Origin of the sequence: Vibrio sp. 10N.286.52.C3, from assembly GCF_041468865.1 — a bacterium.
In the GTDB taxonomy this organism is placed as follows: Bacteria; Pseudomonadota; Gammaproteobacteria; order Enterobacterales; family Vibrionaceae; genus Vibrio; species Vibrio crassostreae_C.
Genome location: NZ_JBFRJM010000016.1, coordinates 38157 through 78684 on the forward strand (window position 1 = coordinate 38157; position 40528 = coordinate 78684).

The 40528-nt window shown below is 44.9% G+C and carries 28 protein-coding genes and 1 pseudogene; 16 read left to right on the plus strand and 13 right to left on the minus strand.

Going from position 1 to position 40528, the window contains the following annotated elements; all coding sequences use genetic code 11:
• Together AB4138_RS06655 and AB4138_RS06660 are read left to right on the plus strand one after the other, a co-directional pair.
• Window positions 1-464 (plus strand): annotated as a pseudogene (locus AB4138_RS06655) (hypothetical protein); the annotation flags it as partial.
• 2 nt (window positions 465-466) lie between these two features.
• A complete protein-coding gene (locus AB4138_RS06660) occupies window positions 467-2146 on the plus strand; it encodes a BatD family protein (protein ID WP_372305395.1) in 1680 nt (559 codons plus the stop codon).
• A gap of 69 nt (window positions 2147-2215) precedes the next feature.
• Here the strand turns inward: AB4138_RS06660 and AB4138_RS06665 are convergent, their stop codons facing one another.
• The 5 genes from AB4138_RS06665 to AB4138_RS06685 all read right to left on the minus strand — a co-directional run bounded on the left by AB4138_RS06665 (window position 2216) and on the right by AB4138_RS06685 (window position 8278).
• Complete coding sequence (locus AB4138_RS06665; RefSeq protein WP_372305398.1) at window positions 2216-4360, minus strand: GGDEF domain-containing protein; 2145 nt, start codon at window positions 4358-4360, stop codon at window positions 2216-2218.
• Between the two features lie 336 nt (window positions 4361-4696).
• Window positions 4697-5446 carry a phosphate ABC transporter ATP-binding protein PstB gene (pstB, locus tag AB4138_RS06670; RefSeq protein WP_004737715.1) on the minus strand — a complete coding sequence of 250 codons (750 nt, stop codon included), beginning with the start codon at window positions 5444-5446 and terminating at the stop codon, window positions 4697-4699.
• A 90-nt stretch (window positions 5447-5536) separates the two neighbouring features.
• Window positions 5537-6400 carry a phosphate ABC transporter permease PstA gene (gene pstA, locus AB4138_RS06675; protein WP_017064256.1) on the minus strand — a complete coding sequence of 288 codons (864 nt, stop codon included), beginning with the start codon at window positions 6398-6400 and terminating at the stop codon, window positions 5537-5539.
• Window positions 6401-6415: 15 nt separating this feature from the next.
• Window positions 6416-7345 carry a phosphate ABC transporter permease subunit PstC gene (gene pstC / locus AB4138_RS06680; RefSeq protein WP_372305401.1) on the minus strand — a complete coding sequence of 310 codons (930 nt, stop codon included), beginning with the start codon at window positions 7343-7345 and terminating at the stop codon, window positions 6416-6418.
• 111 nt (window positions 7346-7456) lie between these two features.
• Window positions 7457-8278 (minus strand): phosphate ABC transporter substrate-binding protein, encoded by an 822-nt coding sequence (locus AB4138_RS06685; RefSeq protein ID WP_372305404.1) that lies wholly within the window; start codon window positions 8276-8278, stop codon window positions 7457-7459.
• A 480-nt stretch (window positions 8279-8758) separates the two neighbouring features.
• On the opposite strand from AB4138_RS06685, the gene AB4138_RS06690 reads away from it, so the two are divergent.
• Window positions 8759-10402 carry a methyl-accepting chemotaxis protein gene (locus AB4138_RS06690; RefSeq protein ID WP_372305407.1) on the plus strand — a complete coding sequence of 548 codons (1644 nt, stop codon included), beginning with the start codon at window positions 8759-8761 and terminating at the stop codon, window positions 10400-10402.
• Between the two features lie 107 nt (window positions 10403-10509).
• Here the strand turns inward: AB4138_RS06690 and AB4138_RS06695 are convergent, their stop codons facing one another.
• Window positions 10510-11397 carry a lipase secretion chaperone gene (locus AB4138_RS06695; protein ID WP_017060037.1) on the minus strand — a complete coding sequence of 296 codons (888 nt, stop codon included), beginning with the start codon at window positions 11395-11397 and terminating at the stop codon, window positions 10510-10512.
• Window positions 11398-11435: 38 nt separating this feature from the next.
• A complete protein-coding gene (locus AB4138_RS06700; RefSeq protein ID WP_050547032.1) occupies window positions 11436-12377 on the minus strand; it encodes a triacylglycerol lipase in 942 nt (313 codons plus the stop codon).
• A 474-nt stretch (window positions 12378-12851) separates the two neighbouring features.
• Here AB4138_RS06700 and AB4138_RS06705 point away from each other — a divergent pair, with 474 nt between their 5' ends.
• Complete coding sequence (locus AB4138_RS06705) at window positions 12852-14099, plus strand: SGNH/GDSL hydrolase family protein (protein WP_372305464.1); 1248 nt, start codon at window positions 12852-12854, stop codon at window positions 14097-14099.
• A gap of 115 nt (window positions 14100-14214) precedes the next feature.
• On the opposite strand, the gene AB4138_RS06710 is transcribed toward AB4138_RS06705, so the two are convergent.
• Entirely contained in the window at window positions 14215-15546 is a 1332-nt protein-coding gene (locus AB4138_RS06710; RefSeq protein ID WP_017061883.1) for a DEAD/DEAH box helicase, read from the minus strand.
• A gap of 361 nt (window positions 15547-15907) precedes the next feature.
• On the opposite strand from AB4138_RS06710, the gene AB4138_RS06715 reads away from it, so the two are divergent.
• The gene (locus AB4138_RS06715) at window positions 15908-16174 is read left to right on the plus strand and encodes an Lpp/OprI family alanine-zipper lipoprotein (protein WP_017064250.1); all 267 of its coding nucleotides are present in this window, start codon (window positions 15908-15910) and stop codon (window positions 16172-16174) included.
• Between the two features lie 176 nt (window positions 16175-16350).
• Here AB4138_RS06715 and AB4138_RS06720 read toward each other — a convergent pair whose 3' ends face one another.
• Window positions 16351-17325: a L,D-transpeptidase family protein gene (locus AB4138_RS06720; RefSeq protein WP_048609811.1), complete on the minus strand. Its 975-nt coding sequence runs from the start codon at window positions 17323-17325 to the stop codon at window positions 16351-16353.
• 346 nt (window positions 17326-17671) lie between these two features.
• Here AB4138_RS06720 and deoD point away from each other — a divergent pair, with 346 nt between their 5' ends.
• The 4 genes from deoD to AB4138_RS06740 all read left to right on the plus strand — a co-directional run bounded on the left by deoD (window position 17672) and on the right by AB4138_RS06740 (window position 23170).
• On the plus strand, window positions 17672-18382 hold the full coding sequence (deoD, locus tag AB4138_RS06725; protein WP_017061880.1) for a purine-nucleoside phosphorylase: 711 nt from the start codon (window positions 17672-17674) through the stop codon (window positions 18380-18382).
• Between the two features lie 82 nt (window positions 18383-18464).
• Window positions 18465-19934, plus strand: coding sequence for a lactate dehydrogenase (locus tag AB4138_RS06730; protein ID WP_048610586.1), 1470 nt, complete (start codon window positions 18465-18467; stop codon window positions 19932-19934).
• Between the two features lie 186 nt (window positions 19935-20120).
• Complete coding sequence (locus AB4138_RS06735) at window positions 20121-21590, plus strand: hypothetical protein (RefSeq protein ID WP_017061878.1); 1470 nt, start codon at window positions 20121-20123, stop codon at window positions 21588-21590.
• Window positions 21590-23170, plus strand: a complete 1581-nt coding sequence (locus AB4138_RS06740; protein ID WP_372305410.1) for a diguanylate cyclase domain-containing protein — start codon at window positions 21590-21592, stop codon at window positions 23168-23170. The genes AB4138_RS06735 and AB4138_RS06740 overlap by 1 nt, the downstream gene beginning before the upstream one ends.
• A gap of 32 nt (window positions 23171-23202) precedes the next feature.
• On the opposite strand, the gene AB4138_RS06745 is transcribed toward AB4138_RS06740, so the two are convergent.
• Window positions 23203-24105, minus strand: a complete 903-nt coding sequence (locus AB4138_RS06745) for a DMT family transporter (protein WP_017061876.1) — start codon at window positions 24103-24105, stop codon at window positions 23203-23205.
• A 250-nt stretch (window positions 24106-24355) separates the two neighbouring features.
• On the opposite strand from AB4138_RS06745, the gene AB4138_RS06750 reads away from it, so the two are divergent.
• From AB4138_RS06750 to AB4138_RS06775, 6 genes are all read left to right on the plus strand, one after another.
• Window positions 24356-24751, plus strand: a complete 396-nt coding sequence (locus AB4138_RS06750; RefSeq protein ID WP_017061875.1) for a DUF3302 domain-containing protein — start codon at window positions 24356-24358, stop codon at window positions 24749-24751.
• Window positions 24751-25881 (plus strand): HlyD family secretion protein, encoded by a 1131-nt coding sequence (locus AB4138_RS06755; RefSeq protein ID WP_017061874.1) that lies wholly within the window; start codon window positions 24751-24753, stop codon window positions 25879-25881. The genes AB4138_RS06750 and AB4138_RS06755 overlap by 1 nt, the downstream gene beginning before the upstream one ends.
• Before the next feature lie 301 nt (window positions 25882-26182).
• Window positions 26183-26731, plus strand: a complete 549-nt coding sequence (locus tag AB4138_RS06760) for an ECF-type riboflavin transporter substrate-binding protein (protein WP_017066579.1) — start codon at window positions 26183-26185, stop codon at window positions 26729-26731.
• A 6-nt stretch (window positions 26732-26737) separates the two neighbouring features.
• Window positions 26738-28432 carry an ABC transporter ATP-binding protein gene (locus tag AB4138_RS06765; RefSeq protein ID WP_017064242.1) on the plus strand — a complete coding sequence of 565 codons (1695 nt, stop codon included), beginning with the start codon at window positions 26738-26740 and terminating at the stop codon, window positions 28430-28432.
• Window positions 28429-29268: an energy-coupling factor transporter transmembrane protein EcfT gene (locus AB4138_RS06770; protein WP_017064241.1), complete on the plus strand. Its 840-nt coding sequence runs from the start codon at window positions 28429-28431 to the stop codon at window positions 29266-29268. The genes AB4138_RS06765 and AB4138_RS06770 overlap by 4 nt, the downstream gene beginning before the upstream one ends.
• Window positions 29269-29491: 223 nt before the next feature.
• The gene (locus tag AB4138_RS06775) at window positions 29492-29956 is read left to right on the plus strand and encodes a TetR/AcrR family transcriptional regulator (protein ID WP_372305412.1); all 465 of its coding nucleotides are present in this window, start codon (window positions 29492-29494) and stop codon (window positions 29954-29956) included.
• Window positions 29957-30054: 98 nt separating this feature from the next.
• Here the strand turns inward: AB4138_RS06775 and glgB are convergent, their stop codons facing one another.
• From glgB to AB4138_RS06790, 3 genes are all read right to left on the minus strand, one after another.
• Window positions 30055-32235: a 1,4-alpha-glucan branching protein GlgB gene (gene glgB / locus AB4138_RS06780; RefSeq protein WP_017064240.1), complete on the minus strand. Its 2181-nt coding sequence runs from the start codon at window positions 32233-32235 to the stop codon at window positions 30055-30057.
• Window positions 32236-32409: 174 nt separating this feature from the next.
• Window positions 32410-34590, minus strand: coding sequence for a 4-alpha-glucanotransferase (malQ, locus tag AB4138_RS06785; RefSeq protein ID WP_017067441.1), 2181 nt, complete (start codon window positions 34588-34590; stop codon window positions 32410-32412).
• A gap of 185 nt (window positions 34591-34775) precedes the next feature.
• Window positions 34776-37229 (minus strand): glycogen/starch/alpha-glucan phosphorylase, encoded by a 2454-nt coding sequence (locus AB4138_RS06790; RefSeq protein ID WP_069597239.1) that lies wholly within the window; start codon window positions 37227-37229, stop codon window positions 34776-34778.
• Between the two features lie 567 nt (window positions 37230-37796).
• On the opposite strand from AB4138_RS06790, the gene malT reads away from it, so the two are divergent.
• Window positions 37797-40505 carry an HTH-type transcriptional regulator MalT gene (gene malT / locus AB4138_RS06795; RefSeq protein WP_017061867.1) on the plus strand — a complete coding sequence of 903 codons (2709 nt, stop codon included), beginning with the start codon at window positions 37797-37799 and terminating at the stop codon, window positions 40503-40505.
• The last annotated feature ends 23 nt before the right edge of the window (window positions 40506-40528 follow it).

The following is a 40528-nucleotide window of genomic DNA, read 5'->3' on the forward strand; positions in this document are numbered from 1 at the left end:
AAGGTCAGCAAGGTCAGCAAAATGATTCTTCGCAAAGCTCTCAGGATCAACAACAAAGCTCCAGTGGCAAGTCGCAAGATCAAAGCAGTAACCAAGATCAACGCGGTAGCCAAGACCAAAACTCATCTCAAGGCCAACCTGAAAATCACTCTGACTCTGAAAAGTCTAAACAAGACGACAAGCAAGCCACGCAACAAAGTAACAGTGATCAGCCGAAACAGAGTGACCAAGAAGGCGCTACACCTCAAAGTGCTAGCGCACAACAAGCTTCAAAAGAAGATGGTGAGCAAAGTAGTCAGCAAGCTGTAGCACAAACCTCAGATCAACCTCTGTCGAGCGACCCTGACATGCGAAAACTTGAGCAAGTAGAAAGCGCCCGTGACCCGAGCCAACTGCTTAAAGCGCAAATGATTTTACAAGCACGACAAAAAAGTGCTCCTAACAACCAGAACAAAAAGTGGTAACCATGCGATTTTTAAACAAGCCATTTTTATCCGTACTCCTAACATTGTTGTTGGGAGCTTTCTCGTCCTTCTCAGTATTGGCTGCAAACGCCGTGGCGAGCGTTTCACATAACAGTGTCACCAAAGATGAAGTGTTCCTTCTTAGAGTTGCAACCGATGAAAAGGTCTCCTCTGATGCTCTAGATCTAACAGCGCTCCAGCAGGACTTCTATGTCGGTACACCAAGCTTTGGCTCGTCGATGCGAATCGTCAATGGCAGCCGTTCGGTGTCAAGCGAGTGGAACATCACCCTTGCTCCACTGCGCTTAGGCCGGATACAGATCCCTAGCTTTGACATTGAAGGGGCTAAAACCAAGCCTATCACCATCAATGTCGCCGTTAATAAAGCGGCGCCAACTCAACATGACATGGCTGAGTTTCAACTTAATCTCAGCAAGAACTCACTATACCCACAAGAGACCGCAGAGCTTGATGTAAAGCTGATCATTAAAGCGGATCCAAGAAGGCTTCAAGATCCGAAAATCGCGCCACCGAGCTCTTCAGGCTTAGATGTTGAACCTATTGGGGAATCGAAGCAATTTCAAGACGTTCTCAATGGAAAGGAGGTGACGGTAGTTCAACAGTCATTCCGTATCTCGTCACAAAAAGCAGGTCAATTTAAGCTGAACGGGCCGAAGCTAACAGGAGCTGTTGTCTACTCAACCAATAACTCTAGTACAACACGTTTGTTCCAACTCGACACACCCGTTGAAACCTTAGATGTCACCGTAAAGGATGTACCAAAAGGCTACCAAGGTGAGTGGTTACCAACATCAAACTTCAAACTGATTCAACAATGGTCAGATAGCCAAGGCAATCAACTGGGAAATAGTAATGGTTTAGAAGGCGACAACCAAACCATTGAAATGGAAGCGGGTGATTCGTTAACTCGTACCATCACGATGACGGCTAGCAACTTAACGCAACACCAGCTGCCAAAACTGAATATCACCTACCCTAATTCGGTACGTGTTTATGAAGAGAAGCCGCAATTTGGCACAACTCAGTCAGGTGATTCTGTCGTTGTTTACAAGCAAGTCTTGATTCCGAAAGAGGCAGGAAACATCTCGCTTCCTGATGTGTCTCAAGCTTGGTTTAACACCGATTTGCAATCAGAACAAACCAGCAAAGCGCAGGGGCTAGAGTTAGCGGTAAAAGCAAGTGATCGCGCAGCGTCAAGCACTCCACCAGTTACTGCTACGCCCGCCCAACAAGTAAGCCCGACGGTTGTTACTGTGGATAGCCCAGGGATCTGGCCTTATCTCACCGCCCTATTTGCAGCTTTGTGGCTAATCAGCTCAGCATTGGCATTCTACTTCTGGTCACGCCGCGGTGTAACGACAAAACCAACACACACTGTTGAACGTCAATCAGATACCGCAGAAGCGCTTATTGAAGCTCTAAGAACGAAAGATGGCGTGATGACCAGAACCTTATTTGAGCAATGGAAATCTGAAAATACAGATCTAAGTGATGAGACGTTACAAACCGTTGAAGCCGAACTCACCAAGCTAAACCAAAGCCTTTATGGTGAAGCCGGTTCACCAGCCCAAACATGGAGCCCTGAGCTGGCAATCAAAACGGTGAAGAAGCCCAAGAGAGTTGCGAGTAAAAAGCATAATAGTTCGCTAGAAAATCTTTAGTCGACGCTGTTCATCAAGAACAGTAAAACACAAAGGCCGTTGATCATCTTGAGATCAACGGCCTTTATTTTAAGAAAGAGAGGCTGTGACTTTTTTACGTTTTAAGGCAGAAACAATTCGATTTCGCCCCGAGTCTTTGGCTTGATACAAGGCTTTATCTGCCTTGCCATACAACAAATCAAAATCGAACTGATGCTGATCAGAAGTTATCGATGCATACCCGACAGACGCAGTTAAATACTGACTAGTACTGCTTTCACAATGGAGGATCTTCGCCTCTTCAATGCATTTTCTGATCGACTCTGCTCGCCGCTTGGTCTCAGAGTGATGGGTGCCGATCATCAACAACATAAACTCCTCTCCGCCAATCCGGCAGAAGGTTTCTTTATCATTGTGAACATGGGCATTCAGTATCTCACCTACCGTCCTCAGAGCCGCATCCCCTTCAGTATGACCATAGACACTGTTGTACAAACCAAAGTGGTCGAGGTCGACAAGAATCAAGCCAAATGTAATTTCGTTCTGTAAGGCAAAGGCACCTTGATCGTCACCGTTCAAGTCTTCTAGAACCTGCGACAACATACGGCGGTTTCCAAGGTGCGTCAGTGGGTCTAATTTAGAAATGATATCCAATTGCTCATTCGCCAACTCTAGCTCTTGGGTACGCTTACTGACTTCTTGCTCCAATGTTTCATTGAGCTTTTTCAGTTCCTCTTGCGCCATGGTTCTTTGCAACACCTCTGCGAGGCTAGAGGCAAAGATACGAATTACTTCGCGAAGCTGTGAGGTTAAAGGACTGCGAGTTAATAGGTTATCAGCAGCGATAAACGCAATCGGCTCACCCGTATTGGTGGTGAGCATGGTCATTGCCGTCCAACCGACTCCCACAATATTGAAATCGTGATAGATAGGAACTGATTCTTCAAAGGCAACTTGATTAGGGCAAGCACGAGCTGCGGCTACAATGTCACGTTCCACCAGCTCAGAGCGATAATAGGACTCATCGACAATATCGCCTTTGATGTCAGTGCCCCAAGTACCTTGCATGTAACTGCACTTTTTGTCTGTTAGGAAAACAGCCAGTCGATCGATACCTAGATGTTGAATCGCAAAACTAACCGCGGACTTACAGACTTCACTGACGCTATCGCATCGAGACAGCTCAACCATACTCGAGTGCAACATACGTATGTTCTGCTCTTGGCGCTTGCGAATATAGATTTGAGAAAGCAAAGAGCCAAAAGACTCAAGCATCTGCTTTTGATAGTTAGTAATCGGTGAGCGATGAATGTAGTTATCCATGGCGATCCAGCCGACAGGTTTGTCGCCTTCACGCAAGATAAGCATGCCATTCCACCCCTGCCCGACCACCTTACCTTCTGTATACAGGGGCGCATTATCGATGATGACTAGATTAGTATGGTTATCAGACAGCGCTTCAATGTATTCCGCTTCAAGTTGGTGCAAATCGTATTGAGTGTGGTGTTCACTGTTGGTTTTACCCGCTTCGTCAGTGCCATAAGTGCCGCTGAAACAACGCTTTTTCATATCAAGCAACATGAAGATCGCACGATCAAACCCTAACCTGTCTCGCACAGCCTCAACCGATGCTTTATACAAAGCATCGAGTGACTCAGGGTTAGAAAGCTCAAGCGCGACCTGATGAACCAGCTTCATGTTCTCTACAAACAGCTCACGTAACTTTATCTCATCTAAGTATTGAGCTTCACGTGTGTCTCTGTGTTTGATTTCTAGCGCCGCGTTCTTTTCGGCACGAATACATTGCCAACGGGCAGCCGCGAGCTGTAACACATCAAGATCTTGGTCAAAGGTTTGATTAACCTTCTCAGCATTGCAATTTTGAACAATTAAATAAGTTCTGGAGGCAGGTGCGTTGTCGAGCATCATGATAAACGACTCCCCACCAAGCACTTTCATGTGTTCCCACTTGCAGGTGTTGATAGCCATTGGCAAAACCCCGTCTGCGGTATCAAACTGTGAAACCCAAGGCCAAAATGTAGAGGGGTAATACTCAAGAGAGGTTAATTCGCCATGACAAAACAGCGGCAACGAATCGCTTTCCGGTATCGGCTCAGCAAATATCCCTATCCCTTTTGGAGCAAGCATTTTAGCCAAGTACTCAAAAAGAGACTCTGCCAATAAACGGTGATCGCGCGTAGCAGATATTTGTTTTGCAAAGGCTTTTACAGGCACAGCTTCCGTCCATTGGCTATTGAGAATACAGCAAAAATACAGAAGCCTTGATATGCAATCAATGTAACTAAAAATGAGATGTTAAGCGGGTCGCAATTTCACTTTTTACATTATCACAAGCATGAGAAGGACTACAAAAATGGGATTTCCTGCCCAAATTTTCATCGACATTGAGGCTTTTTTAAAGGCATAAAAAAGCCCCACATAAAGTGGGGCAAAACTTCCATCGCTTATAGTTATAGTGATAATTCTGTCGATCTATTCGATTATCTAACCTGCGTATCAGTTAGCGTGCTGGTTTTGCTAATAGGCCAAACACAGCACTTAAATAATCAATTAACCAAAGTCACCGTTTACGTAACCTTTAGTACGATCATCTTTTGGTTCGCTGAAGATAACACTCGTTTCGTTGTGCTCTACAAGCTCTCCCATTAGGAAGAAAGCAGTACGGTCTGAGATACGACGCGCTTGCTGCATTGAGTGCGTTACGATAACGATAGTGAAGTCTTTCTTCAGGTCTTCCATCAATTCTTCAATCTTGTGCGTCGCGATTGGGTCAAGAGCCGATGTAGGTTCATCCATCAGGATTACATCTGGTTCCATTGCAATGGTACGTGCGATACATAGACGCTGTTGTTGACCACCAGACAGACCAAATGCATGCGCTTTAAGACGGTCTTTTACTTCATCCCACAGTGCAGCACTGCGTAGCGAGCGCTCAACCACTTCATCGATGTGTTTTTTGTCTTTGATACCTTGAGCACGTAGGCCGTATGCCACGTTCTCGTAGATGCTCATTGGGAACGGGTTTGGCTTTTGGAATACCATGCCTACGCGGATACGTAGGTCAGCGACATCGATATTACCGTAGATGTCAGTGCCATCCATATCCAGCTTACCCTTAATCGTAACGCCTTCAATTAGGTCATTCATGCGGTTCAAACAACGCAATAGTGTTGATTTACCACAGCCAGACGGGCCAATCAGAGCAGTAACCTGGCGAGTTGGAATTGGCAGGTTGATAGATTTAAGCGCTTGGTTGTCGCCGTAAAACAGATCTAGGTTCTCAATATCAAATTTATTCATGTTCGTAATCTCTAAATTCTTAAATTCGTGTCTAACTTGATGCTTTCTTTATCACGGGGGCTCGCTTTATTTATGAGCCAGCTAATGAGCTTAGTAAGTTGCCGTGTTGAAGCGTCTCGCAATCAGTTTTGTAACCATGTTGATCAAGAGAACCAGTACGATTAGGACTGTCGCCGTGCCGTAGGCTTGGTTCCACTCATCGATAGTAAATAGCTCTGTTGTCAGCTTATATAGGTGAACCGTTAGTGTACGGCCAGAATCGAATACCGACTCAGGAACACGTGCCACCATACCTGCTGTTAAAAATACAGGTGCTGATTCGCCAATTACACGACCAATACTAAGAATGACCGAAGTTAAGATACCTGGCATTGCGCTTGGTAAGATCAAACGCCAGATAGTGTAGATTTTTGAAGCGCCAAGGCCGTATGAGCCTTCGCGGTAAGTTTGTGGCACTGCCATCAATGCTTCTTCTGTAGTACGAATGATTACAGGAAGAATCAGGATACTTAGCGTTAGTGCACCCGACAGAATCGAGAAGCCAAGACCAAGAATCGAAACAAAGAAGGTCATACCGAACAGACCAAAGATGATCGATGGGATACCAGCTAACGACTCAGTACAGAATCGAATCACTTTCACCAATCGGCTACCTACTTTCGCATATTCAGTTAAGTATATCGCCGTCATGATGCCCAGTGGCGCGGCTACCGCAATCGATGCGATTACCATGTAGATCGTGGCAATGATCATTGGGAAAATACCACGTTCTTCACCAGTACGAGTGTAATCGTCAGTGATGAAGTTCCAATCTACGTATTGCAGACCGTTCGATAGGATGTACCAAATAATCCAGAATAAGAAACCAACGGTTACAGCTGCAGCTGCCCAGATAAAACCTTTTAGGATGTTATCTTTGGTTTGACGTGCTTGTTTTAGTTTTACGCGATCCATATTACTTATCCTCGCCTACTTCGCTTTTTCACGGTTAAGATAAAGTAGAGCACCATTTAACATCATGATGAACACTAGAAGTACAACACCTGTTGCGTACAGTGCGTTAGCGTGAACGCCACTTGCGTAAGACATTTCAATTGCAATGTTTGCTGTTAGCGTACGAGCAGAGTCCAAAATGCCTTCTGGCATTGCTGGCGCGTTACCCATAACCATGATGATTGCCATCGTTTCGCCAAGTGCGCGGCCGATACCCAAAATCACACCAGTCATAATGCCTGAACGTGCAGCAGGAACGAGTAGCTTAAAAATCGTGTAGATTTTCGAAGCACCCAGTGCAAGTGAACCTTCTTTGTATGTACGAGGTACCGCACGAATCGAAGTTTCAGAAACCGTGATAACGGTAGGAAGAATCATGATACCCAGAACAATGATACCCGCCAGGATAGTGTTACCCGCTGGTACTTGGAAAACGTTTTGAATCATTGGAACGATAATTACTAGACCGAAGAAGCCGTAAACTACCGACGGGATACCCGCTAGAAGCTCAACTGCTGGTCGAATAATATCTGCAAGACGCTTTGGAGCAATCTCAGCAATAAAAATAGCGGTTAATACACCAACTGGCACACCAACAACTACAGCTCCAAGTGTCGAAACAATCGATGCAACAATCATGGTTGCAACACCGAATAGAGCTGGAGGTAACCAGTCAACACCCAGAACGACGCCAGAAACACCGGCCTCTTGGAATGCAGGGATACTCTCTGCAACGATAAAGTAAGCGATAACGGCTAGTGATACGATGCCGATTACAGCACTCGATAAGAACAAGCCGTGGAAGATTCTTTCTCTCCAGTCGATGCGCTTCTTAGCACGTAGACTTGGCTTGTTGATTTGAGTCGCTTCAGTATTCATAAGCTTTTCATTATTTGCGATGGTCATATATAAAATCTCAAACTTTGTGGCTCAATAAGAGCTCGAAATAAACAAAGTTGAAAGAAAAGGCTCAGCCTAAAGCAGGCTGAGCAATAATTAAGATTGAGTCAGTTAAGATTAGTTAACTGTGATGTAGCCTTTCTTACCAGCGATAGCTTGAGCTTCATCTGCAACCATCCAATCTAGGAATTGTTGAGTTTCAGCTGTTGGAGCGCCTGCTTTGTAAAGAACTAGGAATGGACGAGCAACTTTGTAAGAACCGTTCTTAACGTTGTCTACAGTCGCAGCAGCGCCGTCGATAGTTAGAGCTTGAACAGATTCGTCAACTGTACCTAGAGAGATAAAGCCGATAGCGTATGGGTTGCTTGCTACAGAAACTTTAAGTGCGCCGTTACCGTTTGCAACTTGTGCACGTTGAGAGATAGCCGATACTTTCTTATCGCCAATCTTCTTCTTAAGCTTCATGATGTCTTCGAATGCACCACGTGTACCTGATGCAGTATCACGAGTGATTGCTACGATTGGTTTATCAGCGCCGCCGACATCTTTCCAGTTAGTGATGTCGCCTTTGTAGATTGAAGTGATTTGCTCAGCTGTAAGAGCAGATACTTCGTTATTTGGGTTTACAACAACTGCGATCCCGTCACGAGCGATAACTAGCTCTTTCAGGTCAGCTGATTTTTCTTCTTCTTTTAGGTCACGAGAAGAGATACCAAGGTCAGCACTTCCATTTTTTGCTGCTTTGATGCCTGCAGAAGAACCTGGTGCTTGAATTTCGATGAACACTGGCTCGCCTTTATTCATGTAGGTTTCTGCAAAAACTTCAACCAGTGGAGAAGCACTGTTAGAGCCAACTACAGAGATAGTTTCTTTAGCTGAAGCTGTATTCACTGTTAGAGCGCCTAGTAGTGCGATTGCACCGATAACTGTCTTTTTCATCACAAATTTCCTTTAGTGGCGTTATTGCCGTAATGTTTTGCTTGAACGAGGCCTACTTTAGAATCCGAATGTGACAGTTGTGTTTCACTTAATTGAAGCCTATATGACAACTACAAATTAATGGCTAATTTCTCTCCTACTCGATGAATTGATAGTCGCGCACCCATCAGATGCAGTTAGTGAATGCAGGTCTCACCATCGTTTGAGCACCAAAAAGCTAGATTTCCTTCCCTATTTATATCGAACACTAACCAATATATTTCTCTATTTATCAATCAAGTAGCCCTAACACGATGGATAAAAAGATCCACCTTTATCGCCATTTAGAACAATAAACAACCATCTATATCAAATACCTATCGCATATAACGAAATCAAAGCCTTTACTGATTGAATTGTCAGTCTCATTAGTTAGAATCGCCAACTAATTCTAATAATAATAATTCTCATCTTTTTATTTTATTCAAAGAAGGACATTACATGCGCCAACTTCTCAGTGGCTTATCAATCAAAATACAAATTCTTATACCCGTACTATTTTCCGTTGTCTTACTTTTAGCCGGTGTCATTATCGGTGGTGAAAAACTAGAAAGTGCATTCAAAGATGTGTCAGTAGCAACCGACCAGTTAATCTTACATAAAGAAGAACTTAGCGAAATCGTCGACAACAGCTATGGCATGCGCATCAAAGCGATTTACAGTCTATTCAATGCTGATGACGTAAAAACATTGGTTGAAACACTAAACCAAAAACGCGATCAGAATACTCGCCTACTGAATTCATTAGACACAGTGCCAGGCATGCAAGATGAAGTGGCCGCGATGAACAAAGCGATGAATCACTATGTCGATTTTTCTCGCACCACCATGCTTCCTCTATTAAGAGCGAAACACGGCGATACATCACTCTCTTCAGATTTTGAAAACCGCTACCAGATCGCAATCGACCAATACCGACACGCGGGTAATGACATGGTGCAAGCGATCAATACTCTGTCTAAAAAGCTGAACTTGCTTGCCACTCAAGAGGTCGACATCAACGGCCAGCAACACGCTAGCACGCTGACTACTGCGACCATTGCACTGTTGGTGATCCTGTCTGTAGCTCTAATTATCAGTTGGACGCTGGCTGGTATCATTGTTAAGCCGATCAGCAACATTCAAGAAACGATGCGGGAAGTAGCAAAAGGTAACTTGTTAGTTAAAGCAGAAGAGTATGGCGACAACGAAATCTCACGCCTAGCGCAAGACGTAAACCAGTCTGTTGAACAGCTGCGTGACACGGTAAGCTCGCTGTCTCGAATCAGTATCGAAGTGGCTTCAGCGTCGACAGAGCTAGCGGCTGTAATGACACAGTCCAGCGTTAACTCAGACCAAGAGAAGCAAGAGGTGGAGCAAGTTGCTTCTGCTGTGAACCAATTGGAAAGCACAGCAGCACACGTTAATGAGAACGCAGTACAAGCCGACTCAGCGTCTAAGCAAGCTGACGAAATGGCGACACACAGCATGAGCTTGTTTAATGAAAGCAACAAAGCTAACGAACAGATGGCGATTCAGCTAAGCGAAGCTGCAAATGTTGTGGGCACGCTAAAAGAGCACTCTGAACAGATTGGTAAAGTGATTGAGGTAATTCAAAGTATCTCTGAACAAACTAACCTGCTGGCGCTTAACGCAGCAATCGAAGCCGCTCGTGCAGGTGAAAGCGGTCGTGGTTTCGCAGTGGTTGCTGATGAAGTTCGAATGCTAGCGGCACGTACACAAGATTCAACCAAAGAGATCCAAACCATCATAGAAGGTTTGCAGGTTCAATCCGGTAACGCGAATGAAAGCATGAGCAGCTCATTATCTATGCTGGAACACAACCAAACTCTTGCAGGTGAAGTAAGCGCGGCGCTTTCAGGCATTGCTAACTCGGTAACGGACATGACTGAGATTAACACTCAGGTTGCCTCTGCCGCCGAAGAGCAAAGCCAAGTAACCTCAGACATCAACCGTAACATCTCAAACATCTACAGCCTAGTAAGCCAAAACGTTACCGGCATTACTCAAGCCGCTGCAGCAAGCCACGAGCTTTCTAACCTAGCAGAACAACAGAAGCAGCAGTTGGATTACTTTAAGGTATAGGCTTCAAGGTACGAAGTTCAAGGCAAACAGATTCAGGCTGTATGCTCTTTAGAACTCGCCGATAAACAAAAAGCCAGCCATCATGGCTGGTTTTTCGCTTTTAGACACTACTGGCGAGATTCAGCCGCTCGAATTCTTTCAATCGCTTCTACCCTTCTAAGCTGTTCTGGTAGGAAATGTTCAGTCCTAAGTTGCGCAATCTTCTCTTGTTGTTCGGTTTTTGATAGGAATGAATCTTTCAAGACATCATTTCGTTCTGCGAAGTAGACCTCTAACGAGTCTTCAAAGGCCGCTCTTTGTTTATCAAGTGCTTCAAGTCTCTGGGTTGCTTCTTCACCGACAAGTTCGCTTCTCTTTAAGTATTTACCCTGTTCATCGAGACCTTCAGAGCTAGAGAGCTGTTGGAGTAACACCTGATTCTGGTGACTCGACTGAACATAATCAGGTTGCTCAGATAGATAGGATTCGAGTCTTTGTTGGTATTCTTCATCCTCTAATCCCTCCTGTTTCAGAAGTAACTTTTCTAAGGCGATTTCTCTCATTCTGTTGTCGTGCGTAAACAGAATACTTATCTCGCTCTCACTGAAAAACTGAGCTTGGAGGTCAAGGAGCGCTTGATTGAGTGCACGTAGATCATCAGCGGAAATGGATGTGGTACCGAACTGCACGTCCAACGATGTCAGTGCCGACTTATACTCAAGATATTTGGCAAACAGTGCTTCATCAACCACGGTTGTTGATGCTTGTTCGTGGTGTTTCGCCACGTTGTCTCGAATATCTTCAAGGGTTAATTCTGCATTACCTGACACGAAATATTCCATCATGTCTTTTGCTGATGCGTTATCGATGTCGGTATCTTGCTGAGAGGTGACTTTCAATGAGGAGACGCGTTGTTCGTCGTCAGTATGTGTATCTTGATTATTTAGATATAAAAAGACCGCCGCTGTGCTCATCAGGGCTATCGTGGTTATCGACAAAATGGCGGTCTTTTTCATCATACTTCCCTTGTTTTCTTGTTAAACGGCTTTGCAGACTACAAGCCAGCCAACTTCAATCGATTGGCATGCTGACGATATAGAGTTACAGGATCTGTCTCAAACAAGTGGTGAATTCCCAATAACCCATTAATCTCATCTAGGTGGTTCATTTTGTAATCATCACCAATCACTTTGCCCAAATGCGCGCTGCATGCTCCTACTAAGCCATCATTAGGTTCGTTGAAGGCTAAGCCTAGGATTGTCATCGCTCCGTCGGTAGGATCAAGAAGGTTGGTAAAAGTGGAAGACCCTGTCCATGAATAGTAATAAACGCCGTTACTTGCTTGCCACTCACCATCGCCACACTCAGACGTCGGAACGCCCTCAGGGTAAAACTGGTTGAAGGCTAGCGAGCCTTCTGTGGTCAATGCTTCAAGAGAAGCGAGGCCGTCTTGGTCGAGATCCGTTCCACCAGATAAAAGGTTAATCAGTGTCGTTAATCCACCTGCTAATTTAACCGCGATACCTTCTGTGACAGAGCCTTCAGATACGTTCCCTCGAACGAGATCAGCGACCTTAGAACCTTTATGCACACCGCCAATACTGGTCACTGAAGCAACAAGATCAGGTCGAACTGACGCAACATAACGAGCCGTAGGCCCACCGTGGCTATGACCAACCAGATTCACCTTACTTGCTCCTGTTGCAGCTAACAGCGTTTCAACTTGGCTGAGTAACTGTTCACCACGGACCTCTGAACTGTTGGTTGCAGAGACCTGAGCGACATATACGTTCGCGCCATCTTTGGTTAGGGATTCAGGTACGCCATAGAAATAGTCAACGCCCGCTAATGTATCGAAACCAAACAGACCATGTACCAACATAATCGGGTATTTCGTTTCAGTGTATCCGCTGGCTTCTAATGCTGATGCGCTCGTTCCGGCATATACGCCAAAACTGGATAGGCAGGCTATCGTCCAAATTAATATCTTTTTCAATGCTCTTTCCTTAAACAGATTAGACCTCTGATGAGTAAAAGAACCGTAGATGATGATTTTATAAAACAGAAAGTAACGACTTCATATTTGTGATGGCGAACTTGAATTAAACAGGTGCGATGAACATCAGGCAAACAGAATCAGGAGAACAAAACATAAGCAATTGATTAAATTAACATTTAACTAAGGTTGATGAGATTGTTCTTTCAATATCCCGACTCAAATATCAATTCAACATTCTCAATAAACCAAAATTATTCGACAAATAACCGTTTGGAAACAGGTATTTTTCAACCAAAACTCGTTGATAACTTGATGCTTATTCCATTAACGACACACCACAACCCTGAATATATTGACGCTAATTATTGATTTTAGATATAGGTCGTACCAGTTATTTACTTATCCACTTATCCACTTATCAAGCAACAGCGTTTCTGTTTGGCTCATCTAAATATAAAAGAGAATACAGTGATGAAAAATACGGCTTTAATACTCACGTTAGCCCTGCCTTTTGGCGCTTATGCCGCTGAAGACTCAATACCAACACCTGAATCGATTACATCTGCACAAGTACTCAGCACACAAGATTCAGAAACCTACTCTTACGTCCGATGTTGGTATCGCACAGATGCCTCTCATGACTCAGCCGCTACCGATTGGAAATGGGCGAAAAAAGAAAACGGGGACTACTACACGATCAACGGATATTGGTGGTCTTCCGTTTCATTCAAAAACATGTTCTACAGCGATGCCCCGCAATCGGAAATTAAACAACGTTGCGAACAGACGCTCGACATCCAACATGACGCCGCTGACATCACCTACTTTGCCGCAGATAATCGCTTCTCTTACAACCACTCAATCTGGACCAACGACAACGCTTTTCAAGCCAGTAGCATCAATCGTATTGTCACCTTTGGTGATAGCCTGTCCGACACTGGTAATCTATTTAATGGCTCACAATGGGTTTTTCCGAACGCAGATTCGTGGTTTTTAGGGCACTTTTCGAATGGTTTAGTCTGGACGGAGTATTTAGCAAAAGCGAAAGATGTCCCTCTGTATAACTGGGCTGTGGGTGGCGCCGCAGGTACCAACCAATACGTGGCATTGACTGGTGTTTATGATCAAGTCACCTCTTATCTGACCTACATGAAAGTCGCCAAAAACTATCGTCCGGAAAACTCACTGTTTACTTTAGAGTTTGGCCTCAATGACTTCATGAATTACAACCGAGAAGTCGCCGATGTAAAGGCTGACTTTAGCAGCGCGCTGATCCGCTTAACAGAATCTGGTGCGAACAATATCCTGCTGTTCACCTTACCCGATGCAACCAAAGCCCCTCAATTCAAATACTCTACCGAACAAGAGATAATAAAAGTTCGTGGCAAGATCTTAGAATTCAACCAGTTCATCAAAGCTCAAGCCGAGTATTACCAAGGTATGGGGAAAAACGTGGTGTTGTTCGATGCAAGTGCGTTGTTCGCCAGCATTACCGATAACCCAGAACAACATGGCTTTCGAAACGCGAGTGATGCTTGTCTTAATATCAATCGAAGCTCAGCCGCGGACTACTTGCGAAGCCACAGCTTAACCAATGACTGTGCCACCTATGGTTCAGACAGTTATGTATTTTGGGGCGTGACACACCCAACTACAGCTACTCATAAATACATTGCCGACCACATCTTGGCGTATTCGTTCTCGACGTTCAATTTCTAACTAAATATCGAAAAGTAATGGCTGAGCCAAGGTCGAGATACAAAAAAACCGCCTAATATTGGCGGTTTTTATTTATGTCAGTTTTACTAGCAAACGCTTTAAAACTGGCTGGTGATTACTCGTCGTCCACTTTTGGTGCGACTTTCTTCTTAGGGATAAACACGGTATCACCCACGGCCACATTTTGGTGGAAGCTCTTATCGCGCTTAACTGGTTTCTTCGGCGTTTTCTTCGCTTGAGTGTTGGTCTTCTTCTTAGCAGGACCGCCTTTAGCAAACGCAGGTTTACGTGGCTTAATGCCTTTGAATTTACCTTTTAGGCCTTCAAGTACAGAGAAGGTCAAATCTTGTTGAAGGTAAAGTTCAACACGCTTGAAGCTGTCCCAGTCTTTTGGACCAACCAAAGAAATCGCATCGCCTTTGTTACCCGCACGGCCAGTACGACCTACACGGTGCACGTACTCTTCCGTATGCTTAGGCATATCAAAGTTGATAACGTGGCTCACGTTTGGAATATCAATACCACGTGAAGCAACATCGGTAGTTACCAAGATCTTGTAAACCGCACGCTCGAACTGGCTCATAATAGCATTACGTTGCGTTTGGTTTAGGTTACCACTCAGTGCTACCGCTTTAAGCTTCTTCTCGTTCAACTTATCTGTTAAACGGTCAGTATCAGCGCGTGTTGCTGTGAAGATCATTACCTGACGGTATTCAGCTTCTTCCAGTACACGGTCTAAAATCGCTTCTTTGTGATCTAGGTGATCACATAAGTAGAATTTCTGTGTGATATCTAAGTGTTGCTCGTTAGAAACACCAACAGAGATACGCTTAGGTGCGTCTAGCATTTCATTTGCAATGCCATTTACTTCAGCGTGATCTAACGTTGCAGAGAACATCAACGTTTGACGACGACGGTGTTTAGCTGCATTGGCAATGCGACGAAGTTCTGGAGCGAAACCCAGATCAAGCATACGGTCCGCTTCATCAAGGATTAGCGTTTCAACACCATCTAGGAACAATGAACGATGTTCTAGGTGGTCAGCAAGACGGCCTGGAGTCGCAACGATAAAACGAGGGTACTTACGCAGTGCTTTAACTTGGTCGTTAAAGTTCTCACCACCTAAGATAAGCGCCGCTTCATAAGACAGACCACCAAGCATGCTACGCAGTTCGCCGTAAACTTGCTTCGCTAGCTCACGAGTAGGAGCCAAAATTACACCACGAGGATCTTTAGCAGAAAACGCTTTTGTTTTTAATGCTTTATGTATCATTGGCAACACAAACGCCAATGTTTTTCCTGATCCCGTTTTTGATGAAGCCAATAGATCCTTACCAGCAATAGCAACAGGGATCGCTTTTGATTGGATCTCTGTCGCCTTCTTGAAGTCGTAATGTTTTAAGTTCTTCAGTAAGCGGTTATCTAAGCCTAAATCTTTAAAGTGCAAAGGACTCTCCAGTCATGATGGTATTGAATAAAATTAATTTAACGTGACATGATACCGCGAAAGTACTTTATAAGGATAGAGATCACAGTAAATTTATCCCTTTATCTATCTTTAGCTAGAACATTATATGCATTGCTAGCAAAGGGGTGGCCCTACAAAAACACCTTCAAGTCGTCTCTAAATCCTTCATCTCATAAATGAGACATAACGTGATACTTAGCTAATTACCTCAAAAATTTAGCAATTTCTTTAGTTATTGTTTTTGCAGTTAAAAAATTAGTCGCTACAATCATTAATGAAGCGACTATATGATAAAGAATGTATAGCGCATCTTTTGATGATAAATAAGCAAGGAGTTCTTATGAATAAGACGTTAATCGCAGCTGCAGCATCAGTTTTCATTCTAGCCGGTTGTTCTTCAGAGCCAGAAGAAGCTGCAGTGTCAGAAATGGATCAACTAACTAACCAAGTGGCTCAGCTTACAAGCGAAGTTGAAGCACTTAAGAGTGACAAAGCAGCCGCAGAAATGAAGGCTCAAGAAGCAGAAGCAGCCGCTATGGCAGCGAAAGAAGAAGCGGATCGTGCTAACGACCGTATCGATAACATCGCTGAGTCTTACACTAAGTAGTTTGAGATCTAATCGCGATTAAGCTGTAGATTAAATAAGTCGCAAAAAGCAGTATATAGACAGCACCACTTCTTAACGAATGTGGTGCTTTTTTTGGGGCGATACTAATTCGAGTAGAAGGTACTAATGCGAGTAGAAAAAGGAAAAGCCCCCCTGTTACAGAAGAGGCCATCGAATTAAAACTCAATCACAGGTGGTGCTATCTCTACAGGCACGCCGTTTTGAGCAAAGATAACCGCTTTCGCCTTTGAATTTGGCAGTTCTGCGTCTTCAAGCCACCATTTTAGTTCCACAGGGATCTGTAATGATTTCTTTGAGCCGTCACTTCGAGTTAATGGTTCGTGCGCTTCAACAAACACACTTCTATCTGGCTCTAACGACACCTTAATCGGCTCATTGATAATAGTGACCTGTTCACCACGGTTCACTTGCTCAAATAACCACTCAATATCTTTAGGTTCCATTCGGATACAACCAGAGCTAACTCGTAAACCTATTCCGAAGTCTTTGTTAGTACCATGGATCAAATAGTCGCCAGCGCCATAAGCAAGCCTCAAAGCGTACTCACCCAATGGATTTTCCGGCCCAGCGGGAACCACTCTCGGTAATTCAATGCCTTTTTCAAGATACTCTTTGCGGATTGAATTTGGTGGCGTCCATGTTGGATTCGGTCTTTTTTGGCTTATCTTGGTGATCATCTCGGGAGTATCGCGCCCCACTCGACCGATACCGACAGGGAAAACATGCACCTGATTTTTCTCAGGCTCAAAGTAATACAACCTTAACTCAGCAAGATTGATGACGATCCCCTTTCTTGGAGTATCAGGTAGAATCAAGCGGCTTGGAATGCTTAACACATAGCCTTCGGCAGGGAGAAAAGGATCCACCCCTTTGTTGGCTGCCATTAAAGAGAGAAAACCAATATCGTATTGCTTGGCAATGATGGCCAAGGTTTCGCCCGCCGCCACTTCGTGCTGCTGGATTCTGCCCACAATGCGGCTTTCTGTTGGTGGCAATTCAAAGGTTGCAGCAGACACCCACGATGAAGCTATCCCGCTGGCAAGCAAAGTAGTTCTTACAACAAGCGACACCGCCCTGTGAAGTCGTGTTTTCATTGACGGTAAAGGCGTCGAGTTAGCGCAATGCGACATACAAATCCTTGGTTTGTCTTTTATCAAAGTTTAGATTATCTCTGATCAAACGTCTCTACAACGTATTGTTGTCTCGAAACTGATAGGCAACAAGTTTATATGTAAGCCTTTTCCTCTCATTCGCTTGCAATTAACCCATACAAAATCGATTGCCTTTACGCTTTCAACAGATTTGGTTATCAATATTAATAAAACTATAATGACGGACCTATTTTGTGACTAAAGTCTCATGGAGCCACGTTCTAACTCGCTAATATTGCCTCAACAAAACGAATTCAATTCAACAGAATCGGTAATTGATTAAATCCTGTTCCTATAATTACCGTTTAAACTTTGGAGAACGACCATGGCTACACCTCATATTAATGCTCAAGCTGGTGATTTCGCAGAAACAGTACTTATGCCGGGCGACCCGCTTCGCGCAAAATACATTGCAGAAACATTCCTTGATGACGTGAAGCAAGTTTGTGACGTTCGCAACATGTTTGGCTACACAGGCACTTACAAAGGTAAGAAAGTTTCTGTAATGGGCCACGGTATGGGTATCCCATCATGCTGCATCTACGTACACGAGCTAATCGCTGAGTTCGGCGTGAAAAACGTAATTCGCGTAGGTAGCTGTGGCGCAGTACGTGACGACGTTAAACTAATGGACGTTGTTATCGGCATGGGTGCATCTACTGACTCAAAAGTAAACCGTATTCGTTTCAACAACCACGACTTCGCTGCTATCGCTGATTTCGGTCTTCTAGAAGAAGCAGTAAACCAAGCACGTGCACAAGAAGTTCCAGTTAAAGTTGGTAACGTATTCTCTGCAGACCTTTTCTACACTCCAGAAGCTGACCTTTTTGAAAAAATGGAAAAGCTAGGCATCCTAGGTGTTGATATGGAAGCGGCTGGTATCTACGGCGTTGCTGCAGACCTTGGTGCTAAAGCACTAACTATCCTAACAGTATCTGACCACATCATCCGTGGTGAAAAACTAAGTTCTGAAGAGCGTCAAAAGTCTTTCAACGACATGATGAAAGTTGCTCTAGAGACAGCAATCAACATCTAACGATTTGATAAAAGATACATTGAAAAGCGTTACCCCGCAGCCAGGCTCGCTTGGCTGCTCAAATAATCCCGAGGGGGAGATCGTGTCTAACGACAAGCTGCCAAAAGATGCGGATGGTTTGCAACTCAACTTTTGTAAAACATTGGCGTGTGACAACTTTGGCTTGAGCGATGCAAAACGGTATGTTTTGCAACACGCGAACCCTAAGCGTCCAGCGATGGTTTGTCGTGAATGTGGAGCTTTCCCCCCCTTACTTAACAATCGTGAAGTGTTAAGCGAACTTCATCGCCTAAGACAACTTCACAGCGACGGGCTTCCTGCTTGTCGTAATGATGATTGCGATAACTTCGGCTTATCAGTTCATACCCACAAACATCTTTATCATGCCTTCGGCTACAGTGGCGACAGGCAGCGTTATCGATGTAAAGACTGCCAATCAACCTTCGTTGATAAATGGTCTGGGTCCAACAAAAAACTCCAATTTCAAGAGAACCTCATGGGCTTACTGTTCATGGGCTATTCCGTACGTGAAATCTGCCGAAAATTAGAGATAAACCCAAAGACTTTCTATGATCATGTTGACCATATCGCGAGCCGTTGTCGTCGTAAATTAGCGATGATCGATGCACGATGGGTTAACCATGCGAAAGATTACGAGTTCGCATCTCACTACCAGCGTCTGCAACCACAAAGTAACAACGGTGTGGTGTGGATAGCGACGGGCGAGGCGCATTCTGGCTATATACTTTGCCAACACGTAAACTACTCTCAAAATGAAGAACCATCAGGAAACGTCGACCATAACCCTTATGATGATGTGGCACGATTTGTATCCAAAGAGCACTCTTCAGAAGCAAATCTCGAACTGCCTCAGCCCTCTGACAAACTAAAAGAGCGCATTGAACAGCAGTACCAAGTGATTCTTGCGAGAGGTAACGTTGAGGACCCTATGGGTAACCTCACCACATTTAGCTACCCTTCAAAGGGTGCACTCATTCGACCGCCTTATACCTCTTATGCTCACTTCTTACATGTGTTGGATATGTGTAACGAAGACAAGCATGTAGCCATCTATATGCCACAAGATCCATTACTAAGATCTGCCGCTTTAAGCGTATGTTTGCCGCGCATTCAGAGTCAAAATATTGACCTTATGTATGTCGAAGAAGATTCTGGCTGGCAAGACGATCAAAGTTTTGAAAAGATCGACATCGTTCACATGAGTTGGTGGCGAGATCGTTGGGCTATTGCGAATCAGGGTGATAACCAGAAAGGTATCTGCTACCTAACCGGTAACAATCCAGAACCAAAACAGTGGTTTAACACGGCCTCAATTCAACAAACTAAGTTCTATCAACAGCGCTTTCAGCTGTTATTTGATAGCTTTATTAATGAGCCCAGACGTAAGCTTCGTCCTGGGGGCATTCTTCCATTGCTCGACATATTTAGAGCTTGGCACAATCTGTGCTACCAAGATAAGCAAGGGCTCACGGCAGCACAACGCTTAGGCGTAGCGGAGCTGCCATTAACTCTAAAGCAACTACTTTCATAGCAACAAAGCCTCTAGGTAATTATTCGGGAACTCATTGATTTTAAAGCGACAATATGAGGTAACACCCATAATTAGAAAAGATCGATGTTCCTTTGACGCTCTACGAAAGATAATTGGTGCTTATCTCAAATTACACTCTTATAATGATTGTGTTATCAATATGTTCGATAATCATGGATGTAAGTCTTGGACAAAAATCAGTACCTTCTTGAAACAGAATTAGAAAAACTCAAAACTCGTGTCGACTCTGAGCCATCGGTGATCCTAGAGATTGCCCAACAGTGCCTAGTCCGATCAGAGCAAGTTCTGTTTGAAGAGGGTGCCATCCAGTCATTAATGTTAATGGCAAGATGTAGCTGGAACCTGATGGATTACCAAAAAGGTTTAAAATACATCAAGGAAGCCTACAAGCGCCAAAGCCGATTAGATACCGATCTTTTTCTCCCTGAAATCCTCCATTTACACGCGCTCCAGTTCTGGGGACAAGCCAAGTACTATTCCGCCCAACAGTTCTGGATCAATGCTTTAGAGCAGTCCGCGTTGGTTGATGAAGTCGAAATTCAAATTGAATGCCTCATTGGCCTTGGCAATATTTGGCGGATGACCCACGAATATAAACTTGCACGTTCTACCCACCAGCTTGCCGTTAAAGTTGCTAACAACAGCCGCATTGGTTGGTTAGAGGGTAAAGCCAGAATACTGCTTGCGTGGGATTACTACCTGCTCAACAACTATGTTGAAATGCTGTCGGTATTGGACGGTGCAGAAGAAGCATTAAAAGACCATAAAGATAACACTTGGCATGCAGAGGTATGGGACTTTCGAGGCCTTGCCCTACTTGGTCTTGAACGCTTAGATGACGCGGAGCGCGCCACGGCCAAAGCGCACAATCTGGCAGTTGAACACAACCTAGTTTGGATGAAGGCGCACTCATACATCAGCCGAGCTAGATTGGAGCTCCTGAGAAAAAGACCAGAACAAGCGGCGGAATTACTGAGGCTCGCAGAACAATCCGCAAACGAGTTCGATAATGGCGAGTTGCTGAGCCAAATCTGTTACCAACAATCCTTGGTGGCGGAAGAAAACCAAGACTTCCAAGCCGCGCTCGTCGCCTTTAAAAAGTACCGTCAATATTCTATCGGCATGCTCAAAGAGCAAACGACACGTGTCGGTTTGGACAAAGCACGCAGTTCAAAACGCCAACTTGAACAGAGAGCACGAAAACTGATTAATCGTATTCGCGGTCAGCACGAGTACGATCCTGAGAAGCACCTCTCTTACGTTGTCTCTGAAACCTTTTGGTGGGAAAAGTTGGTGCTGTTCAAGACAGAGCTTAAACGTTCAAACCACAGCATCATTATGTTCCATCATGTCGATACTGATTACTTAGATGTCTGTACCGAGATTGCTCATGCTTTATGTAACCAGAATGACTTCATCGCAAGGCTAAGTTCTGAACGTGTGGCCCTTATGCTTTCCGAAAAAGGCGAAGCCGCAGAGCAAACCTTCCAAACTCTCAGCACCATGCTTGATATCTATCCATGGCATAGAAAAGGACTAAAGGGTTCGAAACCGACCGTCAGCCTCAATGATATTTTGACGTTCCCGTTCACGCTTGAACAATTAGAAGAAGACGATGCTGAGGTAATAGAATAATGGAAACTCTATTAAGCAAGATCACAGACGCCGGTTTAGACCCTTCATCAGTATCAGGTGAAGAAGCGATCATCTTCTGGAACCACATTCGTCAGCACGTTTCGACGACGCAAACAGAGCAAGCGCACTGCTATATCATTAGCTCTGAATACCGTGCCGAGTTACAACAAAATCAAACCAGTATCGAAGAGTTGAGACGAGCACTCGATCTGCTCCACCTTCCTGCCGATATCGAAGATATTCTGACAGTCAAAACCAGTTTAAGTGACCGCTTAGTTGAAACTGGTGATTACACCTCAGCACTCAATGAATTCGTCAGTTCATCGACTATCGCGGTTGAACACGGTCATATCGATGAGTATGTATTAGCTATTTTAGGCATGGGCAACCTGTGTGATTCCTATGGCGATCACAACAGAGCACTTCGTTACTACCAAAAAATCAGCAGCATAGACCATGCGATAAGCAGTCGCTCACTTCGCCTCAAATTCAAGCTGCATATGGTAGCAAGCCTACTTCTACTCAATCGCATTACAGCAGCCAGCGATTTACTGAATGAGTGCGAAGAACTGAGTATTTTGGTCAGTGACAAGTTGCTCACAGCTCAAATACTGCTTTACCAAGCAAAGGTGCTGCGCGCTAAGAAAAAACACCATGAAGCGCTACGCTGTCTGTCTAAGGTTCAATACCCAGCCAACAGCACTCAAGCAAGCTGGCTTGCAACCATGACTCGTCTAGAGATCGCACATTGCCTAAGTGCAACCGGCAAGCAAGACTACGCGAGCATGATTTTGTCGAGCACAGACAAACGCGTGAAAGCCTACTCGTCGCCAGTACTTGCAAAACGATTCTACGATTCGCTGAGTGATGTGTGTATGAATCAAGGGCGTTTTCAAGAAGCGCTAAGCTATGAGAAAAAAGGCTACCGAATTGAAACCGATCTGATGAAGCAGATCCCGATCAGTGAACTCGGTGCAAGCCAGCTACGCCGACTGTCTCGTTTTGAGTTACAACTCAAACTCATTCTCTCTGAACAAGAGAACAAAGAGCTCAAAGAGACAACCGAACAACACAAGAATGCGGTGGCTCAGCTTCAACAAGACGTATTCACAGATCCATTAACAGGGTTGCACAACCGCCGCTGGTTAGATGTGAAACTGAAAGACATGCTGCTGCACGATACCTCTTTCGCGCTGATGGTTATTGATATTGACCACTTCAAGTCTATCAATGATGAACTGAGTCACTTAGTGGGCGATAAAGCGATTGTTAGTGTGTCTCAAGAGCTACGTTCATACTTTAAGTTTAGAGGCGCGTCATGTGTCAGATTTGGTGGAGAAGAGTTCCTCGTCATTCTAGAGAACACTGATCTTCCGAAGGCAGAAATGCACTCTGAAAATTATCGAGAGCGCATTTTCCAATTCGGTTGGCATGAGATACTTGGGGAGCGCGGTTTGACCGTGAGTATTGGTATCACTTTGCATCGTGACGGAGAGAATACTCAACGTACCTTCTACCGTGCCGATAAAGCGCTATACCGAGCTAAAGCCAACGGCCGTAATCAAGTGTGTACAGAGTAGTGGCATATAGCTCTGTAGCTTAGGCCAACTGCTTATTGATAAAAGAACAGAGAAATACCAGCAAGGGCGGCAAGTGTGCCTATGATACTTTGCTTTGACACCTTCTCCCCTTTCAGCGCATAAATCACCAAAATAAAGACCGGGCTGGTCGCTATCAACGTTTGTGCAATCGCAGGGTTAGCATTCTTCAACGCCACTTGTTGAAGCCATAGAGCGAGAAACGTCCCGACAAAGATTGCTCCTAATAACCACAGTTTATCGAGCTTGGTCATTTCCCATAAATCTCTTTTTATCGATGAATACGGCTTCTTTTCAACGAAAGGGATAATCAGCATCACAGCAAACACGCCAATCGTCAGGCGAATCAAAGCACCTAACAATGGTGGGATATCACCCGCCACTAACGCGTAATGAGAAATAACCACACCAGATGCCTGACAGACACTCGCCACAAGCCCATAACCAATGCCACCCCACTGCGCTTTGTTATTCGATTCACCGCTCGCCGATTTTGATGGCTGGAAGACAACGAAGGTCACCGCTAGTGTTGTAATCACGACACCGAGCCAACTTTGCACTGTCAATACAGCGCCCAGGAACATTAATGCCAGCACACCAGAAAGAGGCGGGGCTAAAGATTCCAGTAACAGCGTCTTATTGGCACCGATTCTTTTCAACGCCGCAAAATAGGCGCTATCTCCAATCGCAATGCCAATCACACCTGAAATTGCCAATATCAGAAAATGGTTGGTACTCAGTTCAAACTCCGGCATCGGAATAAGAGGCATCACCAGCAACATCATCCCTGACGCCACTACACCCTTAACAATGTTCAATTGCATCGCAGAGAAGCGATGACCAAACTGTCCATAAATCCATGTCGCACACGCCCACACAATCGCAGCACCAATAGCCGCCAATTCACCTATATACATCCGTGTTTATCCTTTGTGGTTGTGCACGTCATTTAGAATCGTAGCTGTCATCATTTCAGCTAAAATACCAACCAGAAAGCCGAAATAGCCTCTTCAAACGCGATGAGATTTTATAAGATTCGTCAATGGTTTTGCTCACATTAGAAGCGAACACTCATTATTTATAACTCAGTAAATCATTTTTATAACAATTACTTGGATGATAGCGTACTATATTTATAACTAACATCTAACATTACAAGGATCTGTTATGTTTTTAGACTACTTTGCACTCGGCTTACTCATTTTCGTTGCTCTAGTCATCTTTTACGGCATCATCGTTATTCACGATATCCCTTATGAAATAGCCAAAGAACGTAATCATCCTCACCAAGACGCAATTCACGTCTCAGGCTGGGTTAGCCTATTCACTTTGCACACAATTTGGCCCTTTCTATGGATTTGGGCAACATTATGGCGGAAAGACCGAGGCTGGGGCTTCGAAAAACTCGAAGAAGAGCAGCACGATATTCATCACCGAGTGGATGTTTTAATCGATCAAGTTAGCACCCTTCAAGAAGAGATCGCACAGCTCAAACAAGCAAATACTAAACAAAGCAGCACAAAAAAAGAGTCAAACAACGTTCAAGATCAGGAGGCTAAGTAATGGATTTACTACTGATAATGACCTACGCGGCACTTTGTATCACTATTTTCAAAGTATTTAATATCCCACTAAACAAATGGACAGTGCCTACCGCAGTGCTCGGTGGTGTGGTCATCGTAGGAACATTGATCCTATTAATGAACTACAACCATCCTTTCACACAACTTGGCAACCAAGTTTACTCAACGACTCCAATTGTTTCAGGCGTTAGAGGTAAAGTCATTGAGGTTCCTGTTGAGGCGAATTCTCCTTTAAAGAAAGGAGACATCCTCTTTAAAATTGACCCTATCCCTTTTGAAGCAGAAGTCGCTAAGCTCGAAGCGAAAGTAAAAGAAGCAAGCCAAGGAGCACTTGGGCTTGAATCTCAAGTTGCTGAAGCTGAAGCTGCTAAAATCAAAGCGATTGCAGAAAGAGACAAAGCGCAACGCGAATTTTCTCGTTATAAGCGTGGCTTTGAAAGTGGTGCGTTTACCGAACAACAATTGGATACTCGTAGACAAGCTTATAAGGCATCGGAAGCAGCAGTAAAAGTAGCAGAAGCAAGTCAACAACAAGCTCAGATCGCTCTAAATTCTGAAATTGGTGGCGAGAACACCGCAGTGGCAGGATTACTTGCAGACTTACGTAAGGCTCAATTCAACCTTGACCAAACGGTCGTGAGAGCACCAACGGATGGATATGTTACACAACTAGCACTGCGTCCAGGCGTAATGGCTGTACCGCTACCTCTTGCTCCTGTCATGACATTTGTCCATACGGAAGAAAAATACTACATCGCAGCATTCAGACAAAACTCATTGCAACGACTGCATCCTGGTTTCGAAGCTGAATTTTTATTCAGAGCACTACCAGGCAAGATTTTCAAAGGACGCATTGATGAAATAATCCCAGCTATTGGTGAGAGTCAAATTCAAGCGCGCGGGACACTTATTGGTACCAATGCACTTCGTACTAATGGACGCGTATTTGCTAAAATGACCATCACTGATGACCTGTCTGACTACCATTTACCTATGGGTACCGCGGTTGAAGTTGCCGTTTATTCTGACAGCTTCACCCACGTTTCAATCATGCGCAAGGTCCTTATTCGCATGAAGAGTTGGCAAAACTATCTATACCTAGACCACTAAACGGTCAAAGGTACGTGACGAACCCGCTTAACACATTGTTAAGACGAATGAAAAAGTCAGACTCGCTCTGACTTTTTTGTTGCTGGATTAACCGTAAATTACGCTTTTTACACGATATTTAGGTGTTCAGATGGAATTTTAGACATCTAGACACTTACCTTCCCTTATGGAAGGGTTCTACTGTATAATGCGCGCCTTATTTTTTATATTTGCCCAAAAAACGTTCTCATTGAGACGCATATTAATAATGGCGAATATTTATTCTTTATTTTGCTTTATTTTTCAGAATTCGAGGTTATCTATGAACTTTTCAGCTAAAACAGTGGTCGTTATCGCCATTGGCGCGGCACTGTACGGCATTGGTGGTTTACCTATGTTTGGTGTCCCAGTGTTTGCTAACACGACATTGAAACCAGCAATGGCAGTTCTAGCACTGTTTTCTGTTTTGTTCGGCCCTATTGTTGGCTTCTTAGTTGGCTTTATCGGTCACTGGGTAACGGATCTGTTCGCAGGCTGGGGTGTGTGGTTAACTTGGGTTTTAGGCTCAGGTATCGTAGGCATGGTTATCGGCTTATTCCCGATGTTGACCAAGAACCGCCTTCAGCAAGGTGAGTTGCCTATGAAGGACTTCGCGCTGTTTGTGGTACTTGCCCTTGCCGGTAATGTGGTTGGTTACGGCTGCTCTGCATTCCTAGATACCATCCTTTATGCAGAACCGTTTACTAAAGTCTTCACTCAACTCTCTATCATTGCTGCGGGTAACACCGTTCTGATCGCTGTTGTTGGCTTACTGATCCTAAAATCAGTCGCTAAACGCAACAAACAAAGCCGTAACCTGACTGAGGCATAAGCGATAATGACTATAGCATTTTCGAACTTCTCTTTTAGATATGAGTCGCTGGATAAACCGACGCTAAAAAATATCAATCTAAGGATAGAGAAAGGAGAGAAAATCGTCATTATTGGACCAAGCGGTAGTGGTAAATCTACCCTAGGTCAATGCCTTAACGGTCTGATTCCTCATGCTATCAAAGGTGAGGTGACTGGCTCTCTAGAGATCAACGGTAAGAACATTTCTGATTTTTCTATGCACGACTATACCGAGCAGGTTGGCACAGTATTACAAGATACTGATAGCCAATTTGTCGGTTTGAGTATTGGCGAAGACATCGCATTCGCACTGGAAAATCAGTTAGTGTCGAACATTGATATGTACCCTCTGGTTAAGTCGACAGCAAAAATGGTCGACTTAGCAGATATGCTTGATCGCTCGCCACATGATTTATCCGGCGGCCAGAAACAACGCGTGTCATTAGCGGGCATCTTAGTTGATGACGTTGACATCCTGTTGTTTGATGAACCTTTGGCTAGCCTTGACCCGAAAACGGGTAAAGCGACTATCGAAATCATCGACCAACTTCATAAAGAAACCAACAAGACTATAGTCATCATCGAGCATCGCCTTGAAGATGTACTACATCGCGATATCGATCGAGTGATCTTGATGGAGCGCGGTGAAATTGTCGCGGACATGACACCCGATGAAATCTTAGCTTCTGAACTGCTTGAAACACACGGTATTCGTGAACCACTTTATTTATCTGCTCTGAAGGCAGCGAAAGCACCTTTGACCAGTGAAGATAAGCTATCAAACCTCAAAGCTCTCGATTACAAAAGATTCCGCCCTGCGGTTCAGGCTTGGTTTGCAGAGCGCCCGACTCCAGTTGCCGAGAAGCAGTACCAACCTTTGCTTGAGGTCCACGGCCTGACTTACTCTTACGATGGTGAAAAGAACGCTCTCGAAGATGTCAGCTTTAAGATTGGTAAGGGTGAGTTCGTTTCAATCTTAGGCAAAAACGGTTCAGGCAAATCTACCATCACTAAACTCATCATGGGTGTGATCGATGCCGATTCAGGCTCTTCCTATCTAAATGGTGAAGACCTATCTGAGCTTTCTATCTTTGAAAGAAGCCAGAAAGTCGGTGTCGTGATGCAGAACCCAAATCATATGATCTCTCATCATATGATTTTTGATGAAGTTGCATTCGGTCTGCGTAATCGTGGGGTTGCAGAGCAGGAAATCAAAGAGAAGGTGGAAAACGTTCTTGAGCTGTGTGGCTTGAGCAAGTTCCGCCACTGGCCAATCGAAGCGCTAAGCTACGGTCAGAAAAAACGCGTAACGATCGCTTCTATCTTAGTATTGGAGCCAGAGCTTCTGATCTTGGATGAACCAACAGCGGGTCAAGATTACCGCAACTACACCTCAATGCTGGCGTTTATCCAAAAGCTTAACCGCGAGTTAGGTATCACCGTCGTGATCATTTCACACGACATGCACCTTGTTCTAGAGTACACCACACGCTCAATTGTCATTGCTGACAGCAAGCTGATTGCCAATGCCGCGATGACGGAAGTATTCAGTCAGCCATCGCTGTTAGAACGCGCAAATCTTTGTACCACCAGCATTTATGAACTCGCGACTATGATGAAAATCGACGACACCAACGCATTCATGCAGTACTTCATCGACTACGAGAGAAGCGCTCAATGAACGTATCAAAAGTAAAATTCGGCATCAATTACATTGATACAAAATCACCGCTTCATGCACTTAACGGCATCACCAAATTTGCGCTCTTCTTAGCTTGGGTAACCGTGGTCTTAACTACGTTCGACCTAAGATTGATTGCACTGCTTATTGTGACTGGTTTATACCTGCTAAAGCTGACCAATGTGCCTGTACGCGTATATAAGCCTCTGTTATTGGGTACGGCGAGTGTATTGAGCCTAAATGCTTTGTTCATGTATCTGCTGGCTCCACAGCAAGGTACTGAGCTCATCGGCAGCAAAACCTTATTGCTGACATTGCCGGGTAACTACTCGTTGAGCCAAGAGACTCTGTTTTACTTGGTTACTGTGACGCTCAAATACATGAGCATGTTCCCGATAGCGTTGATTTTTGTCTTCACAACGCATCCGACTGAGTTTGCAGCTAGCCTCAACCGTATCGGTGTTCCTTACAAGATCGCCTATGCGGTCAGCTTAACACTGCGTTACTTGCCAGAAGTTAAGAAAGACTTCATCAATATCATGCATGCTCAACAGGCTCGTGGTGTAGAGCTCTCAAAGAAAGCGCCTCTAATTACTCGAATCAAAAATGTGGCTAAGGTTCTAGGCCCGCTCATTTTCTCTAGCTTGGACCGAGCAGACGAGATCTCTAACGCAATGACGTTACGAGGTTTTGGCCGACACAAAGCTCGCACTTGGTATAGCTATGCACCTTTGAAACGTATCGACTTTGTTTGTTTAGGTGTCATCGCTTTTATCGTGGTGTTAGCCATTGCGAAACGCATTCTAGAGCCGCAGTTATTTTGGTATCCGTTCTAGTCATCTGAATTAGCATAGATAAACAAAGACTTTAAATAACACACCGCTCAATAGGGCGGTGTTTTTGTTTATGCCAAAATCTGATTGATAATTGAACCAATGACACAATACTGACTATATTTAACGATAAATTGACCTGTTATTTACCCTTGGAGTTTGAGATTTAATTCATAAGCTCTTAATATACTCTTTTACAGAATGTTACAATCAATAGAGATTTGTAATGGCTCGAATTACTCAAGTACAGAAACTAGAAAATCAAAAGCACTACGATGAGATCGTACTAAACCTTTTTCTGGCTGAAGGACATGAAGCACTAACTTATGCAAGGATTGCTCAAGAAATTGGCATTAGTTTGACGACGCTTCAGGGCTATTATCCGTCGACCCGCGCTATTCGTTCAGTACTTCACGAACACATGCTATCGATCGTTATAGACAGTCTAGACTTTTCATCGGAAGCGCTTTTTATCCAATCTTGGCAAGCCGCTCTAGATAATGAGCAGTTTCGATACGTGATTAAATTGATGTTTTTCCATGCTTCGCAAATAAAGAACCCTGAGCAATTTAACCTCAGCTCGAACGGCGAATTTCGTGAAAAGATGTTGGACAGTTTAGGCAACGACTCAGTTCGAATCCTTGAAATGGTAGTCGGACGCTCAATGTTCTATCTCACCAACTTCAAGTAACGCTAACCAGCTTACTGAAATAGAAAAAGGGAACCCTAGGGTTCCCTTTTTTAGACTTTCAGAAAAGTGAGCAGCGATGACCTGCTCAACTTATAGACCTAATTTAGCTTGTAAAAAACGGTCGATAACGGCGGCAAACGCAGCTCAATCGATGTGTCTAGCCCTTCGCTCTCTACAGATTCAATCTCAGCAGTCTGCTTCACTTCAAAACCGCTGCCTGCATAGTCGACAGAGTCTGTATTCAACAACAATGCGTATTCACCTTTTGCAGGAACACCTAAGCGGAAATGCTCGTGAGGCACTGGCGTAAAGTTAGACACTATCAATACTCGCTCACCAGATTCACTGATGCGCTCGTGCGCAAGAATGCTCGCTTCAGCAGAGTCCTGTAGACGCCATTCAAAGCCTTTCGGATCAAAATCAAGATCGTGCATTGCAGCTTCAGAGCGGTACAGATTGTTCAGGTCTTTCGTTAAACGCTGAACACCTTGATGACGCTCGTAATCCAGCAAAAACCATTGCAGCTGGTCGTCATGGTTCCATTCAGCCGTCTGACCAAATTCTGCACCCATGAAGTTCAGCTTCTTACCTGGTTGCGCATACATGTAACCCATATAAGCACGTAGGTTTGCCGTTTGCTGCCATTCATCACCAGGCATCTTGTTGTGGATAGAACCTTTACCGTAAACCACCTCATCGTGAGACAGAGACAATACATAATTCTCACTGTGTGCGTAAACCAGTGGGAAGGTAATCGTATCGTGGTGATATTTACGGTTGATTGGGTCTTCTTGAATGTAAGACAAGCTGTCGTGCATCCAACCCATGTTCCACTTAAAGCCAAAGCCTAAGCCGCCCATAAAAGTCGGTGCTGAAACACCAGGGAAAGCCGTTGATTCTTCAGCAATCGTCATCGCATTCGGAAAGTGTTTATACACTTCTTCGTTCATCCACTTAAGGGTTGCGATAGCGTCGTAGTTTTCGTTGCCGCCATCCGCATTCGGGATCCATTGGTCATGGCTACGCGAATAGTCGAGGTACAACATCGAAGCAACCGCATCAACACGGATGCCATCAATGTGGAATTGCTCGAACCAGTACAGTGCATTAGAAACTAAGAAACGACGAACATGCTCTTTGCCTAAATCGTAAATGTACGAGTTCCAATCTTGATGCCAACCACGACGTGGATCTGGATCATGGAATAATGGCGTACCATCGAAGTTTGCTAGGCCGTGATCATCACTTGGGAAGTGAGCAGGAACCCAGTCCAGAACAACGCCAAGACCCGCTTGGTGACATTGATCGACGAAGTATTTGAAATCATCTGGAGAGCCAAAACGGCTAGTCGGTGCAAATAGACCTACAGGCTGATAGCCCCAAGAACCGTAGAATGGATGTTCTGAAACTGGCATTAGTTCAACGTGCGTGTAGCCAAGATCCGTTAGATATGGGATCAGCTCTGCCGCAAGCTCGCGATAATTTAAGAATTCACCTTCAGCGTTACGCTTCCAAGAACCTGCATGCAATTCATAGAACGAAAGCGCTTCTTTGCGCTTTTGCGTTACCGGGCGATTTTGCCATTGAGTATCTTGCCACTGGTAACGAGCGTGATCGTAAGTTACAGATGAGAACGATGGGTATTGCTCAGAGTAGAAACCCCATGGGTCAGCTTTGTGTGGTAAGCCTTCGCCATTTGGTCCTTTTAATTCAAACTTGTATTGAGCGCCTTCTTCCAGTTCAGGAATGAATAAGCCCCACATACCGTAATCTAGGCGTTGCATTGGGTGGCGGCGACCATCCCAAGCGTTGAAGTTACCCACCAAGCTTACCGCAGTTGCATGCGGTGCGTACACCAAGAAACGCGTACCTGAAATCGTCTGTCCATCACGCTCTAGCGTAATAAACTGAGCCCCCATGTGATGATACATATCTTTCGGTGTATGAAGATCTTCATAACTCGCGTACAGATCGTGGTACTGGTAAGGATCATCGATGATCTGTTCTACGCCAGCCCAATCAACCGCAAGCTTATAGTGAGTAAAACGTAAGTCTCTCTCTTGCTTAAGAATGAAACCACTTTCACCCTCTCGCGCTAACTCAATACGAGGTTCCTTTCCAACAATCAACTCGACTTTATCTGCCCCAGGAATCCACACACGTAATGCACCTTGCTCAGAAGGTAGGTATGGCCCTAAAAACGCGAATGGGTCTGTGAAACAAGCCTGTGATAGTTGGGTATATATTTGTTTTTGCTTTGAAATCGAACTTAGTTCCAAAACGTTTCTCCCTAACCAAACATCCAAAAAACATAATACAAAAATGCCCGCTATTAGTGCGGGCAATATAACGACGGTTTATTCTACCAGATGAGCATTCATTATTGAGTGACCGAGGTTGTAGTTTCGTACGGCGTAAGCAAAAAACCACCTAATTTCAAGTCACTCACGTCATTACTTACCGGCTTTTTCTCGAACGTCAGTCAGCTTAGAAGCGATACGATTAACGCCTTCGTGAGCAAATATTTCGTCCAAGTTCATTGATAGTTTACGACGCCAGTTAGGGTATTCATCAACCGTGCCAGGAATGTTTACTGGCTTGTCCATCTCTAGCCAATCTTCTAGCTGAACGCTCAGTAGTGTTGAACCACCAGCCGCTACGTGCAGTTGAAGTGCCTCAGCAAGGTAAGAGTCCATCGGTACTTGGCTCGCATCGCGGCCCACACCTTCTGGTAGGAAACCATGCCATGCTACTGAATCTAAGATACCTTGCTTGCACTCTAGGCGGTCATCGAACAAGGTTTCTAATTGTTCTGCATCTGGGTATAAGCCAATCTCTTGGCCCATTTTCAGGTCATCACAGTGCCAGAAGCCACGAAGCGTTGGCATATCGTGAGTACACAGTGCCGCCATCGATTGTGATGCGTAGTGTTTTGGTGAGATGAAACCACCGTCATCTTCTGATGTTTCGAAGAAGAACACTTTGTAAGAGTGCACGCCAGCATCTGCAAGGATGTCGACAATCTCATCCGGTACCGTTCCTAAATCTTCACCGATAACGCTACATTGGTAACGGTGAGATTCAAGCGCCAGAATAGACAGCATATCTTGTACTGGGTAGTAGATGTACGCGCCCTTAGTTGCGTTCTCACCCTTTGGAATCCACCACAAGCGCAGTAGACCTAAAACGTGGTCGATACGCAGTGCACCACAGTGCTTCATGTTCGCACGAAGTAGCTTGATGTAAGCGTCGTAGCTTGTTTCTTGAAGCACTTCTGGGTTTAACGGAGGTAGACCCCAGTTCTGACCCAAAGGACCAAGAATATCAGGTGGAGCACCAATGCTCGCATCCATCACTAGGTTGCCTTCGTCAGCCCAAGTCTCGCTGCCTGAATCTGCAACACCTACCGCTAAGTCACGGTACAGGCCAACAGCCATGCCCTTCTCTTCTGCAAGAGACTGTGCATCGTTGATCTGGCAATCTGCTAGCCATTGCAGGTACATGTACAGATGAACGTTTTCTAAGTTCTCTTTGATGTATTTCTGTGTCGCTGGGCTGTCGAATGTACGGTACTTCTCAGGGAATACCGGCCATCCCCACATGCCAGAATCTTCTGCATGCAGTTCACCATGTAGAGCATCAAACGCCGCTTGATGCATCAGGCTATCGCCACCCTCTTCTACGAAGGCTAAGAACGCTTGTGCACGGTCGCTGTTTTTGTCTAGATGACGAGTCTTAAATTCTGCGAATAGCAGAGGCAAGATGCTCATCTTAAGCTCAGACACTTCGGTGTAGTTTACCCAGTGTGCTTCACGCGCTTTTTGTAGACGCTGTTGGAACTCTGCGCTGCCGACTGTTTGTTGTGCTTCTGCACTTAGTGCAAATTCAGGAACTGAACTCACATCAATGTATAAGATGTTCAACCAGCGACGAGAAGATGGGCTATATGGGCTCGCACCTTCAGGGTTCGCAGGGAACAATGAGTGAATTGGGTTTAGACCAACGAAGTCACCACCACGAGAAGCGATATCCGCAACAAGCTGTTTTAGGTCTCCGAAATCACCAATACCCCAGTTATGCTGAGTTCTTAGGGTATAAAGTTGAACACTGGGTCCCCAAAGCTTTTTGCCTTGCTCGATTGGTGACTGCTTGAAACACGCTTTTGGCGTAATAATCAGTGTCATCTCGTAAGGCTTCTTACGGCGCTTACGGCTCACAATGAGCTTGTGATAACCCCATGCCAAATCACTTGGCAATGCAAACACTAAAGGGCCACCCTCGGCACGCTCGTCACGAATGACTTGAGATTGAAGATAGCCTTCAAGTACCTCTCCTTGCTCGGTTTCTAAGCGCCAGCTGAACTCACTTTCACGAGCACTTACACCTAGATTAAGCGCTACTTCTACTGGCTCACCGTCACGCAAGACAAGAACTGGGTCTAGTACATCTTTTTTGTGTTTTCTTTCTGCTGACTTAAGCAGTGCATCATCGCTGCTTGTATCGTAGCCCAACGAAGCCAATAGAGACGTGATCGTCTCGTCTGATACTTGTGCTTCATCGCCCCACGCACTAACGTAACTGTCGGCAATGTTTGCCATTTCTGCGACTTGTTTTAATACGGTCTGTTCTTTCATCGCTCTCTCCGAAAACGTTCTGACGCTTTCTATTTTGTAGGGTTGTTAATTTAATTTTTACTAATCAATTAGCTTGTGACAATCGGTTTGTAAGCAGCTTGTTTATAAACGAAACCTTTAAGCCTTTCGTTTGCTCACAAGCTAATTGAGCCAAGGCAGAAACTGCCTTGGCTACTTTGGAAGTATTAACGGTTAACCGCTTCAAGTTTCCAGATGTTGTTCACGTAGTCGCGGATAGAGCGGTCTGATGTGAACTTACCAACCAATGCTGTGTTAAGAATTGCTTTCTTAGCCCAACCTGCTTGGTCTTTGTATTGCGTGCCCATGTCTTCGTGCGCTTTCACGTAAGATGCGAAGTCAGCAAGACATAGGTAAGGGTCACCACCGTCTAGCAGGCTATCAAACGTTGCACGTAGAAGGCCTGGTTGACCTGGAGTGAACTCATCGCCAGTCAGTAGGTCTAGAGATGCTTTCAGTAGTGGGTCTGCATTGTAGTAGTCGTATGGGTTGTAGCCTTGAGCTTTCAGAGCTTGAACACCATCAACGTCTAGGCCGAAGATGTAGATGTTTTCATCACCCACTTCTTCACGAATCTCAACGTTTGCACCATCCATCGTACCGATAGTTAGCGCGCCGTTTAGAGCCATCTTCATGTTGCCCGTACCAGATGCTTCTTTACCCGCTAGTGAGATTTGCTGAGAAACGTCTGCTGCAGGGATGATGATTTCAGCCATGCTTACACGGTAGTCAGGAATGAATACCACTTTCAGTTTGTTACCGATGCGAGGGTCGTTGTTGATCTTCTCTGCAATCTTGTTAACCGCGAAGATGATCTCTTTCGCTAGGTGGTAACCCGGTGCTGCTTTCGCTGCGAAGAAACATACGCGTGGCTCACACTCGAAACCAGGTTCGTTAAGAATACGGTGGTACAGAGATAGAATGTGTAGCAAATCTAGGTGCTGACGCTTGTATTCGTGAAGACGTTTGATTTGAACGTCAAAGATAGCGTTAGTATCTAGCTCGATACCCATGTTCTCTTGAACCCAATCAGCTAGGCGCTGTTTGTTTTCTTTCTTAACAGCCATGAATTCTTTTTGGAATTTCGCGTCTGTTGCAAACTTAGCGATGCCTTCTAGCTGCTCAAGTTTTGCTGGCCATTCAGTGCCGATCTTACCCGTGATTAGCGTAGATAGACCTGGGTTACAGAACTTCAACCAACGACGTGGCGTGATGCCGTTCGTTACGTTAGTCAGTTTACCTGGGAAGATTTCGTTGAACTCAGGGAACAAGTCTTTCTTAACCAGTTGTGAGTGAAGCGCAGCTACACCGTTTACTTTGTAAGAACCAATCACACATAGGTTTGCCATGCGAACCATGCGGTGGAAACCTTCTTGGATGATAGAAAGCTTCGCTTGCTTCTCACCGTCACCAGGCCACATCTTGCGAACTTCTTGCATGAAGCGGTGGTTGATTTCAAAAATGATTTCCATGTGACGTGGAAGAAGACGGTTGATCAGTGATTCAGACCAAGTCTCTAGTGCTTCAGGAAGTAGTGTGTGGTTCGTGTATGCGAACGTATGAGCACTGATTTCCCATGCTTGGTCCCAAGATAGACCTTTCTCGTCAATCAAGATGCGCATTAGCTCAGGAATCGCAATCGTTGGGTGCGTATCGTTAAGCTGAATCGTTTCTTGCTTAGGCAGATCTTCTAGAGAGAAACCTGCTGCTTCGTGACGACGTAGAATATCGCGAACAGACGCTGCTGAGTGGAAGTACTGCTGCATTAGGCGCAGAGTCTTGCCTTTCTCGTGGTTGTCGTTCGGATAAAGTACTTTAGTGATGTTACCTGCATCGATTAGTGAGTGTTGCGCTTCGAAGTAGTCACCGTTGTTAAAGCTTGCTAGTGAGAATGGTGCAATTGCCTGACATTCCCAAAGACGCAATGGGTAAACCGTGTTTGACTCGTAACCTACGATAGGTAGATCCCAAGGCATTGCTTTCACTTCCATACCTGGAACCCAAGTACGTACTTCTTTACCGTCGATGAATTCAACTTCTACATGACCGTAAAAACCAATGTGTTGTGCTAGTTCTGGACGAGCCACTTCCCATGGGTAACCTTCAACACCGCGCCATGCGTCAGGTGCTTCTTGTTGGCGACCGTCTTGGAAAGACTGCTTGAATAAACCGTATTCGTAGTGAAGACCGTAGCCTACTGTTGGGTATTCTTGAGCGGCACAAGAATCCATGAAACAAGCAGCTAGACGACCAAGACCACCATTACCTAGTGATGGGTCACGTTCTTCTTCTAGAAGGTCAGTTAGGTTTTGACCTAGCTCTTCCATTGCATGAGTGATCTGTTCGTATAGACCCATGCTGATCAGGTTGTTACCTGTTAGACGGCCAATCAAAAACTCAAGTGATAGGTAGTTAACGCTCTTCGCGTTCTTAATTTTTTCGTCATTTTCAGTTTCTAACAGATCAAATGTTGTGAGTTCTGCTAGCGCACGCCCCATTGCTAGGTACCATGCGCGGCTATCTGCGTTTTCAATCGTTGTTGCGTAGGTTGCAGATAAATGTTTCTTAACACTCTCTTGGAATGACACTTTATCGAAAGTTTTTTGCTGAGTTGGTTTCATTTCAGAAATCTCGCTTTTAATAGTTCTAATTCATCTGTGACATATCGTGCATGGTCACCATGAACTAAACATCCTCCCGCTAATGCAACTGACTAGGAGTAGATGGGAGGGCGTAGGGGGCGTACCGACTTAGGGTTAGTGATCTGACTCTCATGTTCTGACTGCGAACAAAAACTTGGAGTGACTAAGATCACAAGCTCCCGTTCGATAACTTAACTTCAATTGATGTGACTTTTATTTAACCCATTTAAAGTCATTGCCAAATCTGAGTTTCAGATCACGAAAATAATTTCCAACTCTCATCTTTTGCATTGATTCCCGTGTAGGGATGAACGAAGTCACATTCACAAACCAACCCGCAACGTGAGCAAAGTCTCAAATAAAGGGCGTAGACACCCAAAAACATGCAGGAGTGCAAGGTTTCTGAGGAGGATCGTAGTCGGTAACGTTTGGCTTCACGTAATATGAGTAAAGACTTAAGTAATTAGGCTCATGTCATTGGAGTGCACTCAACGATAGATTGGGATATTCCAGAACATAGCCACGGAATAGGTGTAAAACTTCGATATGTGGATCCCTTCGAAACTGACTCGTCCCGGCCGCTTACATAATGCAATCCTACGACCTAGGGTTCTCGATCTGCTTCACAATGCAGATTGCTATAAGCTTGTGTTGTTCCGCTCTCCAGCGGGCTACGGCAAAACCACCATGGCTGCACAATGGTTGGTAGATAAACCTAATGTGGGTTGGTACAGCATTGATGATAGCGACAATGATGCCTTCCGCTTTATCAACTACCTACTTCAATCACTTAATAAAGCGACTCAAAATGCCTGTCCGAATGCCCAAAAACTGGCAGAAAAGCGACAGTTTTCATCGCTGCATTCTTTATTAAGTGAAGTATTTGCCGAGATGTCGGAATTCCATCACGAGTGCTTTCTGGTGTTGGATGACTATCACTTGGTCAACAATGACGACATCCACGAAGCCATGCGCTTCTTCCTCAAACACATGCCCGATAACCTAACGTTGGTTGTCACCAGTCGTGGTACGCCACCACTTGGTACAGCAAACCTGCGCGTTCGTGACTTAATGATCGAATTAGGTAATGACTCGTTGGCGTTTGATACCGAAGAAACCACACGCTTTTTCAACCAACGCGTAGCCGACGGCATTGATGACACCACGGCAGATAGCATTTGTAGTTATGTAGAAGGTTGGCCTTCTGCACTACAACTTATCGCGCTACAAGCACAACACCAAAAACGCACTCTTGCACAGTCCGCAGAGTCATTCTCTCACTTTAACCACGCCCATCTTTGGGACTACTTGGTTGAAGAAGTATTCGACCTGCTAGACAAAGAAACCCGACAGTTCTTGATGCAATGTTCTGTGCTTGATCACTTCAACGATGAGCTTGTGTGTGCACTTACACAGCGTGAAGATGCGTTAGGTATGATCGAATCACTCAACCGTTTTGGTTTGTTCATCTACCCGCTTGAAGGTGAAAAGAACTGGTATCGTTTCCATAACTTGTTTGGTGAATTCCTCGCACATGAGCGCCAAGCTCGAATTCCTCAGCAAGAAGCTGAACTGCATCGAAGTGCTGCAAAAGCGTGGATCAAGCAAAACACACCACACCAAGCACTACGTCACGCACAGCGCGCTGAAGATCCAGAACTGATCATTCAAATCCTGACTGAGCACGGTTGGCCGATGTTCAACCAAGGTGAGCTTTCGTCATTAGAAATGGCGATCAAACAGCTAACCACAGATCAACTATACAGTGAGCCAAAGCTTTCGATGTTGCGCGCTTGGCTTGCACAAAGTCAGCACCGTTATGACCAAGTGGGTACTTTGTTGGAAGAGGCTGAGACTCAATATCAAGCGCGAAACATTGAACTCGATACTCAGCAGCAAGGCCAATACAACGCCTTACGCGCACAAGTTGCCATCAACAGCAATGAGCCTGAGAAAGCATTGGAATTGGCTGAGCTTTCGTTGAGTCAGTTGAACACCACCGTTTATCGTAGCCGCATTGTCGCAACCTCGGTTGTGGGCGAAGTGAATCACGTAATGGGTAACCTAAGCCGTGCGCTACCGATGATGCAACAAACAGAAAAACTGGCACGTCAGTATCAGGTTTACCATCAGGCCCTGTGGGCGATTCTGCAACAAAGCGAAATCTTGATTGCTCAAGGTTATGTTCAAGCTGCATTTGAGCTACAAGACAGTGCATTCAAATTGATTGAAGAACATCAGCTGCAATACGTACCTCTGCACGAATTCTTGCTGCGTGTTCGCGCTCAGATCTTCTGGTGTTGGAACCGACTAGATGAAGCGGAAGAGTGTTGCTACAAAGGCTTAGATATCCTTGGTCACCACTCTCCGAGTAAACACCTGCACAGCTATTCTATGTTGGCTCGTATTTCATTGAGCCGTGGTGAGATTGATAAAGCGTCGAAATTTATCGACCAGATTCAGCACCTATTGCGTCAATCGACTTACCACGTAGATTGGACGGCAAATGCTTCTCTTTCTTTGATTCTGTTCTGGCAAGTAAAAGGCGATAAAGAAGCTATCCGTGATTGGCTGAGTGTGGCTGTTCGACCTGAATCGGCAAGTAACCACTTCTGCCAACTTCAGTGGCGAAACATCGTTCGTGCTCACATCATCCTTGAGCAGTATGAAGACGCAGAAGAAGCGCTGACCTTCCTTAAGAGTGAAGCCCAGCGTTCGCACCTGATTACAGACACCAACCGCAACTTGATCGTTGAAGCCGTGTTACGTACACAAATTAACGATGAAGACAGCGCACGAATACTACTCGAAGAAGCGCTTCATATGACTAACCAAACCGGTATGGTCGGTAACTTCTTGGTAGACGGTGGGACTATCGGGCATATCTTGGATAAGTTGAGCAACAAGCCAGGCTTAGGTGATTTAGAACGTCACCGCGCACAACAAATCATGAAAGATATTTCCGCGACCCAACGCAGCCGCTCGGTTCACTTCGATGAAGACTTTGTTGAGAACTTGGTTAATCACCCGAACATTCCTGAGCTTGTGCGTACTAGCCCACTCACCCAGCGTGAATGGCAAGTACTTGGTCTGATCTACTCAGGATTCAGTAATGAGCAGATCGCTCAAGAACTCGATGTAGCGGGTACCACAATCAAGACTCACATCCGTAACCTTTACCAAAAGCTCAACATTGCTAACCGTAAAGAAGCAATCAGCACAGCGGAGAACTTGCTGCAGTTGATGGGGTACTAAAACGGATTCGAGATTCGAGATTC

Excerpts from the sequence above, each read along its gene's own strand:
- AB4138_RS06660 (WP_372305395.1), top strand. The coding sequence starts at position 467 with ATGCGATTTTTAAACAAGCCATTTTTATCCGTACTCCTAACATTGTTG.
- pstB (WP_004737715.1), bottom strand. The coding sequence starts at position 5,446 with ATGAATAAATTTGATATTGAGAACCTAGATCTGTTTTACGGCGACAAC.
- pstA (WP_017064256.1), bottom strand. The coding sequence starts at position 6,400 with ATGGATCGCGTAAAACTAAAACAAGCACGTCAAACCAAAGATAACATC.
- pstC (WP_372305401.1), bottom strand. The coding sequence starts at position 7,345 with ATGACCATCGCAAATAATGAAAAGCTTATGAATACTGAAGCGACTCAA.
- AB4138_RS06685 (WP_372305404.1), bottom strand. The coding sequence starts at position 8,278 with ATGAAAAAGACAGTTATCGGTGCAATCGCACTACTAGGCGCTCTAACA.
- AB4138_RS06690 (WP_372305407.1), top strand. The coding sequence starts at position 8,759 with ATGCGCCAACTTCTCAGTGGCTTATCAATCAAAATACAAATTCTTATA.
- AB4138_RS06695 (WP_017060037.1), bottom strand. The coding sequence starts at position 11,397 with ATGAAAAAGACCGCCATTTTGTCGATAACCACGATAGCCCTGATGAGC.
- AB4138_RS06705 (WP_372305464.1), top strand. The coding sequence starts at position 12,852 with ATGAAAAATACGGCTTTAATACTCACGTTAGCCCTGCCTTTTGGCGCT.
- AB4138_RS06715 (WP_017064250.1), top strand. The coding sequence starts at position 15,908 with ATGAATAAGACGTTAATCGCAGCTGCAGCATCAGTTTTCATTCTAGCC.
- AB4138_RS06720 (WP_048609811.1), bottom strand. The coding sequence starts at position 17,325 with ATGTCGCATTGCGCTAACTCGACGCCTTTACCGTCAATGAAAACACGA.
- deoD (WP_017061880.1), top strand. The coding sequence starts at position 17,672 with ATGGCTACACCTCATATTAATGCTCAAGCTGGTGATTTCGCAGAAACA.
- AB4138_RS06740 (WP_372305410.1), top strand. The coding sequence starts at position 21,590 with ATGGAAACTCTATTAAGCAAGATCACAGACGCCGGTTTAGACCCTTCA.
- AB4138_RS06745 (WP_017061876.1), bottom strand. The coding sequence starts at position 24,105 with ATGTATATAGGTGAATTGGCGGCTATTGGTGCTGCGATTGTGTGGGCG.
- AB4138_RS06750 (WP_017061875.1), top strand. The coding sequence starts at position 24,356 with ATGTTTTTAGACTACTTTGCACTCGGCTTACTCATTTTCGTTGCTCTA.
- AB4138_RS06755 (WP_017061874.1), top strand. The coding sequence starts at position 24,751 with ATGGATTTACTACTGATAATGACCTACGCGGCACTTTGTATCACTATT.
- AB4138_RS06760 (WP_017066579.1), top strand. The coding sequence starts at position 26,183 with ATGAACTTTTCAGCTAAAACAGTGGTCGTTATCGCCATTGGCGCGGCA.
- AB4138_RS06765 (WP_017064242.1), top strand. The coding sequence starts at position 26,738 with ATGACTATAGCATTTTCGAACTTCTCTTTTAGATATGAGTCGCTGGAT.
- AB4138_RS06770 (WP_017064241.1), top strand. The coding sequence starts at position 28,429 with ATGAACGTATCAAAAGTAAAATTCGGCATCAATTACATTGATACAAAA.
- AB4138_RS06775 (WP_372305412.1), top strand. The coding sequence starts at position 29,492 with ATGGCTCGAATTACTCAAGTACAGAAACTAGAAAATCAAAAGCACTAC.
- malQ (WP_017067441.1), bottom strand. The coding sequence starts at position 34,590 with ATGAAAGAACAGACCGTATTAAAACAAGTCGCAGAAATGGCAAACATT.
- AB4138_RS06790 (WP_069597239.1), bottom strand. The coding sequence starts at position 37,229 with ATGAAACCAACTCAGCAAAAAACTTTCGATAAAGTGTCATTCCAAGAG.
- malT (WP_017061867.1), top strand. The coding sequence starts at position 37,797 with ATGTGGATCCCTTCGAAACTGACTCGTCCCGGCCGCTTACATAATGCA.